The sequence below is a fragment of the Pseudooceanicola spongiae genome, from assembly GCF_014899185.1.
Taxonomy (GTDB): domain Bacteria; phylum Pseudomonadota; class Alphaproteobacteria; order Rhodobacterales; family Rhodobacteraceae; genus Pseudooceanicola; species Pseudooceanicola spongiae.
Window position 1 is genome coordinate 3,279,232 of record NZ_CP045201.1, and the last position, 57,671, is coordinate 3,336,902.

General features: G+C 65.5%; 50 protein-coding genes and 1 tRNA gene (2 of these 51 only partly in view). 29 read left to right on the plus strand and 22 right to left on the minus strand.

Annotated elements, in window-relative coordinates; genetic code table 11:
* The 6 genes from galE to F3W81_RS15460 all read left to right on the plus strand — a co-directional run.
* Nucleotides 1–761, plus strand: the 3' portion of a protein-coding gene (gene galE / locus F3W81_RS15435; protein ID WP_193080029.1) for a UDP-glucose 4-epimerase GalE. 223 nt of this gene lie to the left of the window's left edge; only the last 761 of its 984 coding nucleotides appear in the window; its start codon lies off the left edge, out of view; its stop codon occupies nt 759–761.
* Between the two features lie 67 nt (nt 762–828).
* Nucleotides 829–1,980 (plus strand): glycosyltransferase family 4 protein, encoded by a 1,152-nt coding sequence (locus tag F3W81_RS15440; RefSeq protein ID WP_193080030.1) that lies wholly within the window; start codon nt 829–831, stop codon nt 1,978–1,980.
* Nucleotides 1,981–2,078: 98 nt separating this feature from the next.
* Nucleotides 2,079–3,065, plus strand: a complete 987-nt coding sequence (locus F3W81_RS15445; RefSeq protein WP_193080032.1) for a glycosyltransferase family 2 protein — start codon at nt 2,079–2,081, stop codon at nt 3,063–3,065.
* Between the two features lie 15 nt (nt 3,066–3,080).
* Nucleotides 3,081–4,781: a DUF5927 domain-containing protein gene (locus F3W81_RS15450; RefSeq protein WP_193080034.1), complete on the plus strand. Its 1,701-nt coding sequence runs from the start codon at nt 3,081–3,083 to the stop codon at nt 4,779–4,781.
* Between the two features lie 6 nt (nt 4,782–4,787).
* Nucleotides 4,788–6,206 (plus strand): nodulation protein NodH, encoded by a 1,419-nt coding sequence (locus F3W81_RS15455; RefSeq protein WP_193080036.1) that lies wholly within the window; start codon nt 4,788–4,790, stop codon nt 6,204–6,206.
* 54 nt (nt 6,207–6,260) lie between these two features.
* Nucleotides 6,261–6,914 (plus strand): glutathione S-transferase family protein, encoded by a 654-nt coding sequence (locus tag F3W81_RS15460; RefSeq protein ID WP_226941708.1) that lies wholly within the window; start codon nt 6,261–6,263, stop codon nt 6,912–6,914.
* A 60-nt stretch (nt 6,915–6,974) separates the two neighbouring features.
* Here the strand turns inward: F3W81_RS15460 and F3W81_RS15465 are convergent, their stop codons facing one another.
* The 16 genes from F3W81_RS15465 to F3W81_RS15540 all read right to left on the minus strand — a co-directional run bounded on the left by F3W81_RS15465 (nt 6,975) and on the right by F3W81_RS15540 (nt 23,183).
* Nucleotides 6,975–7,439, minus strand: a complete 465-nt coding sequence (locus F3W81_RS15465; RefSeq protein WP_193080038.1) for a PTS sugar transporter subunit IIA — start codon at nt 7,437–7,439, stop codon at nt 6,975–6,977.
* A 50-nt stretch (nt 7,440–7,489) separates the two neighbouring features.
* Nucleotides 7,490–8,059 carry a ribosome hibernation-promoting factor, HPF/YfiA family gene (gene hpf / locus F3W81_RS15470; RefSeq protein WP_193080039.1) on the minus strand — a complete coding sequence of 190 codons (570 nt, stop codon included), beginning with the start codon at nt 8,057–8,059 and terminating at the stop codon, nt 7,490–7,492.
* A 380-nt stretch (nt 8,060–8,439) separates the two neighbouring features.
* Nucleotides 8,440–9,216: an LPS export ABC transporter ATP-binding protein gene (lptB, locus tag F3W81_RS15475; protein ID WP_193080041.1), complete on the minus strand. Its 777-nt coding sequence runs from the start codon at nt 9,214–9,216 to the stop codon at nt 8,440–8,442.
* 3 nt (nt 9,217–9,219) lie between these two features.
* On the minus strand, nt 9,220–9,762 hold the full coding sequence (locus tag F3W81_RS15480) for an LptA/OstA family protein (RefSeq protein WP_226941709.1): 543 nt from the start codon (nt 9,760–9,762) through the stop codon (nt 9,220–9,222).
* A 6-nt stretch (nt 9,763–9,768) separates the two neighbouring features.
* Nucleotides 9,769–10,377 carry a hypothetical protein gene (locus F3W81_RS15485; protein ID WP_193080043.1) on the minus strand — a complete coding sequence of 203 codons (609 nt, stop codon included), beginning with the start codon at nt 10,375–10,377 and terminating at the stop codon, nt 9,769–9,771.
* Nucleotides 10,378–10,389: 12 nt separating this feature from the next.
* A complete protein-coding gene (locus F3W81_RS15490; protein WP_193080045.1) occupies nt 10,390–11,004 on the minus strand; it encodes a ribonuclease D in 615 nt (204 codons plus the stop codon).
* Nucleotides 11,005–11,187: 183 nt separating this feature from the next.
* A complete protein-coding gene (locus F3W81_RS15495) occupies nt 11,188–12,177 on the minus strand; it encodes an ABC transporter ATP-binding protein (RefSeq protein WP_193080046.1) in 990 nt (329 codons plus the stop codon).
* Nucleotides 12,174–13,175 carry an ABC transporter ATP-binding protein gene (locus tag F3W81_RS15500; protein ID WP_193080048.1) on the minus strand — a complete coding sequence of 334 codons (1,002 nt, stop codon included), beginning with the start codon at nt 13,173–13,175 and terminating at the stop codon, nt 12,174–12,176. The genes F3W81_RS15495 and F3W81_RS15500 overlap by 4 nt, the downstream gene beginning before the upstream one ends.
* A 3-nt stretch (nt 13,176–13,178) precedes the next feature.
* Nucleotides 13,179–14,054: an ABC transporter permease gene (locus tag F3W81_RS15505; protein WP_193080050.1), complete on the minus strand. Its 876-nt coding sequence runs from the start codon at nt 14,052–14,054 to the stop codon at nt 13,179–13,181.
* Complete coding sequence (locus F3W81_RS15510; RefSeq protein WP_193080052.1) at nt 14,051–15,052, minus strand: ABC transporter permease; 1,002 nt, start codon at nt 15,050–15,052, stop codon at nt 14,051–14,053. Before F3W81_RS15510 ends, F3W81_RS15505 begins: the two co-directional genes overlap by 4 nt.
* 66 nt (nt 15,053–15,118) lie before the next feature.
* Nucleotides 15,119–16,684, minus strand: coding sequence for an ABC transporter substrate-binding protein (locus tag F3W81_RS15515; RefSeq protein ID WP_193080053.1), 1,566 nt, complete (start codon nt 16,682–16,684; stop codon nt 15,119–15,121).
* Nucleotides 16,685–16,734: 50 nt separating this feature from the next.
* Nucleotides 16,735–17,463, minus strand: a complete 729-nt coding sequence (locus F3W81_RS15520) for a sulfite exporter TauE/SafE family protein (protein ID WP_193080055.1) — start codon at nt 17,461–17,463, stop codon at nt 16,735–16,737.
* Nucleotides 17,463–18,953 (minus strand): aldehyde dehydrogenase family protein, encoded by a 1,491-nt coding sequence (locus F3W81_RS15525; RefSeq protein ID WP_193080057.1) that lies wholly within the window; start codon nt 18,951–18,953, stop codon nt 17,463–17,465. Before F3W81_RS15525 ends, F3W81_RS15520 begins: the two co-directional genes overlap by 1 nt.
* A 78-nt stretch (nt 18,954–19,031) precedes the next feature.
* Nucleotides 19,032–19,928, minus strand: a complete 897-nt coding sequence (locus F3W81_RS15530) for a CobW family GTP-binding protein (protein ID WP_193080059.1) — start codon at nt 19,926–19,928, stop codon at nt 19,032–19,034.
* Nucleotides 19,925–21,622: an amidohydrolase gene (locus tag F3W81_RS15535; protein WP_193080061.1), complete on the minus strand. Its 1,698-nt coding sequence runs from the start codon at nt 21,620–21,622 to the stop codon at nt 19,925–19,927. The genes F3W81_RS15530 and F3W81_RS15535 overlap by 4 nt, the downstream gene beginning before the upstream one ends.
* 121 nt (nt 21,623–21,743) lie before the next feature.
* Nucleotides 21,744–23,183 (minus strand): aminotransferase-like domain-containing protein, encoded by a 1,440-nt coding sequence (locus F3W81_RS15540; RefSeq protein ID WP_193080063.1) that lies wholly within the window; start codon nt 23,181–23,183, stop codon nt 21,744–21,746.
* A 218-nt stretch (nt 23,184–23,401) separates the two neighbouring features.
* Between F3W81_RS15540 and F3W81_RS15545 the strand changes: the two genes are divergently transcribed.
* Nucleotides 23,402–24,781, plus strand: coding sequence for an aminotransferase family protein (locus tag F3W81_RS15545; protein ID WP_193080064.1), 1,380 nt, complete (start codon nt 23,402–23,404; stop codon nt 24,779–24,781).
* 407 nt (nt 24,782–25,188) lie between these two features.
* Nucleotides 25,189–25,668, plus strand: coding sequence for an acyl-CoA thioesterase (locus F3W81_RS15550; RefSeq protein ID WP_193080066.1), 480 nt, complete (start codon nt 25,189–25,191; stop codon nt 25,666–25,668).
* A gap of 8 nt (nt 25,669–25,676) precedes the next feature.
* Here the strand turns inward: F3W81_RS15550 and F3W81_RS15555 are convergent, their stop codons facing one another.
* Nucleotides 25,677–26,378 (minus strand): GntR family transcriptional regulator, encoded by a 702-nt coding sequence (locus tag F3W81_RS15555; protein WP_193080068.1) that lies wholly within the window; start codon nt 26,376–26,378, stop codon nt 25,677–25,679.
* Complete coding sequence (locus tag F3W81_RS15560; protein WP_193080070.1) at nt 26,375–27,739, minus strand: formimidoylglutamate deiminase; 1,365 nt, start codon at nt 27,737–27,739, stop codon at nt 26,375–26,377. Before F3W81_RS15560 ends, F3W81_RS15555 begins: the two co-directional genes overlap by 4 nt.
* A gap of 88 nt (nt 27,740–27,827) precedes the next feature.
* On the opposite strand from F3W81_RS15560, the gene hutI reads away from it, so the two are divergent.
* Genes hutI through hutU form a run of 3 tightly spaced genes read left to right on the plus strand, consistent with a single transcriptional unit; the run spans nt 27,828 to nt 32,235 of the window.
* Nucleotides 27,828–29,009, plus strand: coding sequence for an imidazolonepropionase (gene hutI, locus F3W81_RS15565; RefSeq protein ID WP_407692484.1), 1,182 nt, complete (start codon nt 27,828–27,830; stop codon nt 29,007–29,009).
* Complete coding sequence (gene hutH, locus F3W81_RS15570) at nt 29,006–30,532, plus strand: histidine ammonia-lyase (RefSeq protein WP_193080073.1); 1,527 nt, start codon at nt 29,006–29,008, stop codon at nt 30,530–30,532. Before hutI ends, hutH begins: the two co-directional genes overlap by 4 nt.
* 32 nt (nt 30,533–30,564) lie before the next feature.
* Entirely contained in the window at nt 30,565–32,235 is a 1,671-nt protein-coding gene (hutU, locus tag F3W81_RS15575; RefSeq protein ID WP_193080074.1) for a urocanate hydratase, read from the plus strand.
* A 4-nt stretch (nt 32,236–32,239) separates the two neighbouring features.
* Here hutU and F3W81_RS15580 read toward each other — a convergent pair whose 3' ends face one another.
* Nucleotides 32,240–32,569: a chaperone modulator CbpM gene (locus F3W81_RS15580; protein ID WP_193080076.1), complete on the minus strand. Its 330-nt coding sequence runs from the start codon at nt 32,567–32,569 to the stop codon at nt 32,240–32,242.
* Complete coding sequence (locus F3W81_RS15585; RefSeq protein ID WP_193080078.1) at nt 32,566–33,510, minus strand: DnaJ C-terminal domain-containing protein; 945 nt, start codon at nt 33,508–33,510, stop codon at nt 32,566–32,568. Before F3W81_RS15585 ends, F3W81_RS15580 begins: the two co-directional genes overlap by 4 nt.
* Nucleotides 33,511–33,723: 213 nt before the next feature.
* Here F3W81_RS15585 and atpD point away from each other — a divergent pair, with 213 nt between their 5' ends.
* The 16 genes from atpD to F3W81_RS21040 all read left to right on the plus strand — a co-directional run bounded on the left by atpD (nt 33,724) and on the right by F3W81_RS21040 (nt 54,782).
* Nucleotides 33,724–35,169 carry a F0F1 ATP synthase subunit beta gene (atpD, locus tag F3W81_RS15590; RefSeq protein WP_193080080.1) on the plus strand — a complete coding sequence of 482 codons (1,446 nt, stop codon included), beginning with the start codon at nt 33,724–33,726 and terminating at the stop codon, nt 35,167–35,169.
* Nucleotides 35,166–35,570, plus strand: a complete 405-nt coding sequence (locus tag F3W81_RS15595) for a F0F1 ATP synthase subunit epsilon (protein WP_193080081.1) — start codon at nt 35,166–35,168, stop codon at nt 35,568–35,570. The genes atpD and F3W81_RS15595 overlap by 4 nt, the downstream gene beginning before the upstream one ends.
* Nucleotides 35,567–35,842, plus strand: a complete 276-nt coding sequence (locus tag F3W81_RS15600; RefSeq protein ID WP_193080082.1) for an AtpZ/AtpI family protein — start codon at nt 35,567–35,569, stop codon at nt 35,840–35,842. Before F3W81_RS15595 ends, F3W81_RS15600 begins: the two co-directional genes overlap by 4 nt.
* Entirely contained in the window at nt 35,839–36,129 is a 291-nt protein-coding gene (locus F3W81_RS15605) for an N-ATPase subunit AtpR (RefSeq protein ID WP_193080083.1), read from the plus strand. The genes F3W81_RS15600 and F3W81_RS15605 overlap by 4 nt, the downstream gene beginning before the upstream one ends.
* Nucleotides 36,126–36,809, plus strand: a complete 684-nt coding sequence (locus tag F3W81_RS15610; RefSeq protein WP_193080084.1) for a F0F1 ATP synthase subunit A — start codon at nt 36,126–36,128, stop codon at nt 36,807–36,809. The genes F3W81_RS15605 and F3W81_RS15610 overlap by 4 nt, the downstream gene beginning before the upstream one ends.
* Nucleotides 36,809–37,054 carry a F0F1 ATP synthase subunit C gene (locus F3W81_RS15615; protein WP_193080085.1) on the plus strand — a complete coding sequence of 82 codons (246 nt, stop codon included), beginning with the start codon at nt 36,809–36,811 and terminating at the stop codon, nt 37,052–37,054. Before F3W81_RS15610 ends, F3W81_RS15615 begins: the two co-directional genes overlap by 1 nt.
* A 4-nt stretch (nt 37,055–37,058) precedes the next feature.
* A complete protein-coding gene (locus tag F3W81_RS15620) occupies nt 37,059–37,775 on the plus strand; it encodes a F0F1 ATP synthase subunit delta (protein ID WP_193080086.1) in 717 nt (238 codons plus the stop codon).
* Complete coding sequence (locus F3W81_RS15625; protein WP_193080087.1) at nt 37,765–39,282, plus strand: F0F1 ATP synthase subunit alpha; 1,518 nt, start codon at nt 37,765–37,767, stop codon at nt 39,280–39,282. The genes F3W81_RS15620 and F3W81_RS15625 overlap by 11 nt, the downstream gene beginning before the upstream one ends.
* Nucleotides 39,279–40,109, plus strand: coding sequence for a F0F1 ATP synthase subunit gamma (locus tag F3W81_RS15630; protein WP_193080088.1), 831 nt, complete (start codon nt 39,279–39,281; stop codon nt 40,107–40,109). The genes F3W81_RS15625 and F3W81_RS15630 overlap by 4 nt, the downstream gene beginning before the upstream one ends.
* A gap of 75 nt (nt 40,110–40,184) precedes the next feature.
* Complete coding sequence (locus F3W81_RS15635) at nt 40,185–40,538, plus strand: phasin family protein (RefSeq protein ID WP_193080089.1); 354 nt, start codon at nt 40,185–40,187, stop codon at nt 40,536–40,538.
* A 123-nt stretch (nt 40,539–40,661) separates the two neighbouring features.
* Nucleotides 40,662–42,410 carry a PHA/PHB synthase family protein gene (locus F3W81_RS15640; RefSeq protein ID WP_226941710.1) on the plus strand — a complete coding sequence of 583 codons (1,749 nt, stop codon included), beginning with the start codon at nt 40,662–40,664 and terminating at the stop codon, nt 42,408–42,410.
* Entirely contained in the window at nt 42,407–43,171 is a 765-nt protein-coding gene (gene fabI, locus F3W81_RS15645) for an enoyl-ACP reductase FabI (protein ID WP_226941711.1), read from the plus strand. The genes F3W81_RS15640 and fabI overlap by 4 nt, the downstream gene beginning before the upstream one ends.
* Entirely contained in the window at nt 43,158–44,561 is a 1,404-nt protein-coding gene (locus tag F3W81_RS15650) for a bifunctional enoyl-CoA hydratase/phosphate acetyltransferase (RefSeq protein WP_193080091.1), read from the plus strand. The genes fabI and F3W81_RS15650 overlap by 14 nt, the downstream gene beginning before the upstream one ends.
* Nucleotides 44,558–45,742 (plus strand): acetate/propionate family kinase, encoded by a 1,185-nt coding sequence (locus F3W81_RS15655; RefSeq protein WP_193080093.1) that lies wholly within the window; start codon nt 44,558–44,560, stop codon nt 45,740–45,742. The genes F3W81_RS15650 and F3W81_RS15655 overlap by 4 nt, the downstream gene beginning before the upstream one ends.
* Before the next feature lie 79 nt (nt 45,743–45,821).
* Entirely contained in the window at nt 45,822–46,169 is a 348-nt protein-coding gene (locus tag F3W81_RS15660; protein WP_193080095.1) for a nuclear transport factor 2 family protein, read from the plus strand.
* Nucleotides 46,170–46,361: 192 nt separating this feature from the next.
* Nucleotides 46,362–54,782, plus strand: a complete 8,421-nt coding sequence (locus F3W81_RS21040; RefSeq protein ID WP_264298872.1) for a GH36-type glycosyl hydrolase domain-containing protein — start codon at nt 46,362–46,364, stop codon at nt 54,780–54,782.
* Between the two features lie 190 nt (nt 54,783–54,972).
* Here F3W81_RS21040 and F3W81_RS15670 read toward each other — a convergent pair.
* Nucleotides 54,973–55,058, minus strand: a tRNA-Leu gene (locus F3W81_RS15670).
* 160 nt (nt 55,059–55,218) lie between these two features.
* On the opposite strand from F3W81_RS15670, the gene F3W81_RS15675 reads away from it, so the two are divergent.
* On the plus strand, nt 55,219–56,202 hold the full coding sequence (locus F3W81_RS15675; RefSeq protein WP_193080099.1) for a complex I NDUFA9 subunit family protein: 984 nt from the start codon (nt 55,219–55,221) through the stop codon (nt 56,200–56,202).
* Nucleotides 56,203–56,292: 90 nt separating this feature from the next.
* Here F3W81_RS15675 and F3W81_RS15680 read toward each other — a convergent pair whose 3' ends face one another.
* Entirely contained in the window at nt 56,293–57,123 is an 831-nt protein-coding gene (locus F3W81_RS15680; protein WP_193080100.1) for an undecaprenyl-diphosphate phosphatase, read from the minus strand.
* A gap of 217 nt (nt 57,124–57,340) precedes the next feature.
* Between F3W81_RS15680 and F3W81_RS15685 the strand changes: the two genes are divergently transcribed.
* Nucleotides 57,341–57,671, plus strand: partial view of an NAD(P)-dependent oxidoreductase gene (locus tag F3W81_RS15685; RefSeq protein WP_193080101.1) — the 5' end (the start) only. 1,139 nt of this gene lie beyond the right edge of the window; only the first 331 of its 1,470 coding nucleotides appear in the window; the start codon lies at nt 57,341–57,343; the stop codon falls past the right edge of the window.

The window sequence follows — 57,671 nt, forward strand, 5'->3', positions numbered from 1 at the left end:
CGCTGAGCCAGGTTGGCGAAAGCATGTCGGAGCCGGGTCTGTACTGGCGCAATAACGTCGCGGGCTCGCTGAACCTGATCGAGGCGGCGGCGGCGGCCAGTTGCATGAACTTCGTCTTCTCCTCGACCTGCGCGACCTACGGCGAGCAGGACAATGTGGTGCTCGACGAAAACAGCGTGCAGCGTCCGATCAATGCCTATGGGGCGTCGAAGAAGGCGGTTGAGGATATCCTGGCCAACTTCGGGGCGGCCTTTGGCATGGACCATGTCATCTTTCGCTATTTCAACGTGGCGGGCGGCGATCCGGAGGGCGAGGTTGGGGAACATCACCGCCCCGAGACTCATCTGATCCCGATCATGCTGGAGGCGATCGACGGCAAGCGCCCTGCGCTGACCGTGTTCGGCACCGATTACGACACGCCGGACGGCACCTGCATCCGCGATTACGTCCATGTCTGCGATCTGGTGGATGCGCATGTCCTCGGCCTGCGCTGGTTGCTGGAGGGCAAGGGCAGTCGGGTGTTCAACCTCGGCACGGGCGACGGGTTTTCGGTGCGCGAGGTGATCGCGCAGTCCAACACCGTGACCAATCGCGAAGTGCCTTATGTCGAGGGGCCGCGTCGTCCCGGCGATTGCACCAAGCTGGTGTCCGGGTCGAGCCGCGCGGAAACCGAGTTGGGATGGACTCCGACACGTTCGACGATGAATACTATGATCGCGGACGCATGGCGGTGGCATCAGACTGGGCATTACGACAAATAACACTCCGCCTGCGCGGCTGCTGGACGTCACACGACTGACCAGTCGCGCAGGTCGTGGCCTGACCGGGGTGGACCGGGTCGAGGCCGCCTATCTCTCAGCATTGCTGGACGACGATGTGCCGCTGTTCGGGCTGGCGCGGGTGGCGCTGGGCTATGTCCTGCTGGACAGGGCCGGGCTGGTCGCTCTGCGCGCGCGGCTGACGGCGCGCGCGCCCTGGGGGCCTGCGCGCGGTGCGTTTCGGCTGGCGCGCCGGCTGAGCGCCGCGCAACAGGGCGCGCAGGCGGATCTGTGGCAACAGGCGCTGCAGAGGTGCGGGCGCTGGCGGTTGCGGGCGATGTTGCGGCGGCTGCCTGCGGGCACGGCCTATCTCAACACCGGGCATTCCAATCTGAGCGGGCGGGTGATCAACGCGGTGCGCGGCATCACAGGTGCGCGGGTCTGCGTGTTTCTGCATGATACGATCCCGCTGGCGTATCCAGAGTTCCAGCGCGCAGGCAGCGTGGCGCGGTTCCGTGCGATGCTGCAGGTGGCGCAGGGCGCTGACCTGATCCTGTGCAATTCCGAGGTGACGCGGCGCGATCTGCGGCAGCATATGGGCGCGGCTGTGGAGATCGTTTCGGTGCCGCTGGGGGTCGAGCGCATGGTCCCCGTCGCCGCCGAGATCCCCGAGTGGCTGGCGTTGACGCGCCCCTATTTCATCGTGACAGGCACGATAGAGCCGCGCAAGAATCACGCCCTGCTGTTGGATGTCTGGGCCGCGCTGGAGGCGGAATTGCCCGATGATCAGATGCCCGTCCTGCTGATCTGTGGCGCGCGCGGCTGGCGCAACGAGGCGCTGTTTGCCCGGCTTGATCAGCTCAAGGACCGCTCGGCCCATGTGGTCGAGCTGCCGGGGCTGAGCGACGGCGCGCTTGCAGCGCTGACCCGCGGCGCGCGGGCCAGTCTGTTTCCCAGTCTGGCTGAAGGCTATGGCCTGCCGCCGGCTGAAGCCGCACTTCTGGGCACGCGCCCGATCTGTTCCGACCTGCCGGTATTGCGCGAAGTGCTGGGGGAAATTGCAGTTTACCTGAACCCAGGCGATACCTATGCATGGAAACAATTGATTAATGATTTGCTGACAAATTGCGTGGTGTCGGACGAGCCCGAAGACAATGCGATACCCGGGCGTCGTTTGCCCGCGTGGGATGACCATTTCAAGATTGTGTTAACGATCACCTGATTGGCCATTTCTGCCGGACGTTCGACGCGAGGTATCGACATGCGGGTGCGGTCGGTGGGCGGAAGAGGGCGGGGTTGGGGTTTTCTCAGAGATACCAGTTGAGGGCAGAGCGCAGGCGCGGGCTGTTCCGGGCGTTTCGCAAACAGCGTGAATTGCGCTGTATTGTTGATCGGAGCGCAAAGATACGTCCGCGCGATATCCTGCTGTTCTCGACACTGCGCAATGAGCAACTGCGGTTGCCCTATTTTCTCGAATATTACCGGGACCTTGGCGTTAACCACTTTTTCTTCGTCGACAACGGCAGCGATGACGGTTCGGGCGAATATCTGACGGCGCAATCCGATTGCAGCGTCTGGCATACGACCGCCAGCTACAAAAAATCCCGCTTTGGCGTCGACTGGCTGAATGGATTGCAGGGGCGGTATGCCCATGGCCATTGGACGTTGGTTGTCGATCCGGATGAATTCTTTATCTATCCGTTCTGCGATACCCGCCCGCTGAACGCGCTGACCGATTGGCTGGACGCCTCCTCGATCCGATCCTTTTCGGCGATGCTGCTGGATATGTACCCCAAGGGGCCTCTGGTCGCGCAGCCGTATCGCCCGGGGCAGAACCCCCTCGATATCGCGTCCTGGTTCGATTCCGGCAACTATACGGTGCAAAGAAACTGGAAATATGGCAATCTGTGGATTCAGGGTGGCCCGCGCACGCGGGTGTTTTTCGCCGACCGGCCTCATATGGCACCGGCATTGAACAAGATCCCGCTGGTGCGTTGGGACCGCTCTTATGCCTACATCAGTTCAACCCACATGCTGTTGCCGCGGGGGCTGAATCTGGTGTTCGACGAATGGGGCGGGGAAAAAGCCAGTGGCATCCTGCTGCATACCAAGTTCCTCAACACCTTCGGCGAGAAGGCGGAGGAGGAGCTGGCGCGTGGTCAGCATTATGGCGGCAGCCGGGAATACAAAGCCTATCACGCACAGATGAAAGCCGACCCGGAGCTTTGGTGCAAATGGTCTGAGAAATATATCAACTGGCGGCAGCTGGAGATCCTTGGGCTGATGTCCAAGGGGAACTGGGCCTAGAGTGGGGACGCGGGTGTGAGCGTTGGCATCGTGATGCTGGTGCATACGGCCCTCGACAGGGCCGAACAGGTCGCGCGACACTGGTCCGCGGCGGGGTGTCCCATCGTCATCCATTGTGACCGGCGGGTGCCGCGCAAGGTCTTCGACGCCTTCAGGGCCTCTCTCGGGGATATCGCGACGATCCACTTTTCCAAGCGGCATCGCTGTGAATGGGGCACATGGGGCATCGTCGCGGCGACTCAGGACGCCTGCGAGGTTATGCTGAGCCGCTATGCGGATGCGCGCCACGTCTATCTTGCCTCCGGGTCCTGCCTGCCGCTGCGCCCGGTGCAGGAGCTGGTCGATTACCTCGCGGCGCGGCCGCAGACGGACTTCATCGAAAGCGCAACGACGGCGGATGTGCCCTGGACGGTGGGCGGGCTGGACGAGGAACGCTTTACCCTCAGGTTTCCGTTTTCGTGGAAAAAGCATCGCAAGGCGTTTGACTGGTATGTCGCCGTGCAACGCCGGACGCGGTTTCGCAGGGCCATCCCGAACGGGCTGGTGCCGCATATGGGCAGCCAGTGGTGGTGCCTGACGCGCGGGACGCTCTCGGCGATCCTGAATGACAGCATGCGGCCGACGTTTGATCGGTATTTCAGCAAGGTCTGGATCCCGGACGAGAGCTATTTTCAATCCCTCGCGCGGATCTATTCCGGCCATATCGAGAGCCGGTCCCTGACTCTTTCGAAGTTCGATTTTCAGGGCAAGCCGCATATTTTCTATGATGATCACCTGCAATTGCTGCGCCGGTCCGACTGTTTTGTCGCGCGCAAGATCTGGCCACAGGCGAGCCGTCTGTACCGCGCCTTTCTGACCGACGCCGAGGCGGCGATGAAGCGGACCGAGCCGAACCCCGGCAAGATCGACCGCATCTTTTCCAAGGCGGTGGAGCGGCGCACGCGCGGGCGACCGGGCCTCTATATGCAGAGCCGCTATCCCAACGAGGGCTGGGAAAACGGGCTGACGGGGGCCAAATATTCGGTGTTTCAGGGCTTTACCGAGCTGTTCGAGGATTTCGAGGGCTGGCTGGCGCGCACCACGGGGTGCCGCGTGCATGGCCATCTGTTCGGCCCCGAGGATGCTCAGTTCGCCGGTGGTCAGGAGGTGATCAATGGCGCGCTGATGGCCTCGGCGCGGCTGCGCGACCACAATGCCCGCGATTTCCTGACCAATGTGATCTGGAACACCCGCGGCGAGCGGCAGTGCTTTCAGTACGGACCGCGGGCCAATCAGTCGGTGGCCTGGGACATGGCGAAGGATTCCAATGCACAGATCGCGGTGATTTCGGGCGCTTGGGCGGTGCCGCTGTTCCAGTCGCAGCGCAATTTCATCGAGATCCGGCGCGAGGCGGCGCGGCTGCAGAAGATCGAGAGCGAATTCATCAATGCCCTGCGCTCGCCCTACTCCAAGGGGCATTTCAGGATCTGGTCGATGGCGGATTTCGTCGAAGCCCCGATGGAGCCGCTGCAGAGCGCGATCGAGGATATCAGCCTGCACGGGAGACGTCTGACCGAGGTGCCGAAAATGGTGGATCTGACCGGCTTCAGCCAGTTCCTGCAGGACCTGAAGAATCAGGGGATGCACCCCTACCTGATGGGCGATTTCCCGGCCTTGGCCGAAGAAGCGCCGGTCTCCGTTGAGCAGGTTCGCAAACCCTATCCCATTCATAAGTAAGGCCTGATGCCCCAGTTTACCTCTTTCGTCGTATTTGCGGAAATGCGCACCGGGTCCAATTTCCTGGAGGCCAACCTGAATGCTCTGGAGGGCGTGAGCTGTCTGGGCGAGGCGTTCAATCCGCATTTCATCGGCTATCCCAACAAGGACAGCTGCCTCGGGCTGGGGCAGGCCGAGCGTGACCGCGACCCGGGTCTCTTGCTGGAGAGGGTGCGAGAGGCGCCGGGGCTGAACGGCTTCCGGTTTTTTCATGACCACGATGCCCGCGCGCTGGAGCTGGTTCTGGCGGACCGGGCCTGCGCCAAGATCATCCTGACGCGCAACCCGGCGGAGAGCTATGTCAGCTGGAAGATCGCGCAGGCCACGGGGCAATGGAAGCTGACCGATGTGCGCCGTCGCCGCGAGGAAACGGTGGCATTCGACGCGGTGGAGTTCGAGGCGCATCTGAGCACGCTTCAGGCCTTTCAGATCCGGCTGCTGAACGCCCTGCAGGTCAGCGGGCAGACGGCCTTCTACCTCGATTACGAGGATCTGCAGGATGTCGCGGTGATGAATGGCCTCGCCGCCTATCTGGGGGTCGAGGGGCGTCTGGAGACGCTGGATCAGAACCTGAAGGTGCAAAACCCCGCTGCTCTGGCTGAAAAGGTTGGGAATTTCGCGCAGATGGAGGAGGGGCTGGCGCGGCTGGATCGCTTCAACCTGACGCGCACGCCGAACTTTGAGCCGCGACGCGGGCCGCAGGTGCCGTCCTTTGTCGCCGGGGGCGGGCTGCTCTTTATGCCGGTGAAGGGCGGGCCGGAGGCGGATGTGACGCAGTGGCTTGCCCAGCTGAACGGTGGCGCGCTGGAGGAGGGTTTTCACCAGAAAAGCCTGCGCCAGTGGAAGCGATCGCGCCCCGGTCATCGCAGCTTTGCCGTGCTGCGCCATCCGGTCGTGCGCGCCCATGCGGTGTTCTGCGACAAGATCCTGTCGACCGGGCCGGGGGCCTTTCTGGAGATCCGCAAGGTGCTGCGTCAGCGCTTCAAGCTGGCCATCCCTGAGGTGGTCGATCCGGGCTATGCGCCGCGCCATCACCGGGCGGGGTTTCTGGCGTTCCTCGATTTTCTGAAGGTCAATCTGGCGGGGCAGTCCGGGCTGCGGGTCGATCCGCACTGGGCCACGCAGGCGGCAGTGCTGGAGGGGATGGCGCAATTCGCCCTGCCGGATCAGCTGGTGCGCGAGGACGAGATGGAGGTGGCGCTGCCGGCCCTGGCGCGCAGCGCCGGAACATCGGGGCCGGTGCCGCCGCTGCTGTGCGACGGGGCGCCGGATCTGCCCTATGGGTTGGCGGTGATCTATGACGACGAGGTCGAGGCCCGCGTCGCCGATCTGTATCAGCGCGATTACATGCTGTTTGGCTTTGGCCCCTGGCAGGGGGAGCGTTGACGCGCCGGGGCCTGAGTGCGACGCTGCTGCAAAGGGCCCGGCAGCGGGCCTGTGGTGCCAGCAGGAGGCCGGATCATTTCCATCACCGTTCATCACCTGAATAACTCGCGGTCGCAGCGTATCCTGTGGCTGCTGGAGGAGCTGGGGCTGCCCTATACGATCACGCGATATCAGCGTGATTCCAAGACGATGCTGGCCCCGGCGTCGCTGAAAAAGGTGCATGCCCTGGGCAAGTCACCCGTGATCGTGGACGAGGAGACCGGCCTGACCGTGGCCGAAACCGCCGTGATCGTGAATTACCTGATAGCCAAGGCGGGCGGGCGGATGGGCGCGCCGGGCGAGGCCGCGGCGGATCTGCGCTATCAATACTGGATGCATTATGCCGAAGGATCGCTGATGCCGCCGCTGGTGCTGAAGCTGGTCATGGGGCGGGTGCCGGTGATGGGGCGGTTCGCCATGAAGAAGGTGCAGCCGATGATCGACAACCACCTCGATTTCGTCGAGGGCGAGCTGGCGGCGCGGCAGTGGTTCTCGGGGGACGACATCGGCGGTGCCGATGTGATGATGAGCTTTCCGCTGGAGGCCGCGCGCAGCAGGGCTGGTCTGAACAGCTCACGCCCCGCGACGATGGCCTGGCTGAAGCGCATCCACGCGCGGCCCGCCTATCAGGCGGCGTTGGCGCAGGGCGGGCCCTACGCCTATGCCTGAGGACTGAAAACGCGAAAGGGTCCCTGCGGGCCCTTTTTCGGTGCTCTGGCACACCTGCGGTCAGGCGGCCTGCATGTTCTGGTCCGAGGTCAGGATCGCATAAAGCGTCGCGGCGTCCTGATTGGCGCGCAGTTTCTTGCACAACGCCACATCGCGCAGACTGCGCGACACCAGGGCCAGAGCCTTGAGGTGTTCGACCCCTGCCTCTTCGGGCGCGAAAAGCGCGAAGATCAGGTCGACCGGAAGCCGGTCGATCGAGTTGAAATCAACAGGTCTTTCCAGCACGATAAACGCGCCCTGAACCTTGTCGATGCCGGACAGGCGCGCATGCGGCAGCGCAACCCCGTGACCGACTCCGGTGGGACCAAGGCTTTCACGCTCCTGCAATGCTTCGACAACGCGGTTCTGGTCCAGTCCGTGTGCGGACTGGGCCAGTTCCCCGATATCATGCAAGAGGCGTTTCTTGCTGGAAGCCGATGCGATCACCTTGATCGCCTCCGGCTTTAGAATCTGTGACAGTTTCATCCTGCCTCTTGTCTGCTTCGAGAGGGCCCGCTTTGGGCGAGCCCTGATGTCTAGCTGCGCGGATCGATCCAGCCGATATTTCCGTCGTCGCGCCGATATACGACGTTGATCCCGTCTTTGCCATCCTTGCGGAAAACCAAAAGCGGAGCACCGGCGAGTTCCATATGCATGACGGCTTCGCCGACTGAGAGCGAGGGAATCTGCGTCTCCATCTCTGCGACGATAACGGGTGTAAGCGTTTCCGGCTCCGAATCCCCGTGATCCTCGTCCGAGGCGAGGATATATGAGGAGGCGCCCAGAAGTTCAACCGGCTCGACACGCGATTTGTGGTGATCCTTCAACCTGCGCTTGTAACGGCGCAGCTGTTTTTCCATTTTCTCGGAACATGCCTCAAATGCAGCATAGATTTCCGGCGCGCGCGCCTTGGCCTGGGCCGTCAGCCCGGTGCTGAGGTGAACAGTGGCCTCACAGATGTATTCGTGGGCGCTTTTGGAAAAAGTGATCTGCGCATCGGTCGGCCGTTCGGCGTATTTGGCAACAGCGGTGCCCAGACCGTCCTTGACGTGGGTCTGCAGGGCGTCGCCGATATCAATCTGTTTGCCTGTGATTTGGTAGCGCATACCGTCTCCTCTTCATGACAATCCGGGCGTGATCCAGCGGCAAAGGCCGCCGGAATTCTCAGGTCCGGATGCTGCGGAAAAATGACAGACCCGGCGCCATGATCCGGGTAATACCGCCAAAGCGGGTGCCGGATGTGACTATGGCGTAACGTGTTACTGTCATGACATCATTTGAGGATAAGAGGCCCATACCTGTCAATGAAATGTGCTGTGATGGGTTGCCGGAACCTTAGCCGTTTCGCGCCGATTTGTCGTGGATTTCGCTGTGGTTCAGCCGCCGCAGCCTTGCAGCGCTGGCCTTTTGCGGGGCCTGCGCAAACCGCGTAAGGCGCGGCAGCATCAGCGGTTTTCAGCTATTCGCCCGACATCGGATGCAAGGTTCAGCCGATCCTGAAGCTGTCGCCCAGATAGACCCGGCGCACGTTGTCGTTCTGCACGACTTCTTCGGGGGTTCCGGACATCAGAACCTTGCCGTCGTGCAGAATGTAGGCGCGGTCCACGATCTCAAGCGTTTCGCGGACGTTGTGGTCGGTGATCAGCACCCCGATTCCCCGTTTCTTGAGGTCGGAGACGAGGTGACGGATATCCTGCACAGAAATCGGGTCGACCCCGGCGAAAGGCTCATCAAGCAGCAGATACTTCGGTTCCGCCGCCAGACAGCGGGCGATCTCGACACGGCGACGCTCGCCCCCCGAGAGGGCCATGGCGGGGGCGCGGCGCAGATGCTCGATGGAAAATTCCGACAGCAGCTCTTCGAGGCGCTCGCGCTTCTTGTGGTTGTCGCTGTAGGTGATGTCGAGAATGGCGGCGATGTTGTCTTCGACGTTCATGCCGCGAAAAATCGACATCTCCTGCGGCAGATAGCCGATGCCAAGCTTGGCGCGGCGATACATCGGCAGGCCGGTCACATCGACGCCGTCCAGCGTGACGCTGCCGCCCTCGGGCACCACAAGACCGGCGATGGCGTAGAAACTGGTGGTCTTGCCCGAGCCGTTCGGCCCCAGCAGCGCAACAACCTCGCCCCGGTCGAGGGACATGGTGACGTCACGGATGACGACGCGCTTCTTGTAGGATTTCTGCAGGCCTTCGATCCTGAGGCCCTGAGTGCCGGTCGCGACAGCAGGCGCGGTGGTCTCCGCGGTTGGGCGAGACGCCATGAATTATTCCTTGCCGCTTTGCAGGATCGTGCGGACGCGTCCTTCCATCCGGGCAGAGCCGGAGTCGAGATCGACGTGCATCACCTCGGACGCGATGGTGCTGTTGCCCTGGAGCAGCAGGACATTGCCACGCATCACGATATTGCCGTTGACGACGTCGTAGTCGGCACGATCCCCTTCGGCGGCGTCTTCGCCGCTGACAAGGGTGACGCCGCCCGTGGCTTCGAGGCGGTCAATCTCGTCGCCCGCCTGATTGTAGACCACCAGCACGCGCGGGGCCGAGAGCTTCATGTCGTTTTGCGCGACTTTGACGTTGCCCTCGAACACGGCGGTGCCATCGGTCTGGCTGACCGAAAGCGTGTCGGAATCGACGTTGATCGGGGCCTTGGTGTCGCCACTGCCGGTGCCGAAACTGACGCTGGTTTCCTGCGCAAGGGCGGGAGGGGCGATCAGCAGCGCTGCGGGAAGCGCCAGCGACAGGGCGGCAAGGCTGGCCATCGCAATGGCGCGGAACGGGCGGCTCACAGCCATGTCAACAGCGGGCAAAGGGGGTTACTCCTGAGGCTTGCCGGGGTCGTATACCAGTTTCACACCTTCGGTGAAAACCAAATACGCATCCCCGGTTGCGGGATCGGATGTCAGTGTCATCCGGCCAGCGGAAAAGTGGCCCGGTGGGCCATCGCCGCTGATCGGACCTTTGGATTCGGCATGGACCTGTCGCATCCCGGAGTCGAGGGCTTCGGTCAGGATCTTGTAGCCGGTGGACGAGGTTATGACGACGCCGCCCAGCAGCGTGGCCGTGTCGATGGGCTGGTCGATGATGCCGTGATCGCCGACGAAGGTGATCGTCTGACCCGAGGTGAGGTCGATCTTGGCGGCGACATTGTCGGCCTCTTGCTGATTTGCGGCATTGGGGCGGGCGGTGTCGGCGGTGAAGGCAATCAGATCGCCGGTTTCATTGGTGCCGGAAAAGCTGGGCATGGTCACACGCTCGTTGCGCGCGGCGTCCCGCAGATCAATCGTGGAATAGGGCAGGGAGGCGTTCGGGTCATGGCTGCGCGACAGCAGGAAAACCGTCGACAGGATGCCGATGGCGCTGAGAGGCAGGATGACCTTGAGCCATGCCACCGCGCGGGAATAGGATCTTGCGGACCGTGCCACCTGCCGGATCCCCTACATATGCGCGAAGATATCGACATCGGCCCAGCCGGCGAGGTCGAGACGCGCGCGGGTGGGCAGAAAGTCGAAACAGGATTGGGCGAGGTCGAGCCGCCCCTCACGCTCCAGCCGCAGATTGAGGGCGTCGCGCAGGCGGTGCAGGTAGAGCACATCCGAGGCCGCGTAATCGAGCTGGGCATTGGTCAGTTTCGCAGCGCCCCAGTCGCTCATCTGCTGTTGCTTGGAGATATCGGTTTGCAGCAGGTCCTGCGTCAGGTTCTTCAGGCCGTGCCGGTCAGTATAGGTGCGCACCAGCTTACTGGCGATCTTGGTGCAATAGACCGGCGCGGCGAGGGCACCGAAGGCGTTGAACATGGCCGCGATATCAAAGCGACCGTAGTGAAAGAGCTTGAGCACCTGCGGGTCGGTCAGCAGGGCGCAGAGATTGGGCGCCTCGGTCTGGCCGATGGCGATCTGCACCAGATGGGCATGGCCGTCGCCACCCGACATCTGCACGACGCAGAGGCGGTCGCGGTGCGGGTTCAGGCCCATGGTCTCGCAATCGATCGCGACGACGGGACCAAGGTCGAGGCCGTCGGGCAGATCATTCTGGTAGAGGTGATTGGTCACGGGCCATGTCCTTGCTGACTGGCACTTGATCTAGTCGCTCGGGCGTGTGGATGCAAACCGTGGATGCACTGCAATCGGGGGAAAGCGCCTGTTTCGAGGGGAGAGGGGGCGCTGCCCCCGCCGCCATGGGCGCCCCCCCCGGAGTATTTCAGCAAGAAGAAGTCCGGGGAGGGTGGTTTGGTGTCAGGCGGTGGCGGCGAGTTCGGGGAGCGGGGGCGTGAGTTCGCCTGCGTAGTGGCAGGCGACGCGGTGGCCTAGGCCGAAATCGCGCAGGGTCGGTTTTTCGGTGCGGCAGCGGTCGGTGGCGAAGGGGCAGCGCCCGGCGAAGCGGCAGGCTTTGGGTGGGTCGATGGGGGAGGGCGGCTCGCCCGTCACCGTGAAGCGGGCGCCGGCGCGGGAGCGGTCATGGGGGGAGAGGGCGGCGGCCATCAGGGACCAGGTGTAGGGGTGTTTGGCGGCGGCGAAGAGTTGGCCGGTCGGGGCCTGTTCAACGAATTCGCCGAGGTACATCACGGCGACATGGGTGCAGATGTGCTGCACCACGGCAAGGTCGTGAGAGATGAAGACATAGGTGAGGCGTTTGTCTTTTTGCAGCCGTTTCAGCAGGTTGAGGATCTGGGCCTGGATCGCCACGTCGAGGGCCGAGACGGGTTCGTCGCAGACGATCAGGCGCGGTTCGGTCACCATGGCACGGGCGATGCACAGGCGCTGGCGCTGGCCGCCGGAGAACTGATGCGGAAACAGGCGCTTGGCATCGGGGTGCAGGCCGACCTGGGTGAACATCTCGTCGACGCGGGTGTCGCGACCCCGGACCGGGCCGAGGCCCATGAGATCGAGCGGTTCGCGCACCGCCTGGCCTGCCCGCAGGCGCGGGTTGAGCGAGGAGTAGGGGTCCTGGAAGACCATCTGCATCTTGTGACGCATGGTGCGCAGGGGGTCGCCGCTGAGGGCCGTGAGGTCCTGAGTGTCGAGATGGATCACGCCCTCGATCGGGTCCACCAGACGCATCAGGGCCTGGGCGGTGGTGGATTTGCCCGAGCCGCTTTCGCCGACGATGCCGAAGCTGTCGCCCTCGTTCACCTGAAAGGTGACGCCGTCGACGGCGTAGACGGTCTGGCCGGAGGCGAGGGGGAAGTGGACCTTGAGGTCTTTCACATCGAGGAGAGGTTTCATGCGACAGCCTTTTCGGGCGAAGTTTTCCAGCAGAGGGCGCTGTGTCCGGGGGCCGTGTCGACCAACGGCGGCTGCTCGGCATGGCATCGCGCGTCAGCCAGTGCGCAGCGGGGGGCGAAGCGGCAGGCCTTGGGGAAGCGACCCAAAGGCGGGACCATACCGGGGATTTCGCCCAAGCCTTCGGCCTGCGGATCGTTGGCGGCGGCACCGAGGCGCAGGCGTGGGGTGCAGGACATCAGGCCGCGCGTGTAGGGGTGGGCGGGGGCGCCGAGGATCGCCTCGACAGTGCCGGATTCGACACATTTGCCAGCGTAGAGCACGGCGACGTCATCGGCCATTTCTGCCACCGCGCCAAGGTCGTGGGTGATCAGCATGATCGCCGTTTCGGTCTGCATCTGCAGGTCGCGCAGCAGGCGGAAGATCTGCGCCTGGACGGTGACGTCGAGGGCGGTTGTGGGCTCGTCCGCGATGATGACCTTGGGGCGGCAGGCGAGGGCGATGGCAATCATGACGCGCTGGCGCATACCGCCGGAGAGTTCGTGCGGGTAGGCGATCAGGCGCTCTTCGGGGCCGGGGATCTGCACGGCGCGCAGCATCTCGAGGGCGATTTCGCGGGCCTCGGCGCTGGATTTCTTCTGGTGCAGCTCGATGACCTCGGTGATCTGGCGTTCGACGGTCAGGACGGGGTTCAGGGCGGTCATCGGCTCCTGAAAGATCATCGACAGGGCGTTGCCGCGCAGCTGGCGCAGGCGGGAGGGTTTCGCCGCCAACAGGTCTTCGCCAGCCAAGATGATCGAACCGCCGGTGACGCTGAAACGGTCGGGCAGCAGGCCCATCGTCGCCAGCGCTGTCATGGATTTGCCGCAGCCGCTCTCGCCCACCACCCCCAGCGTCTTGCCGGGGAAGAGTTGCAGCGAGACGCCGTCCAGCACCGATTGCACGGATTTGCCGGTGTCGACGCCGACCTGCAGGTTCTTGATTTCGAGGATGGGCTGCATGGCTCAGCGCCTTCTCAGTTTGGGGTTGAGGGCGTCGTTGATGCCGTCGCCGACCAGCGAGATCGCGAGGACCGTGATGAAGATCGCAACGCCGGGCAGGGTCACCGTCCACCACGCATCCAGCAGGTAGTTGCGATTCTGGCCGATGATCAGGCCCCAGCTCATCGTGTTGGGATCGCCGAGGCCGAGGAACGACAGCCCCGCCTCGAACAGGATGGCGGCGCCGACGGCGAGGCCCGCAGCGACGATCAGCGGCGGCAGGGCAGCGGGCAGGATAACGCGGAAGATCAGGTAGCCGTTGCGCGCGCCGGAGGTACGGGCGGCGGCGACGTAATCGAGCTTGCGGATGCGCATGAACTCGGCTCGGGCAAGGCGCGCGACCTGGGGCCAGCTGACCGCGCCGATGGCGAGGGTGATGGTGACCAGCGAGGCGCCGAAGATCGTCACCAGCACCATGGCGAGCAGCAGGGTCGGCAGGATCTGGAAGAACTCGGTCACCTTCATCAGCAGGGCGTCGATGGCGCCGCCGAAAAAGCCCGCGAAAGAGCCGACAAGGATGCCGATGACGACCGAGATCACCGCCGCAGCGGCCCCGACGGCGAGGGTGGCGCGGCCGCCCTCGATGATGCCGGCCAGCATGTCACGGCCGAGATAATCAGTGCCGAGGGGGGCGTAGTCGCCGCCCGGTGGGGCGAAGGGCAGGTCGACCATGGAATAGGCGTCGACCGGATAGAGGAATGGCCCGAGGAAGGTGGTGCCCAGCACGATGGCCAGCAGCATAAGGCCGATGATGGCAGACTGGTTGCGGGCAAAGGCGCGCATGAACTCGGTCGCCGGGTGGGCGGGTTTCGGGCCGATGGGATCAGGCAGGGTGGTCATGGGCGGGCTCCTGCGGGGCGGGCTTTCTTGCGACGGCGGCCCCCGATGCGCGGGTCGATCTTGCCATAGGCGAGGTCGGTCAGGATATTGGCGACCATGACGAGGATGGCCGAGAAGAACAGGATGCCGAGCAGGGTCGGGTAGTCGCGGCGCAGGATCGATTCATAGGCGAGGCGGCCAAGGCCGGGCCAGTTGAACACCGTCTCGACAAGGACCGCCCCGGCGAAGAGCTGGCCGAACTGCAGGCCGATCATGGTGACGACGGGGATCAGCCCGTTGCGCAGGGCGTGGCCGAAGACGACGCGGCGTTCGCTCAGCCCCTTGGCGCGGGCGGTGCGGATGTAGTCGGAGCCCAAGACATCCAGCATCGAGGCGCGCGAGAGCCGCGAATAGGTGGCAACGTAGATCGAGGCCAGCGTGACGGCGGGCAGGACGAGATGGTGCAGCACATCGAAAACCGCTCCGTACCACGTCGCATTGCCACGTACGTTCATCATGCCCGAGACCGGAAAGATCGGGAAGATCGAGGCGAAGACGATCAGCAGCATCAGCCCGGTCCAGAACACTGGCGCAGCGTACCCCACCAGCGAGAAGATGGTGACGAAATGGCTGAGGACGCCCTTCGGTTTGCGGGCCGAGAAGATGCCCATCAGGGTGCCGAGGATCACGGCGGTGATCAGGGCCGTGATCACCAGCAGGATCGTGGCAGGCAGGCGTTGCAGGATCAGGTCCAGCACGGGTTGCTTGAAGTAGTAGGAAAAGCCGAAATCTCCGGTGCAGATCTTGCCGATGTAGATCAGCAGTTGCAGCCAGACGGGCTTGTCGAGGCCGTATTCGGCGCGCATCTGGGCAATCAGATCCTCGGAAGCGCCGCCCATTTCCCCCACGATGACCGAGACGGGATCGCCGGGGGCGAGCTGGATCAGCAGGAAGTTCAGAACGACGACGGCCAGAAGCAGGCCGATCGCTGAGGCGAGTTTCTTGACGAGGCGGGGCATGGGCTGGTCCTGTCGCAAAGGCTGGAGAGGCCCGGTCCCTTTCGCGGGACCGGGCGGCAGGTCAGATCACTTGGACCATTCGACCTCATCCCAGGGCGATACGGCACCCCAGATGGTGTCGGGCAGATGCGTCAGACCCTTTTTGTAGGCGGTGTAGAAGGGCACTTCGTTGATGTAGAGGATGGGCGCATCGGCGACGACGATCTGCTGGAACTCCTTGTAGAGTGCCGCACGTTTGGTCTGGTCGGTCTCGATCGCGGCGGCAGCCAGCAGCTCATCCACCTTCGCGTTGGAATATTGCTGGGTGTTGGACCAGATCACGCCCTTGCGGATGTTGGAGGAGATATAGGTGCGGTCGACGCCGATCACCGGATCGCCCCAGTTGTAGACGCTGTCCTCGGTCATGTCGAAATCGTAGTTGGAAATCCGCTGCGCCCAGGTGGGAAAGTCGGGGGCGGTGCGGACTTCAAGCTCGATCCCGACCTGTTTCAGCTGGGTGCGCATGTATTCAACGACATTGCGGCCGATCTCGGCCATGCCGGGGATATAGTCGATGGTGGCGCGCAGGCGGATGCCATCGGCGTCGGGGGTCAGGCCGGCTTCGTCCAGCAGGGCCTTGGCCTTGTCCAGATCGAAGGCATATTTTTCGACGTCCTCCGTGGCCAGCGGCGAGGTGCCGGTGATCGGGCCGGTCGAATCCTTGGCGACGCCGCCCAGCAGGCGCTGCAGGATGAAATCCTTGTTGGTGGCATAGCCGATGGCCTGACGCACCGCTGGATTGTCGAAGGGCGCTTTCTTGGTGTTGAAGGCGATCCAGTTCAGCGCGCCGACGGCGTCATACCCGGCATCGGAGACTTCGACATTCTCGGCCTTTTCAAGGCGCTGCACGTCGCGCACACCGGACAGGAACGGCACCATGTCGATATCGCCACGCTCGGTCGCGAGGACGAGGTTGGCGCTGTCTCCGATGATCTGCACAATCACCTCGTCCATCTTGGGCAGACCATCGAGGAAGAAGTGCTCGTTCTTGGCCAGCTTGTAGTATTCGCCCTGCTTGTATTCGACGAACTTGAACGGACCCGAGCCGACGGGAGCAAGGTTGGCCGGGTTCTGCTGGATGTCGCCCTCACCGTAGATATGTTCGGGGATGATCGGCATCAGGGCGGGCGACATCGCCAGCAACAGGGCGGGGTGGGGCTTGGAGAGCTTGATCACGGCGGTCAGCGGATCGGGGGTTTCCACATCCTCGACCGGGGCCAGCATGGTCTGGAACGGGTGGTTCGCCTTGATCGTCATGATCGAGAATTTCACATCCTCGGACGTGATCGGCACACCGTCATGAAAGGTCGCGCCCTCGACCAGATGCAGGGTGACCGACAGGCCGTCGTCCGCCACCTCCCAGCTTTTGGCGAGGTAGGGCTGCGGGGTCCAGTTGGCGTCATAGCGCAGCGGCGAGGCAAAGATCTGCGCCGAGGCCATGAAGGTGGCGATGCCGGACTGGATCGCACCGTTGAAATGGCGCGGCACCTGCGTCGTGCCGACAACCAGCGTATCAGCCTGCGCCGGGGCGAACAGCCCGCTGAGCGTCAGAGCGACGGCAGCGGCCAGAGTGGAGGAACGAAGGTGTTTCATGCGGTGGTCCTGTTGGTTTATATTTTTACTTATAGGTAGATTTTGGCTTTCTAAAGTAGTCCAGCAACGCCGCGCAGCGCAGTCAGGGCGGCGGTGACGGCCAGCAGCGCGATGGCGGCGGTGCGATAGCCGCCTTCATCCAGCCGATTGAACGCCTGCCCCCCGGCCCAGGTGCCAATCAGCAGCGCAGGCAGGGCAAAGGCGGCCTGTATCAGGCTTTGTCGGTCGATCTGACCCGCCCAGGCAAGGCCGGGCAGCGCCACCAGTGAGGTCAGGAAGAAAAACACCATCAGCGAGGCGCGGGTGTTCTTCGCAGGTGTCGCAGTGCCAAGGAAATACGCGATGGCAGGGGGGCCGGGCATCGCGGCAAGGCCCGAAAACAACCCCGCGAAGAACCCGGCACCAATCGCCGTGCGCCGCCCCGCCCCCAGCCGCACCTTGAGCATCAGCGCGGCCAGACCGATGCCGACCAGCACCGCCAGAACGATGCGCATCGCATCGGGCGACAGCCGTGTCAGGGCGAGGATGCCGAGCGGCGTGCCGATCACGGCCCCGATCGTCATCAGCACCAGTGCGCGACGGTTGACCAGCGCGCGCATCCGCACCGTATCACGCAGCCCGACCATGCATTGCAGCAGGATCGCCACGGTCACGGCGCGGGACGGCGCGATCAACAGGCTCATCGCCGGAACCGCGGCCAGGGCAAAGCCGAAACCCGTCAGCCCGCGCAGCACCGCCGCGATGAAGACCGCCAGGGAAATCAGGGCGATCAGCTCCATCAGTCGAAGTTCAGCACGATGGTCTTCTTGCGGGTGAAATGCTCAAGCATCGCCTCAAGCGAGGCTTCCTTGCCGAGGCCCGAGCGGCCAAACCCGCCGTAGGAGACATTGGGCTGGATCGTCAGGTTTTGGTTCACCTGCACATAGCCCGAGTTCAGCCGCGAGGTCGCGTCCAGCGCGGTCGACAGCGAGGTGGTCCAGATCGTCGCGGCGAGGCCGTAGTGGGTGGCGTTGGCTTTCTCGATGACGTCGTCGTAATCGCTCCACCGTTGGATCACGGCGACGGGGCCGAAGATCTCGTTCTGCACACAAGGGTGATCTTCGGGCAGGTTCAGCAGAAGCGTCGGTTGCATGAAGAGGTCGGGCGAAAGGCTGGCGTCGCTGGGCAGGGCGCTGCAACGGAGGACTTCGGCGCCTTCGGTCTGCTCGGCCAGCGTGACATAATCGCGGATCACCTTGGCCTGTTTGGCCGAGATGATGGTGCCGATATCGGTGCCCTCGTCCATCGGGTCGCCGATGACCAGCTTGTTGAGGGTGTCCTGAAGCGCGCTCATGAAGTCGTCGAAGACGGTGTCGTGGACGTAGATGCGGCTGGCGGCGGTGCAGCTTTGGCCCTGACGGGTGAAGCGCATGCCGTTGACCGCGCCGGTGACGGTTTTCTTCAGATCGGCGTCGGCGCAGATGATCATCGGGCTTTTGCCACCCAGTTCCAGACTGACCGGGATGATGTTCTTGGCCCCCGCCTCATAGACCATTTGGCCGACAGCCTCAGAGCCGGTGAAGGTGACCTTGGCGACATCCTTGTGCGCGGTCAGGACCGAGCCGCAGGCAGCTCCGGTGCCGTTGATGACGTTGAGCACGCCATCGGGCAGGTGCTTCATCAGGATCTCGGCGGCGGCGAAGGTGGCGAAGGGGGCCTCTTCGGAGGCTTTCACGACGACGGTGTTGCCGGCGACCAGGGCCGGGGCGATTTTCAGCATCATCAGCACCAGCGGCACGTTCCACGGCAGGATCGCGGCGACGACGCCCAGCGGTTCGCGGGTCGTCATGGTCAGGATGCGCGGGTTGAAGGGCACCGTCTCGCCCTTCAGCTCGGACGCGAGGCCGCCGTAGAACTCCAGCAGGTCGGCGGCGACAGTCAGCTCGCCCCGGCATTCAGTGCGGATCGCCTTGCCGGTTTCCAGCGCGAGGACGCGGGCGATGGTCTCGGCTTCAGCCGCGATGGCGCGACCTGCGGCGGCGACCATCTTGCCGCGGGCGCGGGCCGGGGTGGCGGCCCATCCGGCACCGGCGGCCTTGGCGGCGCCGATGGCAGCGTTGGTTTCGTCCGCGCCACTGGCGGCGGCCTGGCCCAGCTCGGCGCCGGTCGCAGGGTTCAGCACGGCGATGCCGGTTTGGGTCGCGACATGTGCGCCGCCGACAAGGTTCACGCGCGTATAGGAGGCGATCACGCCAGCGGGGTCGGAGGGGAGGAAGGTTTGTGCGGTCATTGGATCATCATCTTTGCGGCTTGGCGGCATTGCTTGGGCCAGCGGGCGGCAACCAAGTGGGCCAGAGGGAGGGATGGTTTACAGCGCAGCGGTGTCGGCCCCCAGAAGGCGGGACAGCGACAGGTCGGGCGCGGTGCCGATCGCGACCAGCCGGGTGCCGTGGGGCTGATCTTCGGCGGCGGTCATCTGCCAGCGGCCAGAGACATATTGCACAAGCATTACAGAGGTTTCGCCTTCTATCGCTACCCAGCCCTTGAGGCGCAGAAGTGTCGGCGGCAGGGCGTTCAGAGCGGCCTCGAAAGCAGTGCGCTCAAAGGCTATGGCCGCGTCCAGGCGGTCGCGAAAGAACACCTCGTCATGGGCGACGGGTTCGCTTTGAGGTGCCGAAAGAATAGACAGGGTGCTGGCCGAGAGCAGCTCCATCGGCAATTCGGCGCGGCTGGTTTCGGCGATGGCACGCCCCGGCGCGATACGGCGCAGGGCGGCGCGGGCGGTGCTCAGTTGCCCGGGGCTGGCAGCATCGACATGGTTCAGAACGACCAGATCAGCGCCGTCGAACTGGCGCGCCACGGTATCGCCGATCAGCGGGTCATCGAGCTGGCTGGCCAGTGCGACGGCATTGGCCAGCGTGATCACCATGTCCAGCTTCAGGCGCCGGTCGAGCAGGGCAAATTCGGCGACGCGGCGGGGTTCGCCGACGCCGCTGGCCTCGATCAGGATCTCGTCGGGGGCGCTCTCGATGGCGCGAAAGATCGCGGGGCCGATCCCTTCGGCCATGGAGCAGCAGATACAGCCGCCAGACAGCTCCATCGTCAGCCCGTCGTCGGATTTGATCAGGGCGGCGTCGACGTTGATCTCGCCGAAGTCGTTGACCAGCACGGCGGTGCGGCTGCGCGAGGCGGCGAGGATGCGGTTCACCAGCGTCGTCTTGCCCGCGCCGAGGAAGCCGCCGATGACGGTGACGGGGATGGTCATGCCAGCGCCAGCACGTCGGGCAGGGTGATGTCGGGGGCGTAGCCTTGATCGGCGGGCACATTGGAGGGGTGCCAGTCGCCGCCCAGCACGGTGCCGAGCACGCGCACCTTGCGCAGGTCGATCGGCGCAACCTGCATCGGGTCGCTGTCGAGCACGGCGAAGTCGGCGTATTTGCCAACCTCGATGGTGCCGACGAGGTGGTCGAGCTTCAGCTGGTAGGCGGCGCCCGAGGTCACGGCCTTCAGGGCTGCTTCGACCGGGATACACTCCTGTGGGCCGAGGATGCGCCCGGCAGAGGTGATGCGGTTGACGGCGCACCATGCGGTGAACAGCGGGTTCAGCGGCGTCACCGGTACGTCGGAGTGGATCGCCATCTGAACGCCGTGCGCCAGCGCGGTGCCACAGGCGTCCATGCGGCGGGCGCGGTCGGGGCCCATGGTGAGGGCAAAGTGCTGCTCTCCCCAATAAAAGATGTGGTTGGCAAAGAGGTTGGCCGAGACGCCGAGCGCCTTCATCCGGGCGAATTGAGACGCGTCGGCCATCTGGCAATGCTGCAGCGTATGGCGGTGATCGGGGAAGGGGCTTTCCGTCAGGGCTTCGGTCAGCACGTCTAGGATGAACTCCGACGCCTGATCGCCGTTGACGTGCAGGTGCATCTGGATGCCGGCTTTGCTGTAGGCTTTGACCATCTCCTTCAGCGAGGACGGCGGCAGGTTCCAGAGGCCGTTCGGCGCGCCATTGTGATAGCCGGGCCATTTCAGCCGACCCGTAAAGCCCTGGATCGAGCCGTCGGTCATGATCTTGACCAGCCCGAGGTGCAGCTTGTCATTGCCTTGCGATTTCAGCGCCTTGGCGCGCGCGACACCCTCGGCCACGCTCCATTGGATCGCGCCGAGCGCGGGGACCATGCGGACCGGGAAATCGGCCTCGGCTGTGGCGGTGTGATAGGCGGCAAGCACCTCGTCGGTCATCGATTGGTGCAGGTCGGCAGAGGTGGTGACGCCCGCGTTGACCGCCGCCTTGCCGAAGGTGCGCAAGCTGGCGGCATCGACGCCGCGCAGGGCGCCGGTGGCACCAACGGCGCGGGCGGCCATCGACATCGCCGCCATCTCCTGCAGCTCGCCGGTGATCTCGCCTTTTTCGTCGCGCAGGATGCCCTCGACACTGGTCTGACCCAGCATATCGGCACGTTCCAGCACCAGCGTGTTGACGTTGATCAGGTGAAAGCTGGCGTGGGTGATCAGGATCGGCCGGGTGGTCGAGACGCGATCGAGATGCGCACGGCTCATCCGCGCGCCTTTGAAATAGATCGGATCGAAGCCCCAGGCGACCAGCGGCGCGTCGGGGTCGGTCATCTGAGCTTCATAGGCCTGCAGGCGGGCGACGACGGCCTCGATATCCTTCAACCCGCCCTCGATGCTGCCGTCCGGGGCGGTGCGTTTGAAGTAGCCGAGGAACAGGTCGTTCCAGACGTTGCCCTCCATCGCGTGACCATGGGCCTCGACAAAACCGGGCATCAGAACCTTGTCTTCAAAGCGCGTGTCGATGGTGATCTCGCCCCAGGTGGCACAGTCGGCCTCGGTCCCGACTGCGAGGATCTTGCCGTCGCGCACCGCGACATGGGTCGCCTCTGGCGTGTTGTGGGCCATGGTGCGGATCATCTTGGCTTTGAACACTTTGATCGGGTCGGGCATGTCATCTTCCTGCGTCTGCTCTGGTGCTGCGAGGCTAGGGGGCGCGCCGCAGGCACGACAGGGCCAGCCGGCCCCCTCGGGTTGGGCCAGCACAAAACTGCATGATTTCAGAGAGGTGAGGTTAGCCGAGCTCTGCTGCTGCCTGTCCAAGCAGGGCGAGACCGGCATCAATCTTGCGCTCGTCAATGTAGGAGACGCCAAGGCGCAGGAAGCGTCCGGCCTGCGCTTCGGGCACGAAGGGATCGCCGGATTCGGTCAGCACGCCCTTGGCTGCGGCCACCTGAAACAGCTGGCGCGCGTCGATCCCCTCAGGGCATTCCAGCCAGACGCTGGAGCCGCCGTGGGCATCGGAAAACCGAAATCCGGGCAGGTGGCGCGCGCACCCTTCTGAGACCTTGGCAAGGCGGCGCGTCAGTGCCTCGCGCAGGTTGCGCTGCAGCGTCAGATAGTGCCCCTCGGCCAGAAAGATCGCGGCGGTGCGCTGGTTGTTCAGGGGGGCGGAGCGGTGCATCAGGCGACGCAGCCAGCGGGCCTCCTTCACCAGCTCGGGCGCTGCGACCATGAAGCCGAGGCGCACACCCGGCGCCAGCACCTTGGACAGCGTCCCAAGATAGGCGACATGGCCGCTGTTATCGAGGCTTTTCAATGAGGTGGCATCGCTCGCAGCGGCGGTCTCGCCCTCATAGTCATCCTCGATCAGGATGGTGCCATCGCGCTGCGCCTGCTTGAGGATGGCCAGACGACGTTCGGGCGACATGGTGACCATCGTCGGGCAGTGATGCGCGGGCGTCAGCACCGCCACGTCGAGCTTGCCCGCAAGGTCGAGGCGCGCGCCCTCGGCATCGATCGGCAGGTCGATGATATCGGCGCCCTCGGTCTGCAGAATGTTGCGGGCATCGGCATAGCCGGGCATCTCGACCCCGACGCGGGTGCCGGGACGGGCCAGCAGGCGGGCGAGGATATAGAGCCCCTCCTGCGTGCCGAGCGTCACCAGAATATCGTCTGTTTTCGCGTAGATACCGCGCTGTGGCAGGATCTGACTGCGGATCTGCTCGACCAGCATCGGGTCATCCTCGACCGAGCGATCGGCCGTCCACCAGTCAATCGCCGACCGCCCGAGCGCATCGCGCGAACAGGTGCGCCAAGTGTTGATCGGAAACAGGCCCGGATCAACCTGGCCGTAGACGAAGGGATAGGGAAAATCCTGCCAGTTCGAGGGCTTGATGATATGGCGCAGGCGCGAGGGGCGCTGTTTCAGCCGTGCGTCCCAGTCCGGCGCGGCAACCGGGGCGACCTCTGACAGAGTGGTCCCCTCGGGTTGCAGATCCCGCGCCACGAAAAAGCCGCGACGCGGTACGGAGTCAAGATATCCACGCGCCACCAGCTCGTCATAGACGGCGGCGACGGTATTGCGCGCGATCCCCAGTTGACCCGCAAGTTGCCGGCTGGGCGGCATTTTCTGGCCCAGAGTCATCTGGCCGCCGTGGATCGATTCAACGATCCTGCGGCGCAGCTGCGACTGGATCGGTTCGTCGCTCTCTCGGGTGATGGCAGTCAGCATGGGGTTCGTCTTCCTTCGCCCTTTTCCTTTCGGCTCTGCGCCTGCGGGTTTCAATAGCACTGCAGAGATCTGCCGATCGCGAGGGGAATGTTGCTGTTTTTCCGGGCGCATCTGGCCCCGCGTCTGGCCCCATCGGTTGCGCGGGTCTGGCCCTGTCGCGCAATGGCGTCAGATGGCTTTCTGGTGCAAAGTCACCCGCCCGGATTCGGAGAGAACCCATGTATGACAACGACATAAGCAATGTGGTCGAGGCCGACCGCGCCCACGTCTGGCACCACCTGACCCAGCACAAACCCTACGAGACATCCGATCCCAGAATCATGGTTGAGGGCAAGGGCATTCGCATCTGGGATCAGGCCGGGCGCGAATACCTCGACGGCGTGTCGGGCGGCGTGTGGACGGTGAACGTGGGCTATGGCCGCGAAAGCATCGCCGATGCGGTGCGCGATCAGCTGGTCAAGCTGAACTACTTCGCAGGCTCCGCAGGCTCCATCCCCGGGGCGCTGTTCGCCAAGCGCCTGATCGAGAAAATGCCAGGTCTTTCAAGAGTTTACTACAACAACTCCGGCTCCGAGGCGAACGAGAAAGCCTTCAAGATGGTGCGCCAGATCGCGCACAAACGCTACGGCGGCAAGAAGCACAAGATCCTGTTCCGTGAGCGCGACTACCACGGCACCACCATCGCCTGCCTCTCTGCTGGCGGCCAGCCCGAGCGCAACGCCCAGTACGGCCCCTTCACCCCCGGATTCGTCGAGGTGCCGCACTGCCTGCAATACCGCGCCCACGAGCAAGGCCTTGAAAACGCTGCGAACTATGGCGAGCTCGCGGCCAATGCCATCGAAGAGGTGATCCTGCGCGAAGGCCCCGACACCATCGGCGCGCTCTGCCTTGAGCCGGTGACGGCCGGCGGCGGCGTCATCGCCCCGCCCGAGGGCTACTGGCCCCGCGTGCAGGAGATCTGCCGCAAGTACGACATCCTGCTGCATATCGACGAGGTGGTCTGCGGTCTCGGGCGCACCGGCACCTGGTTCGGCTATCAGAACTACGGAATCGAGCCCGACATGGTGACGATGGCCAAGGGCGTCGCCTCGGGTTACGCGGCCATCGCCTGCCTCGTGACGACCGAAAAAGTCTTCGACATGTTCAAGGACGACAGCACCGACCCGCTGAATTACTTCCGCGATATCAGCACCTTCGGCGGCTGCACCGCAGGCCCGGCGGCGGCGCTTGAGAACATCCGCATCATCGAAGACGAAGGCCTTCTGGACAATACGCTGGCCATGGGCGCCCGCCTGATGATGCGGCTGGAGGAGCTGAAGGAGAAGCACAAGGTCGTCGGCGATGTGCGCGGCAAGGGCCTGTTCTGCGGCGCCGAGCTGGTCGCCGACCGGCTCACAAAAGAGCCGGTGGCCGAAAAACTCGCCCAGCAGGTGGTGGCCGAATGCAGCGCGCAAGGGGTGCTGATCGGGGTCACGAACCGCTCACTGCCGGGGCGCAACAACACGCTTTGCCTCTCGCCAGCGCTGATCGCCACCGAAGACAATATCGACGAGATCGCAGCGGCGATGGATGTCGCCCTGACCCGCGTCTTCGGCTGACCTTTGCCCTAAGCCACCGCCCCGCCCTGGTTAACAAGGTGGGGCGGCCCTTTTTGCACGTCGGTATTGCGTCGGTATCAAAGCGGTATCCCGGCGGTGCGCTACCGCCCCCAGGAAAGATGTAAACGTCGCGCGAACCGGATCGCTCCGCGCTGCGCCCAGAGGCTGCTCCGCCTCCGGCGGAAGTATTTAGAGCAAGATGACAGAGGAGCCGTCCCTGCATCGTTTCCCTGGTCCAAATATCCCGGGGGAGGCAGCGCAGCTGACGGGGGCAGAGCCCCCCCTTCTGCAAAACAGGCATTGGCAGCTTGTGATGCTCCTTGCAGGACGTGGCGGGCGATTGCGGCTTGCGGTGGCGGGGCCGACGTTTAGGGTTGGGCGGAATATCGCAGGTATGGAGAGCGCGGATGGATCACAGGGAATTGGAGATGACCGTGCTCATGACACCGGACATGGCCAATTTCAGCGGCAAGGTGCACGGCGGGGCCTTGCTCAATCTGCTGGACCGTGTGGCCTTTTCCTGTGCGTCGCGGTTCTCGAAGCGGTATGCCGTCACGCTTTCCGTGGATCAGGTGACCTTCAAGGAGCCGATCAACGTGGGGGAGCTGGTGACGTTCCGCTCCAGCGTGAACCATGCCGGACGGACCTCGATGGAGATCGGGATCCGCGTTGAGGCGCAGGATATCCGCAGCGGGGTCTCTCGGCATACGAACTCGTGCTATTTCACCATGGTGGCGGTGGATGATGACGGGCGTCCGGCTGAGGTGCCGCGCCTGCTGATCGATACCGATCTGCAGCGGGCGCGCAATCGTGCGGCGGAGGTGCGGCGCAAGCTGCGGCGACAGTTTTCGCAGGAGATGCAGAGGGCCTCGGAAGGGACGCCCTGAGGCGCGGCTCAGGTGCTGGCAGAGAGCTGGTAGCCGGGTGCGCCGATCGTGCGCACCGTGGTGATCGGCTGGGTGTCGATCCATGTCGTCCGCTCGATCGCGAAGAGCGCGGTGTTCGGGCTGGTGTGCAGCGCTTTGGCCAGGTCCGCATCGGCGGCGAGAGCGAAGAAGCGCAGCTCGCATCTCGTATAGGGCATATTCAGCACCAGCCATTCATTGGCGCTGATGGTGCAGAGGTCGACCGAGTCGATCTCGGCTGCGGTCTGGAGGTTGATCCAGCGATCCTCGTAGAGGTAGGGGCGGTCCTGTGCCAGATGCAGGGCGCGGACGTGCAGGCAGGGGACGTGGGCTGACAGCTCCATCCGGGTCGCGATTTCTGCCGGAGGCGGCAGGGCGGCGCGGGACAGCAGCTGGTAGCCATGGCGCTGGCCGAGGTCTTCGACCTCCTTGCGGATGATCGGAATTTCAATCGTGACGCGGGCGACCGGTTCGGGGCGGACATGGGTGCCGCCCTTGCGCCGACGCTCGACAAGGCCGCTTTCGGAGAGATCCTGCATGGCGCGTTGCACGGTGCTGCGCGAACAGCCCAAGGTTTGCGCCATATCCTCGTCATGGGGCAGCTTGTCGCCGGGGCGATAGGTGCGGTCGAGGATGCGGGCATGGATCCGGTCGCGGATGTCTTTCCAGGAATGGCGTTGGGGCGTGGTCATAGGCTCTGGTTCAGCTCGGACAGGGTGGCGCGGAAGGCTGTGGTTATCGCATCGCGGGCGATATGGCGATGGTCTTGCACGACGTGGCGGCCTGCGCTCCAGACATCGGAGATGCACTGCGCGCCCTGGCCGGTGAAGATCAGGGTGTCGAGCAGGGTGTCGCCCTGGCGTTTGCAGAGGCGGTGGTTGTCGGTCTCGATCGCGATCAGATCGGCCCAAGCGCCGGGGCGCAGGGCACCGCTGTCACGCCCTGCGGCTTGAGCGCCGCCTTGCAGGGCGGCCTCGATCAGGGTGCGACCGGTGGAGCGGTCGGGGCTGGCCAGTGCGGCGCGGGTGCGGTCGCGCAGGCGTTGTGAATATTCCAGCGTCCGCAGCTCATCAAACAGCGAGATCTGGATGTTGGAGTCCGAGCCGATGCCGATGCGCCCCTTGGCGGAGAGGTAGTCGGTGGCGTTGAAGATGCCGTCGCCGAGACTGGATTCGGTGATCGGGCAGAGGCCTGCGACAGCGCCGGTCGCGGCGAGCGCCTGTGTCTCGGCGCTGGTCATCTGGGTGCAGTGGATCAGGCACCAGTTCGGGGCAACGTCGTAGTGGGCGAGCAGCCAGTCCGTGGGCCGCGCGCCGAGGTGGGCCTGCACCTCCTCAACCTCGGCCACCTGTTCGGCGAGGTGCATGTGCAGCGGCGCGGGGCCGGCCAGAGCGATGGCGCGGGACAGGCCCTCGCGCGTGACAGCGCGCAGGGAGTGTGGCGCGGCACCGATGTGGTGGTCGGCGGGGCCCTTGGCGATCAGGCGGGCGGCGGCGGCGTGCAGGTCGGCGTAGCTGTCGGGGGTGTTGCCGAAGCGACGCTGGCCGCCTTGCAGGGCGCGCCCGTCGCAACCGCCGGTTTCATAGAGCACGGGCAGCAGGGTCAGCCCGATGCCGGTCCGGGCGGCGGCGGCGGTGATGCGGGACGAAAGCTCTGCCGGGTCGGCGTAGGGCGTGCCGCCGACACCGTGGTGCAGGTAGTGGAATTCGGCGACGCTGGCGAACCCGGCCTCCAGCATCTCCATGAAGACGAGGGCGGTGATGGCTTCGATCTGGTCGGGCGTCAGCTGGTCGAGGAAGCGGTACATCAGCCGCCGCCATGTCCAGAAGCTGTCGGAGGGATCGGGGCCACGGGCTTCGGTCAGGCCCGCCATGGCGCGCTGGAAGGCGTGGCTGTGCAGGTTGGTCGGCGCGGGCAGGAGCAGATCATGCGCGGCGGGGTGGGGGTGGCCGGTTTCAACCTGCGCGATGCGCCCCTCGGGGGTGAGGGTCAGGCGCAGGTCGCGGACCCAGCCTTGCGGGGTGAGGGCCTGTTTGGCGTGGATCCGGGTCAAGGCAGGGACTCCGTTGACAGAGATAATATGTAGCTACATAATAATTTGAAATTCTCCCCTATGGCAAGTGAGTCCGATGGCAGAGGCGATCATTCTGGAAGGTGGCAGGCTGGCGACGATGCGCGCGGGCTATGGGCTGATCGAGGAGGGCGCTGTCGTGCTGCAGGACGGCGTGATCGTCTGGGTCGGGGAAACGTCTGAGGTGCCAGAGGCGTGGCGCGGGGCAGAGCGGCGCGCGCTGGGCGGGCGGCTGGTGACGCCGGGGCTGATCGATTGCCATACCCATATCGTCTATGGCGGCAGCCGGGTGCGCGAGTTCGAGCTGCGCCTGAACGGGGCGAGCTATGCAGAGCTGGCGCGGGCCGGGGGCGGCATCGCCGCGACCGTGGCCGCGACGCGCGAGGCCTCTGAGGGCGCGCTGCTGACGGCCGCCTTGCGCCGCGCCGATGCGCTGATCGCGGGCGGGGTCTGCACGATTGAGATCAAGTCGGGCTATGGGCTGGAGCGCGAGGCCGAGCTGAAGATGCTGCGGGTGGCGCGGGCCATCGGGCAGATGCGGCCCGTGCGCGTCGTGACCAGCTTTCTGGGCGCCCATGCGGTGCCGCAGGGCATGTCGGCGGATGCCTATATCGACGAGGTTTGCCTGCCGACTCTGCATGCCGCCCATGCCGAAGGGCTGGTGGATGCGGTCGATGGATTTTGCGAGGGGATCGCCTTTGATACCGCGCAGATTGGACGGGTCTTCGAGGCGGCACAGGCGCTGGGCCTGCCGGTGAAGCTGCATGCCGAGCAGTTGTCGCAGAGCGGCGGTACGGCTTTGGCGGCGGCGCATGGGGCCTTGTCGGCGGATCATGTGGAATACGCGAGCGACGCGGATGCAGCGGCTCTGGCGGGGGCGGGCAGCGTGGCGGTGCTGCTGCCGGGGGCGTTTTATACGCTGCATGAGGTGCAGAAGCCCCCGGTTGAGGCGTTTCGCGCCCATGGCGTGGCGATGGCGGTGGCGACGGACTGGAACCCCGGCTCCTCGCCGCTGGGGTCGCTGCTGCTGGCGATGAACATGGCCTGCACGCTGTTTCAGCTGACCCCGGAGGAGGCGCTGGCGGGCACGACGCGCCATGCCGCGCGGGCGCTGGGGCTGACGGACTGCGGGATCATTGCGCCGGGGCTGCGCGCCGATCTGGCGGTCTGGGATGTCAGCGACCCGGCAGAGCTGTCCTATGGCATCGGGCAGACCCCGCTGCACAGCCGTTATTTTGGAGGCAAAACATGACCCTGATCCTGACCCCCGGCACGACCTTGCTGGCGCAGCTGGAACAGCTTTGGCGCAGCGATGGCGTGGCGGAACTGAGCCGCGACGCGCGGAGCGGGATTGAGGCTTCGGCGGCGCTGGTGGCGCAGGCGGCAGCGGGGGAGGTCGCGGTTTATGGGGTCAATACCGGCTTCGGCAAGCTCGCCTCGGTCAAGATCCGGGCGCAGGACACGGCGCAGCTGCAGCGCAACCTGATCCTGTCGCATTGCTGCGGCGTGGGCGAGGCGCTGGAGCCTGAGACGGTGCGGCTGATGATGGCGCTGAAGCTGCTGTCGCTGGGGCGCGGCGCGTCGGGTGTGCGCTGGCAGATCTGCACGCTGATCGAGGGGATGCTGGCGGGCGGCGTCGTGCCGGTGGTGCCGGTGCAGGGCTCGGTCGGGGCGTCGGGTGATCTGGCACCGCTGGCGCATATGGCGGCGGTGATGATCGGTGAAGGGGCGGCGCTGTTTCACGGGAAACAGATGCCGGGGGCAGAGGCCTTGCGCGCGGCGGGCCTTGAGCCGGTGGTGCTGGGCGCGAAAGAGGGGTTGGCGCTGATCAACGGCACGCAGTTTTCCACCGCCTGCGCGCTGGCGTCGCTGTTTGAGGCCTGGCGGCTGATGCAGGGCGGGCTGGTGATTTCGTGCCTGTCGACAGATGCGATCATGGGCTCGACCGCGCCGCTGGCACCGCAGATCCACGCCTTGCGCGGGCATCGCGGCCAGATCGAGGTGGCGGCAGAGATGTCGGCGCTGATGGCGGGCAGTGGCATCCGCGACAGTCACCGCGATGGCGATAGCCGCGTGCAGGACCCCTATTGCATCCGCTGCCAACCGCAGGTCAGCGGCGCGGCGCTGGATCTTCTGCGCTTTGCCGCCGGCACGCTGGAGGTCGAGGCCAATGCGGTGACCGACAACCCGCTGGTGCTGGTGGAGACGGGCGAGATCGTCTCGGGCGGGAATTTCCATGCCGAGCCGGTGGCCTTTGCCGCCGATCAGATCGCGCTGGCCCTGTCCGAGCTGGGCGCGATTGCGCAGCGGCGGGTGGCGCTGATGGTCGACCCGACGCTGTCCTTCGATCTGCCGCCGTTTCTGACGCCGGAGCCGGGCCTGAACTCGGGTCTGATGATCGCGGAGGTGACGACGGCGGCGCTGATGAGCGAGAACAAGCATCTGGCGAACCCCTGTTCGACCGACAGCACCCCGACCTCGGCCAATCAGGAGGACCACGTCAGCATGGCGGCGCATGGCGCGCGGCGGCTGCGGCGGATGGTGGCAAACCTGTCGGTGATCCTCGGGGTTGAGGCGATGTGCGCGGCCCAAGGCATCGAGGCGCGGGCACCGCTGGTGACCTCGGACCGGCTGGCGGCGGTGCTGGCGGCGCTGCGGGCCGAGGTGGCGACGCTGGAACAGGACCGCTACCTCGCCGGTGATATCGAGGCCGCATCGGCACTGGTGCAGGGTGGCGCGCTGATCCGCGCCGCCGGGCTTGAGATGGCCATATGACGCACACTCCCCTGACCCCTCCGGAGGCGAAAATGAGCGATCCCCGCAAGAACAGCCGTGACGTCTTTCCCCCCACCGGCCCCGAGATCAGCGCCAAGAGCTGGCAGACCGAGGCGCCGTTGCGGATGCTGATGAACAACCTGCACCCCGACGTCGCCGAAAACCCGCATGAGCTGGTGGTCTATGGCGGTATCGGGCGGGCGGCGCGGACCTGGCGCGATTTCGACCTGATCTGCGAGACGCTGCGGCGGCTGGAGGCGGATGAGACGCTGATCGTGCAGTCGGGCAAGCCGGTGGCGGTGATCCGTACCCACAGGGATGCGCCGCGCGTGCTGATCGCGAACTCAAACCTCGTGCCGCACTGGGCGACGTGGGACCATTTCAACGAGCTCGATAAGAAGGGTCTGGCGATGTACGGCCAGATGACGGCGGGCTCGTGGATCTACATCGGCTCTCAGGGCATTGTGCAGGGGACTTATGAGACCTTCGCCGAGGCGGGGCGTCAGCATTATGGCGGCGATCTGACGGGGCGCTGGATCCTGACCGGCGGCCTTGGTGGCATGGGCGGCGCGCAGCCGCTGGCGGCGGTGATGGCCGGGGCCTGCTGTCTGGCGGTGGAGTGTAATTCCGATAGCATCGATTTCCGCCTGCGCACCCGTTACGTCGATGCGCGCACCGACAGTCTGGACGAGGCGCTGGAGATGATCGCGCGCTGGACCGCGGCGGGCGAGGCGAAATCGGTGGGCCTGCTGGGCAATGCGGCGGATGTGTTCCCCGAGCTTTACCGGCGCGGGGTGCGCCCGGACATGGTGACGGATCAGACCAGCGCGCATGATCCGCTGAACGGCTATCTGCCGCAGGGCTGGAGCATGGCCGAGTGGCGCGCAAAACGCGAAACCGACCCCAAGGCGGTGGAGCGCGCGGCGCGGGCCAGCATGCGGGTGCATGTGCAGGCGATGGTCGATTTCTGGAAAGCGGGCGTGCCGACGCTGGATTACGGCAACAACATCCGTCAGGTCGCGCTGGACGAAGGGCTGGAGGAGGCCTTTGCCTTTCCCGGTTTCGTGCCCGCCTATATCCGGCCGCTGTTCTGCCGGGGCATCGGGCCGTTCCGCTGGGTGGCGCTGTCGGGCGATCCCGAAGATATCTACAAGACCGACCGCAAGATGAAGGAGCTGTTTCCCGACAACACCCATCTGCACACGTGGCTCGACATGGCGCGGGACCGCATCGCCTTTCAGGGGCTGCCGGCGCGGATCTGCTGGATCGGGCTGGGGGATCGGCACCGCGCCGGGCTGGCCTTCAACGAGATGGTGGCGAGCGGCGAGCTGAGCGCGCCGGTGGTGATCGGGCGCGACCATCTGGACAGCGGCTCGGTCGCCAGTCCGAACCGCGAGACGGAGGCGATGCTGGATGGCTCGGATGCGGTCAGCGACTGGCCGCTGCTGAACGCGCTGATCAACACGGCGAGCGGGGCGACCTGGGTCAGCCTGCACCACGGCGGCGGCGTCGGCATGGGCTTTTCGCAACATGCGGGCGTGGTGATCTGCGCCGATGGCACCCCGGAGGCGGCAGCGCGGCTGGAGCGGGTGCTGTGGAACGATCCGGCCTCGGGCGTCTGGCGCCATGCCGATGCGGGCTACGAGAGCGCGCTGGAGTGTGCCCGGCAGAACGATCTGGATCTGCCGGGGATTCTGGGCTGAGCCCTCAGGAGGTGGTCAGGGCGGTGGCGATGCTGGCGCGCAGATCCGGGGGCAGGGCGTCCAGCGCCTCGGACATGCGGGCCAGTTCCTGACGGGTGGCATGCAGCTGGTCGATCAGTGGGATCACGACGTGCAGGGCGTTCTCGTCCAGCTCAAGATCCTGCGACAGGTCGCAGAGCAGCTCTAGCCGGGCGATGTCGACGGTGCGGAAAAGATAGCCACTCTCGGCTCGCTCGGGGCGCACGAAGGCGACCTCGATATAGCGGGTCAACTGGGTCGGGGTCAGCCGGGTGACGGTGGTGATGACCTCGGCCTCGGTGAAACGTGGGCTCATGCTCCTGCTCCTTTCAGCAGATCGGCGCGGGGATCATGGCCGTGGGTCTTGCGCCATTCGGTCATGAAATCGCTCAGGCTGTCGTCGACCTCGGGCGGGGCGACGATGCGCAGCTCGACCCGCTGGTCGCCCTTGGTCGCGGCCCGCGCCACGCCGCGCCCGCGCAGCCGCAGAACGTGGCCCGAGCTGACGCCGCGCGGGATGGTCAGACCGACGGGGCCGTCGATGGTGGGGGTGGTGACCTTGCCGCCCAGGATCGCCTCGTCAATCGTGATCGGCAGGGTGATCAGGATGTCGTCGCCTTCGCGCCGGAACACCGCGTGGGGCTGCACATGCACGGTGATCAGCGCATCGCCCGCCGCGCCGCCGCCAAAGCCGGGCTGGCCCTTGCCGCGCAGGCGCAGGGTCTGACCGTCCTCGGTGCCCTTGGGGATCTTCACCGCAAGGTTCGACCCATCCGGCAGGGTGATGCGGGTTTCGCCGCCCAGCACCGCCTCCAGGAAGGGGATGTTCAGGGAATAGCGCGCATCGGGACCGGGGGCTGAGGAAAAGCCACCGCCGCCACCGCCGCGCGCCCGGTTGCGCAGGATATCGGCAAAGATATCGGCGGGGTCGGCCTGTTGGTCAAAGCCGCCCCGGTTCTGATAGGCGCGGTTCTGATAGGCATTGTCTGAGGCCCCGGCGAAATCGCGGTAATACTGCCGCTTGGGGCGTTCCGCGCCGGTGCTGTCGATTTCGCCCGCGTCGAATCGGGCGCGGGTCTCGGGGTCTTTCAGCAGCTCATGGGCGGCCCCGATGGCCTTGAATCGGGCCTCGGCCTGCGGGTCATCGGGGTGCAGGTCGGGGTGGCTGGTGCGCACCAGCTTGCGATAGGCTTTCTTGATCTCGTCCGCCGTTGCCGACTTGGTCAGGCCCAGTGCTTTGTAGGGATCATCGGGCATCCGTTGTCCTTTCGGTCATCCGCCGTCGTTTGAAGCATCGGCAAACCGGGCCGGAGTCCGGGCCGCCTTGCGCCAGATATACCACCGCGCGCGCAAATGTCGCTGATCCACATCAACGCAGCTGCGGTTCTGCCAGACTGACCCAGATCAATGCTGCGAGACGCGGCATCGCCTATCCTGCCGGGGTGAGTTTTCCCGAAAGGTGCCACGACCATGCCACAGGATGACGCCAGAACGAATACGCCCCAGCCGTCGGAGGGCGTGGTGCATGCGGTGCGCGGCGCGGTCGTGGACGTGGTCTTTGACGGGGGCGATCTGCCGGCGATCAACTCGGCTCTGGTGGTGAACTGGGACCGGCCCGGCCCGCTGATCCTTGAGGTGCACAGCCATCTTGATCTGAGCACCGTGCGTGCGGTGGCGTTTCAGTCGACTGCCGGGCTGTCGCGGGGCGTCGGCGTGAGCGCGACCGGCGGGCCGGTGACGGTGCCGGTGGGCCAGGCGGTGCTGGGGCGTCTGCTGGATGTCGTCGGCACCCCGCAGGACAACGGGCCCGCGCTGCCAGACGACGTGCCGCGCCGGGGCATTCACGCCAAACCGCCGCGCCTGAACGCACAGACCCGCACCACGGAGGTCTTTGAGACCGGGATCAAGGTGATCGACCTGCTGACCCCGATGGCGCAGGGCGGCAAGGCGGCGATGTTCGGCGGCGCCGGTGTCGGCAAGACCGTTCTGGTGATGGAGCTGATCCGCGCCATGGTCGAGAAATACGAGGGGATCTCGGTCTTTGCCGGGGTCGGAGAACGTTCCCGCGAGGGCCATGAGCTGCTGACCGAGATGCAGGACTCCGGTGTCTTGGCGCGCACGGTGCTGGTCTATGGCCAGATGAACGAACCGCCGGGGGCGCGCTGGCGGGCACCGCTGACCGCGCTGACGATTTCCGAGTATTTTCGCGATCAAAAGCACCAGAACGTGCTGCTGCTGATGGATAACATCTTTCGGTTTGTGCAGGCGGGGGCCGAGGTCTCCAGCCTTTTGGGTCGATTGCCGTCGCGCGTGGGCTATCAGCCGACGCTGGCGACCGAGGTGGCGGGCTTGCAGGAACGCATCGCGTCGGTTGCCGGCTCTGCGGTGACGGCCATTCAGGCGGTCTATGTGCCGGCCGATGATTTCACCGACCCGGCGGTGACGACGATTTCCAGCCATATGGACTGTGTTGTCGTGCTCAGCCGGGCGCAGGCGGCGGAGGGGTTCTATCCCGCGATTGATCCGCTCGCCTCATCGTCGATGCTGCTCGATCCGCTGGTGGTGGGCGAGGTGCATTACCGTGTGGCCGAGGATGTGCGCCAGGCGCTGGCGCGGTTCCGGGAGCTGACGGACATCATTTCGCTTCTGGGGGTCGAGGAGCTGGGCGCGGCGGACCGTTTGACGGTCAAGCGGGCGCGCCGTCTGCAGCGTTTCCTGACCCAGCCGTTCATGGTGACGGAGGCCTTTACCGGTACGCCGGGCGCCAGTGTGCCGCTGGCCGAGACACTGGCGGGCTGTCGCGCCATTCTGGATGGTGCGGCGGATGACTGGTCCGAAGGCTCGCTCTATATGGTTGGCACGCTAGAGGATGCGCGCGCCAAAGAGGCCGCCGCGCAGGCGGAGGTCGCGGCATGAAGCTGAGAATCGTGACGCCGCTGGAGGTCGTGGTCGAGGCGGATATCGACAGTCTGCGTGCCGAGGATGCCAGCGGCAGTTTCGGCGTTCTGCCCGGGCATGCGCCGTTTCTGACGGCCCTCGCGATCTCGATCGTCAGCTGGCGCAAGGGTGGGGCCGAGGGGTTCTGCGCCCTGCGCGGTGGCGCGATGACGGTGGCGCAGGGCGGCGCGGTCTCCATCGCCACCCGAGAGGCGGTGGCGGGCGATGACCTTGCCACGCTGGAGGACGAGGTGCTGGGACGGTTTCGCGCGGAGGCGGACGAGGAGCGCGTCGCCCATGTCGACACGGTGCAGCTGCAGCTGAACGCGATCCGCCGCATGGTCACCCGCCTGCGCCCCGATGCGGGAGAGTTCCGGTGAGCCAGGATGAAGACCCGTTGGTCACGCAGGCCCGCCTGCGCCGCGAACGCCGGGCACGCTGGCTGCGCGAGGGCGACATGTCGGTCGGGCGGCGTCTGGCGCAGATCGGCGTGCTGGGCTGGATCTTTGTCGTGCCGACACTGGCGGGGCTGTTTCTGGGGCGCTGGCTGGATGCACGGCTTGAGTCCGGCATCTTCTGGAGCGCGCCCTTCATGTTTGCCGGGGTCTGCCTTGGCGGCTGGACCGCATGGAAATGGATGAACACCAAATGATCGATGTTGCCGCTTTGCCTTTGCCGATTTCACTGACGGCCTGCTTTATCGGCGGGCTGGTGCTGGGCTATGTTTATTTTCGCGCGCTGCGTCAGACGGCGGATCTGATCGTCAGTCGCGGCCATCCTCTGCTGGCTCTGGCGCTGACCTTCGGGCGGCTGGGGCTGCTGCTGCTTGGCTTTTACGTCGCCTTGCTGGCGGGCGGGCTTGCGTTACTCGCGGCGCTTGGTGGCGTGCTGGTGGCCAAGGCGGTGATGGTGCGTCAGGCGCGGGGGGCGGTGCTATGAATTCGCCGCTCGACGCTGTTGCGCTGTTCCAGATCGGGCCGGTGCCGATCACGCAGGCGATCCTGACGACCTGGGGGATCATGGCGGTGCTGCTGCTCGGGGCCTTTGCGCTGACCCGGCGGCTGACGCTGACCCCGGGGCGCCGTCAGGCCGCGCTGGAGCTGATCGTCACCACGATGGACACCCAGATCCGCGAGACGACGGGGGCCGAGCCGGCGCCCTATCGCGGTTTTATCGGCACGCTGTTCCTGTTCATTCTGGTTGCCAACTGGTCGTCGCTGATCCCCGGCCTCGATCCGCCGACAGCGCAGCTTGAGACCGACGCCGCGCTGGCGGTTCTGGTGTTCCTGTCGGTGATCTGGTTCGGCGTGCAGGGCGGCGGGGTGGCGGGATACCTGCGATCCTTCGCGTCGCCCAACGTGGTGATGATCCCGCTGAACATGCTGGAGAGCGTCACCCGCGTCTTCTCGATGTTCGTGCGCCTGTTCGGCAATGTCATGAGCGGGGTTTTTGTGATCGGCATTGTCGCCTCGCTGGCCGGGTTGCTGGTGCCGATCCCGCTGATGGCGCTGGATCTGCTGACCGGACTTGTTCAGGCCTACATCTTTGCCGTCCTCGCCATGGTCTTCATCTCGGCCACGGTCGAGGACGGCACCCCAAAATCGCAAAAGGAAACCTGATGGATTATCTGCCGCTTGCCAGCATCGTCTGTGCCGCTTTCGCTGTCGCCTTTGGCGCCATTGGCCCCGCTCTGGCGGAGGGGCGCGCCGTGGCCGCCGCGATGGACGCGATTGCGCGCCAGCCCGAGGCCGCCAACACCATCTCGCGCACGCTGTTCGTCGGCCTCGCCATGATCGAGACGACGGCGATTTACTGTCTGGTGATCGCGCTGTTGCTGCTGTTCGCCAACCCGTTGCTGGGCTGAGGCCATGACACTCGATTTCTGGGGGCTGGGCCTGCAGGCGGTCAACGTCCTGATCCTTGTCTGGCTGCTGACACGGGTGTTCTGGCGCCCTGTCGCGGCGGCGATTGTGGCGCGGCAGACCGCGGCGCAGGCCCTGCTGAGCGATGCGGAGGGGACGCAGGCCAAGGCCGACGCCGCGCTGGCAGAGGTCACCAAGGCGCGCGAGGAGATCGCGGCGGAGCGCGCGGCGATGTTGGCTTCGGCGGCGCAGGAGGCTGAGGTTGCCGTGCAGGCGAAGATGGCCGAGGCGCGCGCCAAGGCCGAAGCTCTGGTCGAGGCGGCCAAGGTTGCGCAGGGACATGCGGCAGAGGCGGCGCGCAAAGAGCAGACCCGGCAGGCGGCAACTCTGGCAGTCGAAATTGCGGGCAAACTGCTGGCGCGGCTTGATCCGAATGCGGTGCAGGGCGCGTTTCTGGCGCAGCTGGTGGCGGCGGTGGAGGGCTTGCCGGAGCAGGACCGCGCGGCGCTGACGCGCGGCGGGACGCTGGTCAGTGCCGCTGCGCTGGATGACGCGGGCCAAGCGCGGATTGCTGAGGCGCTTGGGAAAATGCCGGGTCTGACGTTCGTGGTCGATCCTGCGCTGATCGCTGGGTTCGTCCTGCGCACACAGCATGTGGTGTTACATGACAGCTGGCAGTCGGATCTGGACCACATCTTGAAGGACCTGCGCCATGCCGCGTGATACGCCAGACTGGCTGAAGGCGGCCCGCGACACGGTGCAGGCCAGCACCCCCGGCCCCCGGGTTGAGCGGCGCGGCAGGGTCGAGGAGATCGGTGACGGGGTTGCGATGATCTCGGGCCTTAGCGATGTGCGGCTGGACGAGGTACTGCGGTTTCAGGGCGGGCAGGTGGGCTTTGCCCGCGTGCTCGACCCCGACAGGATCGGCTGCGTGATGCTGGACGGCGCCACGGCGGTTGAGGCGGGGGATGCGGTGTATGGCACGGGCGAGGTCGTCAACGTGCCCGTGGGCGAGGCCCTGCTGGGGCGCATTGTCGATCCGCTGGGCCGCCCGATGGACGGCAAGGGCGCGATCGAGGCTGAGGATCATCTGCCGATCGAACGCCCGGCCCCTTCGATCATCGAACGCGATCTGGTGACCGAGCCGGTGCAGACCGGGGTGGTGGTGGTCGACACGCTGTTCGCCCTTGGTCGGGGCCAGCGAGAGCTGATCGTCGGCGATCACTCCACCGGCAAGACGACGCTGGCGATTGATGCGCTGATCGCGCAGCGCGACAGTGACATGATCTGCATCTATGTCGCCGTGGGGCAGAAGACCTCCAGCGTGCGGCGGGCGATTGATGCGCTGCAGGCAGAGGGCAACTTTGCCCGCTGTATCGTGCTGGTGGCCGAGGCCGCCTCGGCCCCCGGGTTGCAATGGATCGCGCCCTATGCGGGCATGACCATGGCGGAATATTTCCGCGACAAGGGGCAACATGCGCTGGTGGTGATCGACGATCTGTCCAAACACGCCGCCACCCACCGCGAGATTGCGCTGCTGACCCGACAGTCGCCGGGGCGCGAGGCCTATCCGGGCGATGTCTTCTATATCCATGCCCGCTTGCTGGAGCGCGCGGCGAAACTGTCGCCAGCGCGCGGCGGCGGGTCACTGACCGCCTTGCCGATTGCCGAGACGGACGCGGGCAACCTGTCGGCCTATATCCCGACGAACCTGATCTCGATCACCGACGGGCAGATCGTGCTGGATGCGGCGCTGTTCCACCAGGGGCAGAAACCGGCGGTGGACGTCGGGCTGAGCGTCAGTCGCGTGGGTGGCAAGACGCAGGCCAAGGTGTTGCGCAGTGCCGCGGGTACCCTGCGTCTGGACTATGCACAGTTTCTGGAGCTGGAGGTCTTCACCCGCTTTGGCGGCATGCCCGATGGCCGGGTGCGCCAGCAACTGACGCGGGGCGCGCGGATCCGCGAGGTCCTGCGCCAGCAACAGCACGCGCCCCTGCATCTGGCTGAGGAGGTGGCGCTGCTGCTGGCGGTGCAGTCGGGGCTGCTGGACGCGCTGCCGCTGAAGGCTGTGGCGACGTTTCGCACCGGGCTGGCGACGGTTCTGAACGCTGAGGCGGGCGAGGCGATGCGCGCCCTTGGTGACGGGGCGGAGATGAGCGAGGCGACGCGCGACGCTCTGCTGGATGTGATGCGCCGGTTCGCCGACAGCCTGCCGGAGGCCGCAGCGTGACCGAGCGGCTGGCCGATATCAGTGCCCGGATCGAGGGGGTGCGGCAGCTCGGTGCGGTGGTGAATGCGATGAAGGGGATCGCGGCGGCGCGCGCGCGCACGGCACGCTCTCAGGTGCTGGCGGTCGACAGCTATGCGGCGACGATTGCAGAGGCGGTCTCAACCGCCATCGGGCCTGAGGCGGCGCGGGAAATGGCGCCTGCCGGGGGGGCGACGGGCCTGCTGGTGTTCTGCGCCGAACAGGGCTTTGCCGGCGCCTTTAGTGAGCGGGTTCTGGACGGGATCGGCGCGGATCTGGTGCCCGAGCGGCTGTTCCTGATCGGCACGCGCGGGCTGTCGGTTGCGGCCGCGCGGGGGATCACGCCGATGTGGAGCGGGGCCATGCCTTCGCACAGTCCGGGCATTCCGAAACTGGCGGACCGGATCACCAATGCGCTTTATACCGAGGTCTCGGCCGGGCGGATCGCGCGGCTGGAGGTGGTCTATACCACTTGGGATGCAGGGCGGCCGTCGCTGCTGCGCCATGGGCTGTTTCCGATTGATCTGGCCGATCTGCCGCCCGCGCTTGGCACCCGCCCGCTGATGCAGCTGTCGCCTGCCGATCTGCTCGACCGGCTGGGCATGGACCATGTGCATGCGCTGATCTGCAAGGCCGCGCTGCACGCCTACGCTGCCGAAAACGAGGCCCGGATGGAAGCGATGAGCGCCGCCGCCACCCAGATTGAGCGCGAGCTTGAGGTGTTTCAGGCCACTCTGCGCCGGGTCCGGCAAGAGGCGATCACCGCCGAAATCATTGAGCTTGGCACCGGGGCTGCAGCCGCAGGTTGATCCGGATCAACGTGGGCCCGGGCGAATCGCCATAGGCTTGACTCTGACACGTCACCCCAACCTCCGGAGACTGATATGACCCGCAAGGCAGACACTGCACCGCAGACATCGGACGCCCTCACGCAATTCGCCCTTCCCGCGTTTGGGTCGATGTTCCAGATGGGCACCGCCTGGATGGAAAACATTACTGCGATCAGCGCCGAGATGGCAGAGTTCATGAGCACGCGCCTGCAGCAGGAAATGGCGGCGCAGCAGGCCCTGCTCGGCTGCAAAAACCTGGGCGAGCTGGAAGCACTGCGGGCCGATTTCCTGAAAACCACGATGAGCGACTACATGGCGCAGGCGTCGAAAATCGCCGAGATGACCGGCAAGGTAAGCAGCGAGATGGCCGTGGATCAGCTGCACCACCAGCACGCGACGCCGCTTTAAGCGCACAAGGTCACATGGCGGCGGCGGGGCTGACACAGATCAATGCCGCGCCGCAGCGAGGTCCCTAGGATCAGGCCAAGACTCGACTGAGACTTTGACGCCATCCATCAAGGGAGACGCCGTTTGGATCCGCTCAAGACAGTTAAGACCGCCGCTTTGCCGGTGCCGGAACAGCCCTCGGTCTATGCCGAGATCGACCGGGTGGTGCATGCGGGCGTGGCCAGGGCGACCTCGGGGCTGGCGCCGTCGATGTTCGGCGAAGCCTGGATGGACTGGGCCGTGCATATGGCCGTGTCACCGGGCAAGCAATTGCAACTGATGGAGAAATCTCTGCGCGATACGCAGGCGCTCGCGGCGCAGGCCTTTAGGGGCGCGGCGGGCGACGCCGCCCCGGATGCCCGATTTGCAGGCGAGGGGTGGCAGGCCTATCCCTTCAACATCTGGGCGCAGTCGCATCAGCAGGCTTGGCGCTGGTGGCAGGAGGTCGTGACCGGCGTGCATGGCGTCACCCCGGCCCATGAAAAGCTGATGGCCTTTACCACGGGGCTTGTGGTCGATGCTGCCGCGCCGTCGAATTTTCCGGCGACCAACCCCGAGGTGATCGCAGCGACGCTTGCTGAAAAGGGCCAGAACCTGGTGCGCGGTGTGCAAAACCTGGGCGAGGATATCGGCCGCAAGTCGGGCGCGCAGGCATCGCAGACGCCGCCGCATTTCGCCGTTGGCCAGACTCTCGCCATGACCCCCGGCAAGGTGGTGTTCCGCAACGAGCTGATCGAGCTGATCCAGTACACCCCGCAGAGCGATACGGTGCGACCCGAGCCGATCCTGATCGTGCCGGCCTGGATCATGAAGTATTATATCCTCGACCTGTCGCAGACCAATTCGCTGGTCAAGTATCTGGTAGAGCAGGGATATAGCGTCTTTATCCTGTCGTGGAAAAACCCCGGCGCCGAAGATCGCGGTCTTGGGATGGAGGACTATCGCCAGCTGGGCGTGGTCGAGGCGGTGGACGCGGTTCAGGCGATCACCAAGGCGGAAAAGATCCACGCGGTTGGCTATTGTCTGGGCGGCACCCTGCTGTCGATTGCCGCGGCGGCGATGGCGCGGGATGGCGATGACCGGCTGGCCAGTGTCAGCTTGCTGGCGGCGCAGATCGACTTTACCGACGCGGGAGAGCTGCGGCTGTTCATCAGCGAGTCAGAGGTGACGCTGATCGAGGACATGATGGCGCAGACCGGCTTTCTGACCTCGGATCAGATGTCGGGGGCTTTTGCGCTGCTGCGCGCACGGGATCTGATCTGGGCGCCGATGATCCGCGATTACATGCTGGGGCAGCGAGGTGACGACTTTGACCTGATGGCCTGGAACGGCGATGCGACGCGGATGCCGGCGCGGATGCATTCGGAATATCTGCGCTGGCTCTACCTCAACAACGATCTGACGGAGGGGCGCTATCACGTCGGGAACAAGGCGGTCGCGGTGAGTGACATTCGCGCGCCGATGTTCGTCGTCGGCACCGAACATGATCACGTTGCGCCATGGCGCTCGGTCTACAAGATCCACCTGTTTGTCGACACGGAGGTGACTTTCGTGCTGACCAGCGGCGGGCATAACGCAGGGATTGTGTCGGAGCCGGGGCACGCGGGGCGGCATTTCCGCATCGCGAAGACGCCGCTGGATGCACCGTTCCGCGATCCCGATGAATGGCTGGCGGCGACGGAGCCGCAGGAGGGGTCTTGGTGGCTGGCCTTTGTCGACTGGCTGAACGCGCGCTCGAGCACGCCCGGGGACTTGCCGCCGATGGGGGGCACCAAGTCCGGCAAATATGCGGCGCTCTGTGATGCGCCCGGAACCTATGTGAGGCAGGCATGATGGATCTGGAGAACAAGATCGCGCTGGTGGTCGGGGTGGCGAACCGGCACTCGATCGCGGCGGGCTGTGCGCAGGCCTTTGCCGATGCCGGGGCCGAGGTGGCGCTGACCTACGTCAACGACAAGGCCCACCCCTTTGTGCAGCCGGTGGCCGATGCGATCAACGCGCCGCTGTTGCTGCCGCTGGACGTCGAAGCGCCTGGGGAGATGGAGGCCGTCTTCGAAGCGGTGCGGCAACGCTGGGGGCGGCTGGATATCCTTGTGCATTCGATTGCCTATTGTCCGGCGGAGGATCTGCATGGCCGGGTCACCGACTGCTCTCAGGCCGGGTTTGCGCGGGCGATGGATATCTCGGTGCACTCGCTGATCCGCATGGCGAAGCTGGCCGAGCCGCTGATGCGCGGTGGCGGCTCGATCCTGACGATGACCTATTATGGCGGCGAAAAGGTGGTTGATCACTACAACATCATGGGGCCGGTCAAGGCGGCGCTGGAGGGTACGATGCGCTCGCTCGCCGTGGAACTGGGGCCTCGGCAGATCCGGGTGAATGCGATCTCGCCCGGGCCTTTGCAGACCCGCGCGGGGTCGGGCATCGCGCATTTTGATGAGCTGATCGATGCGGCGCGGGCGCGTGCGCCCGAGCAATCTCTGGTGACGATTGAAGATGTCGGCGCCATGGCGGTGATGCTGGCGAGCGACGGCGCACGGCAGGTTTCGGGCGAGATCGTCCATATTGACGGAGGGCTGCATGTCCGTGCCTGAGCCCCTGCAATACATTGAGAACAAGACCTATGACGAGATCTCGGTGGGCGACAGTGCCAGCCTGACCCGGACGCTGAGGCCGCAGGATATCGAGCTGTTCGCGGTGATGTCGGGGGATGTGAACCCGGCCCATGTCGATGCCGCCTATGCCGAGACGGACATGTTTCATGGGGTGATTGCCCATGGCATGTGGGGCGGGGCGCTGATCTCGGCCGTACTGGGGACCGAGCTGCCGGGGCCGGGGACCATCTTCCTCAACCAGAGCTTACGGTTCGAGGCGCCGGTGGGCTTGGGTGATACAGTGGTCGTGCGCGTCGAGGTGACGGAGAAGCAGGCGAAGGGGCGGCTGACGCTGGCCTGCACCTGTCTCAACCAGAACGGCAAGATGGTGATTGAGGGCGAGGCGCGTGTGATTGCGCCGCGTGACAAGGTGCGCCGCCCGCGCGTGGTGTTGCCGGAAGTGCATCTGCATACGCAGGGCGCGCAATACGCCCGGCTGATCGCGGCGACGGCGGCGCTGCCGCCGTTGCCGACGGCGGTGGTGCATCCCTGCGATGCGCTGTCGCTGAGTGGCGCGCTGGAGGCGGCGCGGCAGGGGATGATCCTGCCGGTGCTGGTCGGCCCGCGTGCCAGGATCGAGGCGGCGGCCAGCGCGGCGGGGCTGGATCTGGGCGGTATCGAGGTAATCGACGCACCCCATAGCCACGCGGCGGCGGCGGCCTCGGTCGCGCTGGTGCGCGCGGGCCGGGTGGGGGCGCTGATGAAGGGGGCGCTGCATACGGATGAGCTGATGGATGCAGTGGTCGACACCGCGCTTGGCCTGCGGACCGAGCGGCGGATGAGCCATATCTATGTCCTCGACGTGCCGACATACCCCAAGCCGCTGCTGGTGACGGATGCGGCGATCAACATCGCGCCCGACCTCGGGGCCAAGCGCGACATTGTGCAGAATGCGATCGATCTGGCGCATTCGCTTGGGATCGCGGTGCCCAAGGTGGCGATCCTGTCGGCGGTCGAGATGGTCAACCCGAGGATGGCCTCGACCCTGGATGCGGCGGCGCTGTGCAAGATGGCGGACCGGGGTCAGATCACCGGCGGGGTGATCGACGGGCCGCTGGCGTTCGACAATGCGATCTCGCCCGCGGCCGCTGCGGCCAAGGGGATCGTGTCGGGCGTGGCGGGGCAGGCCGATATTCTGGTCGCGCCGGATCTGGAGGCGGCCAACATGATGGCGAAACAGCTGATCTACCTCGCCGGGGCGGATGCGGCGGGGATCGTGCTGGGCGCGCGGGTGCCGGTGATCCTGACCAGCCGCGCCGACAGCGCGATGTCGCGACTGGCCTCCTGTGCACTGGCGCAGCTGTTCGCCAGCGCTGGGCGTTCCGCATGAGCGAGGCGATTCTGGTGCTGAACGCCGGGTCGTCGAGCCTGAAGTTCGCCGTTTATGGCGGTGCCTCGGGGGCTCTGGTGCCGGTGCTGCGCGGCAAGGTCGCCGGGATCGGCACGGCGGCGGTGTTTTCGGCGCGCGATGGCGTGGGGGCTGCGGTGCCAGAGGCGGATCTGTTGCAGATTGCGCCAGAGATTGGCCATGACGCGCTGATCCCGCTGCTGCTGGCGTGGATCGCGGGGAATGGGGTGCGCATTACCTCGGCCGGGCACCGGGTGGTGCATGGCGGGCGGGCGCATGCCGGGCCCGCGAAGGTCAGCGCGGATTTGCTCGAGGAGTTGGAGGCGCTGGTGCCGCTGGCGCCGCTGCATCAACCGCATAACCTCGACGCGATCCGCTCGGTTGCCGCGTTTGCGCCGGAACTGCCGCAGGTCGCGTGTTTCGACACCAGCTTTCATCGCACACAGGACAGGCTCGCCCAGCTCTTTGCCCTGCCGCGCGAGATGAGCGAGGCGGGCATCCTGCGCTATGGCTTTCATGGGCTGTCCTATGACTATATCGCCGGGCGTCTGCCCGAGGCGCTGGGCGCGCGGGCCGAGGGGCGCGTGATCGTGGCACACTTGGGCAATGGCGCCAGCATGTGCGCGATGCGGGGGCGGCAGAGCGTCGCCACCAGCATGGGGTTCACGGCGCTCGACGGGCTGATGATGGGGCAGCGGTGCGGAGCGCTCGATCCCGGAGTGGTGCTGTACCTGATGCAGCAAAAGGGGATGAGCGCCGAAGCGGTGGGCCATGTCCTGTATGAGAAATCGGGTCTGGCCGGGGTCTCGGGGATGACCAACGATATGACCGTCCTGCAGGCCAGTGACTCTGCAGAGGCGCGTGAGGCGATTGCGCTGTTTTGCTACCGTGCCGCCGGAGAGCTGGCGCAGCTGGTGGCGGCGATCGACGGCCTCGATGCGATTGTCTTTACCGCCGGGATTGGTGAGAACTCGGCTGAGGTGCGGGCGATGATCTGTGACCGGCTCGGCTGGCTGGGTGTCACGCTCGATATGCAGGCCAATGCAGCAAATGCGACGCGGATCAGCGCGGCGGGGTCGGCTGTTGCGGTGCTGGTGATCCCGACGGATGAGGAGGCGGTGATCGCCGCCGCCACCCATCGCCTCGGCACTGATCTGGGTTAGTACGCAGGCGGGCGCTGAAAGGTAAGTTAGCGGAACCCGCCGTCTCTCCAAGGCGCTGAAGTTGGAAAAGGTGCCTCACATGACGACCGACGCCACCCTCTGGGGGCTGGAAGAACGCTTTTGGACCGACGGAGCCGAAAGCGCCCGCAGCATGACCGCCAAGAACGCCGTTTTCGTCTTTCCCTATCCGGCCGGCATCCTCAGCGGTGATACGATCTGGCGCGAAAAGGACGTCGCGCAGCGCTGGCAGTCCATCGTGATCAGTGAGCGCTTCGTCTCGCGCAAGGGTGATATCGCCGTGCTGGCCTATCGCGTCTCCGCCGAGCGCGGCGGCGAACCGATCTACGAGGCGCTCTGCACCTCGACCTACCTCAGGGATGACGAAACCTGGCTGCGTCTGTCGCACCAGCAGACCCCGTTGGTCTGAACGCGCCCGAGCCCGACTTTTACATTCTGCGCCTGACACCGCCCCGCCCTTTGGCGGCGCGGGGCTTGCGTGTGGCCACCGGCATCGCTTGCCAGAACAGGAAGCTGAAATGCCGAAACGCCCTATGTCTGAATGCCACTTTGAATGCCGCGCCCGCGCGGGCGAGCCGTTTGCGTCGCGCCGGTGGCTATCGTGAACGCAGGATTGCATCGGTTTTTCACCGGCTCCGAGGGCACGACACCCTGGTCCGATATTGCCCCTGTCCGCGCCGAGCTGTTCGGCTTTGAGCGTCTTGAGCAGCACGCCATCAGCCTGGCCGCAGCACAAAGCATCACGGCCCGGCCCCTGCGCGTCCCCTCGCTGCACCGCAGGCTGGATCACAACGCCGCCGCACTGCTGGCGGCCTGGCGCGCCAGTGGCCGCGAGGTGGCCGAGGGCCGTCCCGTGGTGCCCGCCGCTGAGTGGTTGCTGGACAATTACCACCTTGTCGAGGCGCAGATCCGCGAGATCCGCACTGACCTGCCGCCGGGCTATTACCGGCTGCTGCCAAAGCTCGCCGCCGGGCCGTTTGCCGGGTATCCGCGTGTTTTCGGGCTGGTCTGGGCCTTTGTCGCCCATACCGACAGCCACTTTACCGCCGTCGCGCTGCGCCGCTTTCTGCAGGCCTATCAGAGCGTGCAACCCCTGACGATTGGCGAGCTTTGGGCCGTGGCGATCACCTTGCGGATTGTCATGGTGGAAAACCTCTGCCGGTTGTCGAACCAGATCATCGTCGGGCGCACCATGCGTCAGGAGGCCGACGCCTTGGCAGATCTGGTGTTGATGCCGGGGCGCAGCCACAATGGGTTGTCTGCGGCGCTGGCCTGCTATCCCGATGTGGCGCTGCCCGAGGGCTTTGCCTCGCAGCTGGCGAAACGGTTGCGCGACAGTGATCCGGTGACAACGCCGACGCTCGGCTGGCTGGAGGAGCGGCTGGAGGGGCAGGGCAGTTCGATCGATCTGGTGGTGCAGCACGCGCAGGAACGGCAGGGCGCGTCGAACGTCAGTGTGCGCAATGTCATCACCTCGATGCGCACGATCTCTGAGCTGGACTGGGCCGATCTGTTTGAAAGCGTCAGCCCGGTGGATGCGGTGCTGCGTCTGCATCCGGGCTACGGCGCGATGGATTTCGCCAGCCGCAATCAGTACCGCACGGCCGTCGAGGGGTTTGCCCGTCGCGGCACCCTGTCGGAGACCGAAGTTGCCGCCGATGCGATTGAGGCGGCCCGCGCCGTGCAGGCGGGGATATCTGACGCGGAGCCGGACCGGCGTGCCTGCGATCCCGGCTGGCATCTGCTGGCCGAGGGACGCCCGGCGCTGGCCGCGCGCGTTGGTCTGCGCCCCGGGCGCTGGCGGCGGTTTGGCTATCGTCCGGGGCTGCGGCTTTATGCGGGCGCGATCTTTGCGCTGACGCTGGCGCTCGTGGCCGTTTCGGGGCTGGCGCTGTCGGCCAGTGGCGCGCCTGTTGGTCTGCTGGTGCTCTGGGCGCTGGCGGCGCTGATCCCGGCGAGCACGGTGGCGCAGGCCTTTGTCGACCGCGCTGTCGGCTGGATGGTGCATGCCGTGCCGCTGCCCGGTCTGGCGCTGGAGGGCGGCGTGCCGAGCGCGCTGCGCACCATGGTCGTCGTGCCGACTCTGCTGAGCGATGCGGCCGACCTCACCGCCCAGATCGAGGCGCTGGAGGTGCATCACCTGTCCGGCGCGGGTGGCGACATGAGCTTTGCGCTGCTGACCGATGGCAAGGACGCGCCCGAGCAGGAGATGCCGCAGGACGCGGCGCTGCTGGCGCTGGCGCGCGATGGCATTGCCGCGCTGAACCGGACCTATGCGCCGGGGCCGGGGGGCCCGCTGTTCCTGCATCTGCACCGCCGCCGTCTGTTCAACCCCGCCGAGGGCGTCTGGATGGGCTGGGAGCGCAAGCGCGGCAAGCTGCATGAGCTGAACCGCCTGCTGCGCGGTGCGGTGGATACCGGGTATATCGACGAAGATGGCCTCAGCCCCTCAGTGCCGGAGGATGTCCGCTATGTGATCACGCTGGATTCCGACACGCGGATGCCGCGCGACGCGGCGATCCGGCTGATCGGCAAGATCGCCCATCCGCTGAACCGGGCAGTGTTTGATCCCCTCTGCCAGCGCGTCATTGCCGGTCATGCGATCCTGCAACCGCGCGTCACACCCGAGATCGCGGTGGGGCGCAGGGCCTCGGCCTACCTCGCGGCGACCTCCGGCCCCGGCGGGATGGACCCTTACGCGGCGGCCTCCTCCGACATCTATCAGGATCTGTTCGGCGAGGGGTCTTTCACCGGCAAGGGCATCTACGAGATCGACACTTTCGAGGCGGCGATGGCGGGCCGTGTGCCCGAGAACGCCCTGCTGAGCCATGACCTGCTGGAGGGGATCTTTGCCCGCGCCGGTCTTGCCTCGGATATCGAGGTGGTCGAGGCGTTTCCCGATCGTTACGACATCGCCGCGCGCCGCACCCATCGCTGGAGCCGGGGTGACTGGCAGTTGTTGCCGTGGCTTGGCGCGCTGCCCGCGCTTGGGCGGATCAAGGTGCTGGACACGTTGCGACGCTCGGCTCTGGCGCCGATGGCGCTGGCGACGCTGGTGCTGGGGTGGATGCTGCCCTGGCCTGCAGCGGTGGTGGCGACGCTGATGGTGATGGTGGCGCTGGCGCTGCCCGCGTCGGTTCAGGCGGTCATGGGCGTCATGCCGCGCCTGTCGGCGGGGCTGCATCTGCGCAATCACATGCGCCGCTCGGCCCGCGATATCGCGCTGGCGGCCTTGCAGGTCGCGCTGACCTTTGCCTTTCTTGCCGATACGGCGGACCGCATGGCGGATGCGATTGTGCGCACCCTCTGGCGGATGGGTGTGTCGCGGCGGCACCTGCTGGAGTGGACGACGGCGGCGCAGGCCTCGGCCTCGGCCCGGCTGGGCTTCGCGGGCTTTGTGCGCTGGATGATGCCGGGGATGCTGCTGGGTCTGGTCGCGGCTGCGCTGGCCTTTGCGGTTTCACCGACCTCCTGGGCCTTGATCCTGCCGTTTGCAGTGCTCTGGCTGGCCGCGCCTGTGATTGCGCTCAGGGTCAGCCGGGCGCCGAAGCCTGCCGCTGACGCCGCGCTGAGGGGCGAGGACGCCGATGTCCTGCGCCTGATCGCGCGCCGCACATGGCGCTATTTCGAGACCTACGTGACCGCAGAACAACACCACCTGCCGCCCGACAACGTGCAGGAGGTGCCGCGTCAGGCCGTGGCGCACCGGACCTCGCCCACCAATATCGGGCTGTATCTGTTGTCGGCCATTGTTGCGCGGGATTTCGGCTGGGCCGGGACGCGCCAGACCGCCGAGAGGCTGCAGGCGACGCTGGACACAATGCGCACCTTGCCGCGCTTCCGGGGGCATTTCTACAACTGGTACGACACCGATGATCTGCGCGTACTGGACCCGCCCTATGTCTCTTCTGTCGACAGTGGCAACCTCGCCGGGCACCTGATCGCCTTGGCCAATGCGGTGGAGGAGTGGGCCGAGGATACCACGCCGGGGCCGATGGTTGCGGGGCTCACCGATGCCATCACTCTGGCGCGCGGCGATCTGACGGCGGCCTCTGATCCGGCGATTGCCGAGCTGCTGGATTCGCTGGCGGCGGGCCTTGCCACGCCGGTGCTGTCCTGGGCGCAGATGCAGCGACTGGCCGCCAAGGCCGAGGCGCTGGACACAGCGTCGCCATCCTGGCTGACGGCCCTGCGGCAGGGGATCGAGGCGCATGCCGCCGATGACGCGATGGACAGCGGTGTGCGCGCAGGGCAGAGCGATCAGCTGCGTGCGATAGGCCATACCGCGCGCGCGATGGCGATGGAGATGGACTTTGCCTTCCTGCTGGATCCTGAGCGCAAGCTGCTGTCGATCGGCTATTCCGGCCATGAAAACGCGCTTGATCCGGGGTGTTTCGATTTGCTGGCGTCCGAGGCGCGGCTGGCCAGCCTGTTTGCCGTCGCCAAGGGCGATGCGCCGCTGCGCCACTGGTTCCGGCTGGGACGGGCGGCGACGCCATTGCCGGGGGGCGCGGGGCTGATGTCGTGGTCCGGCTCGATGTTCGAATATCTGATGCCGGCGCTGGTGATGCACGAGGCCGAGGGCAGCCTGCTGGGGCGCACCAACCGCCTTGTCGTGGCGCGCCAGCAGGCCTACGGAGCGGCGCATAACGTGCCTTGGGGGATTTCGGAATCCGGCTTCAATGCCCGCGATATCGAGCTGACGTATCAGTATTCCAACTTCGGCGTGCCGGGGCTGGGGCTGAAGCGGGGGCTGGCCAGCAATCTGGTGATCGCGCCCTATGCGACCGGCCTTGCCGCGATGATCGACCCCGGCGCGGCGCGGCGCAATTACGATCTGCTGGAGAGTTTCGGCGCTCTGGGGCGTTACGGCTTTCACGAGGCGCTGGATTTCACACCCTCGCGCGTGTTGCCGGGCGATAACGTCGCCGTGGTGAAAAGCTATATGGCGCACCATCAGGGCATGACCATCGTCGCCATCGCCAATGCGCTGCAGGACGGGCGGATGCGTGACCGCTTCCACGCCGAGCCGATCATCGCCGCCAGCGAGTTGCTGCTGCAGGAGCGGATCCCGCGCGATGTCACCCGCCTCGTGCCACGCGCTGATGAGGCCGTGACGCGCGCAGCGCCGATGGCCGATGACGTGCCGAGGGTGCGCCGGATCGAGGGGATGCCGGAAGGCCCGCCGGTCACGCATCTGATGTCGAACGGGCGCTATGCGGTGATGCTGACGGCCTCCGGGGCCGGGTACAGCCGTTGGGGCGAGATTGCGGTGACCCGCTGGCAATCCGATGCGACGCGCGACGACCAGGGCGCGATCCTGCAGATGCGCGACCTTGGCGACGACCGGCACTGGGCCTTTGGCGCTGTGGCCGCCGATCACGCGCCCGACGCCTGCGACGTGCAGTTTCACGAGGATCATACGACTTTTGCGCGCCGTGACGGTGGCATCGCCTCGATGCTCGACGTCGTTGTCTCGGGCGAGGATGACGCCGAGGTGCGCCGCCTGTCGCTGACCAACATGACCCGCCGGGATCGCGAGATCGAGGTGACCTCCTATTGCGAGCTGGCGTTGACCACCCCAGCCAGCGACGCCGCGCACCCGGCCTTCGCGCGTATGTTCGTGCAGACGGATTACCTGCCCGAGTTCGGTGCGCTGATCGCCTGGCGCAGACCCCGCACACCGGACGAGCCCACTGTCTGGGCCGCGCATTTCGTCGTCGTCGATGGCGAGGCGACCGAGCTGCTGCAATACGACACGGACCGCGCCGCCTGCCTTGGGCGCGATCAGCGGGCCAGTCACGCGTGCCCGTGTAGCAGTGCGCCGCTGAGCGGTCGCCTCGGCACCGTGCTGGACCCGGTGTTTGCGCTGCGCCAGAGGGTGCGGATCGCGCCGGGCAAGACCGCGCAGCTGATGTTCTGGACGCTGGTTGCGGCGACCCGGGACGAGCTGATCGACCTGATCGACCGCCACCACGATCGCAACAGCCATGACCGTGCCCGCACCCTGGCCTGGACACAGGCGCAGGTGCAGCAGCGCCACCTTGGCATCACCTCGGGCGAGGCCGCGGATTTTCAGCGCCTTGCCGCGCCGCTGCTCTACCCCGATGCTCGGTTCCGCGCGCCTGCCAACGTGCTGGTGCAGGGGGCGGGGCCGCAGTCCGGCCTCTGGCCGATGGCGATTTCGGGCGACCTGCCGATCGTGCTGCTAAGGATCGACGATATTGCGGATGTCGCGCAGGTGCGCGCCCTGCTGCAGGCCCATGAATACTGGCGGATGAAGCAGCTGGCTGTCGATCTGGTGATCCTCAACGAACACCCGGCCTCTTATGCGCAGGAGCTGCAGTCGGCCATCGAGACGCAGTTGCGCAGCAGCCATTCCCGCCCGCGCCCCGATCAGGAGCTGGCGAAGGGCACCGTCACCATGCTGCGCGCCGATCTGATCCCGTCGGAGGCTCGGGCCCTGTTGCTCTCGGTTGCGCGTGTCGTGCTGATGGCGCGGCGTGGCGCGATTGGCGATCAGCTGGCGGTGCTGCTGGCCGCGCCTCAGGCTTTGGCCCCGCGTCTCAACCCTCCGAGCCATCCCAAGCGGCCCGCAGTCGCCCTCGCCGATCCTGGCGAGGGGCTGGAGTTCTTCAACGGACTGGGCGGCTTTGCCCGCGACGGGCGCGAATATGTCGTGACGCTGGACGAGGGCGACAGCACACCTGCGCCCTGGATCAATGTCATTGCCAATGCGGGCTTCGGCTTTCAGGTCTCGGCCACGGGCAGCGGATTTGTCTGGGCCGAAAACAGCCGCGACAACCAGCTGACACCCTGGTCCAACGATGCCGTCGCCGATCCGGCGGGCGAGGCTTTCTACATCCGCGACGAGGACACGGGCGAGGTTTTCTCGCCCACTGCCAGTCCGTTGCGCGATGCCGGGCGCTATACGGCGCGGCACGGGTTCGGCTACAGCCGGTTTCAGCACACGGTCGCAGGACTCGCCTGTGATCTGGTGCAGTTCGTACCGCTGGAAGATCCGGTAAAGATCTCTCGTCTGCGCCTGACCAACCTTGGCGGGCGGGCGCGCACGCTGAGCGTTGCGACCTATGCTGAGCCCGTGATGGGCACGTCGCGCGCAGCATCTGCGCCGTTCATCGTCACGGCGCGGCTGGGTGCGGCGCTGCTGGCGCGCAATCCGTGGAACACGTCGTTTCCGGGGCGGGTGCTGTTTTCCGATCTGAACGGCGCGGCCACCGGCTGGACCGGCGACCGGACCGAGTTTCTGGGGCAGGGCTGTTGCCGGGGTGCGCCGCTTGCCATGACCTCTGGCGCGACCCTGTCGGGGCGCACGGGGGCTGGCCTCGATCCCTGTCTCGCGCTGACGCGACTCGTGACGCTGGCACCGGGCGAAAGCGTCGAAGTCACGCATTTCCTTGGCCAATCCGCGACGGAAGAGGCGGCAGCGGCGCTGCTGTTGCGATTGCATGCCGCCGACCTCGATCAGCTTTTTGCTGAAGTCGAGACGCATTGGGCAGAGGCGCTCGGCGCGGTGCAAGTGCAGACACCGGACCGGGCCATGGATATCATGGTGAACGGCTGGCTGCTCTATCAGACCATCGCCTGCCGCATTCTGGCCCGCAGCGCGTTTTATCAGGCCAGCGGGGCCTATGGCTTTCGTGATCAGCTGCAGGACGGCATGGCGCTGACCTTCAGCCAGCCCGAGCGGACCCGCGCCCACCTGCTGCGCGCCGCTGGACGACAGTTCCGTGAAGGCGATGTGCAGCACTGGTGGTTGCCGCATTCAGGGCAGGGCGTGCGCACCCGGATTTCGGATGACGTGGTCTGGCTGGGCCATGCCGTTGCGGCCTATGTCGCCACGACCGGCGACGCGGCTGTACTGGACGAACCGGTCGCCTTCCTCGACGGTCCGGCGCTGGCTGCGGGAGAGCACGACGCCTTCTTCCTGCCCGATCGCAGTGCCGAAGAGGCGACGCTGTTTGACCACTGCGTTCTGGCCCTCGACCGCTGTCTGGATATGGCGGGCCCGCTGGGGCTGCCGCTGATCGGCGCCGGCGACTGGAACGACGGGATGAACCGCGTCGGTGCCGAAGGGCGCGGCGAAAGCGTCTGGCTCGGCTGGTTCCTGCTGCGCACGCTGGCGGATTTCGCGCCTCTGGTCGAAGCGCGTGCGCCCGAGGTGGCCGCGCGCTGGAAGATCGACGCCGAAGCCCTGCGCATGGCAATCGAGACCGAGGCCTGGGACGGCGCGTGGTATCGCCGCGCCACTTTCGACGATGGCACATGGCTGGGCACGGCAACCGGCACGGCCTGCCATATCGATTCGATTGCGCAAAGCTGGGCGGTTCTGTCAGGGGCGGCGGACCCTGAGCGTGCGGCCCGCGCGATGGAGTCCTTTGACAGCTATCTGATGCGGCGCGACGAGGGCCTCGCCCTGCTGTTCACGCCGCCCTTTGATGGCGGCACGCCCGACCCCGGTTATATCGCGGCCTATCCACCGGGCCTGCGCGAGAACGGCGGGCAATACACCCACGCCGCCCTCTGGGCGATTCTGGCCTGGACGGAGCTGGGGCAGGGCGACAAGGCGGCTGAGCTGTTTGCCACGCTCAACCCGATCAACCACGCGCTGACCCCGGCGCAGACCGGGCGCTATAAGGTCGAACCCTATGTGATCGCGGCGGACGTCTATTCTGTCGCGCCGAACGTCGGGCGCGGTGGCTGGACCTGGTACACCGGCTCGGGCGCCTGGATGCAGCGCGCGGGTGTGGAGGGGATTCTCGGGCTCAACCGGCGCGGCGATCATCTGAGCGTGCGTCCCTGCCTGCCAACAGATTGGCCGGGGTACAGCGCGCGGATCACCGTCGCGGGCACGCAGATAGAGATTCGCGTGACCCAGGGCGACTCGGCGCCCCATACGGTGCTGGATGGCAAGGATCTGCCCTTTGGAGCCGCAGCGCAGGTCCCGCTTGATGGGCAGCCGCACAGCCTGGTGCTGCATTTGCAGCTGGCCAGCCGGTAGCGCCACGTCGGGATTGGGAAACGGGGTAGCGCGCTCAGACAAAGGGCGCGCGATCGCAAAGGCGAAAGCTTGCAAACAAGGCCTTCGGCCGTTGCAAAGCTTCGATTACATTTCAAATTTATAAGTGTTTTCGGTACTTTGAGTGTGACGTGGTATCGTCACACTTTGGCCAAAACCCTTGAGAGGGTAGTGGTGCCCAGGAGAGGACTCGAACCTCCACGTCCTTGCGAACACTAGCACCTGAAGCTAGCGCGTCTACCATTCCGCCACCTGGGCAGGTGTCGTGAGGGGCCGTATAGGGGTCACGCAAAACACTGTCAACGACGTTTTTTAGCATTTTCGTAAACAGCTTCACACAATGCGCCATATCACCTTGCCCGGAGGGGTTCAGAGGTCTAGGAAAAGGAAAACCATGGCTAGCCGGAGGTTCTTCCCTATGTCCAAGCTCGTCACAATTTTCGGCGGTTCGGGATTTGTTGGTCGTTATGTTGCCCTGCGCATGGCGCAGCAGGGCTGGCGTGTGCGTGTCGTCGGGCGCAGGCCGGATGAGGCCGGATTCGTCAGGACATACGGTGTTGTCGGTCAGGTCGAGCCGGTCTTCGGCAATATCCGCAATGATGACTCTGTGCGCGCCGTGACGCGCGGTGCCGATGTCGTGGTGAATTGCGTCGGCACGTTCGACGCCAAGGGCCGCAACAACTTCGATGCCGTTCAGGTCGAAGGCGCGGGCCGAATCGCCCGTATCGCCGCCGAAGAAGGTGTGGCGCGCATGGTCCATATCTCGGCCATCGGCGCAGATACCGAATCTGAGAGCGCCTATTCCCGCTCCAAGGCCGAAGGCGAAGCGGCTGTGCTGGCGCATATGCCCGGCGCGATGATCCTGCGGCCTTCGGTGATCTTCGGGTCCGAGGACAAGTTCTACAATCGCTTTGCCGACATGACAAAGTTCACGCCGATCCTCGGGATCTTCGGCGGGGCGACGCAGTTCCAGCCGGTCTGGGTCGATGACGTTGCCGCCGCCGCTGAAAAAGGCGTGCTCGGCACCGTTCCCGGCGGGATCTATGAGCTTGGCGGGCCGGACAAAGGCAGCTTTGCAGAGCTGCTGCGCGAAATGCTGGTGGTTATCCAGCGTCGCCGCGCGGTTGTGAACATGCCCTTCTTTGTCGGGCAGCTGATGGCCTTTGTGCTTGACGGTGTGCAGGCGGTCTCGCTCGGTCTGCTGCACAACAGCATGCTGACGCGTGATCAGGTGCGTTCGCTGCGCGTCGACAATGTTGTCAGCGGCACTGAAAAGACCTTTGCCGATCTGGGGATCGAGCCTGTCGCGGTGGAAGCCGTGCTGCCCGACTACCTCTGGCCGTTCCGCCCTTCCGGGCAGTACGCGGCGATCAAGGCTTCGGCCAAGAACCTCAAGGCCTGAGGGCCGGCGGGCCACAGGCTCCGCTGACGGATACAGAAAACCCGGCGCTGTGAGGCGCCGGGTTTTCTCGTTTCAGATCATGTGCTTGTGTCAGGCTGTTTCGGGGATCGAGGCGCCATAGATGTAGGCGTACCACAGCAGGAACAGCCCCAGAATGACGCGGTAGATCACGTAGGGCGTGAAGCTGACCGATTTCAGCAGCCGCATCATCAGCGTCAGGGCGATCAGGGCCGACAGGAAGGCAAAGACTGCGGCAATCGCCCCATCACGCGCGGCGGCAGCATCGGCCGTGGCGATCACTTCGCCCGCCAGAAAAATCGCCGAGGCGATGATCGTCGGTATCGACATCAACATAGAGATCTTGGCGGCAGACTGGCGTTCATAGCCGGCAAACAGGGCCCCGGTGATGGTGATGCCGGACCGCGACGTGCCGGGGATAAGCGCAACCGCCTGCCAAAGACCCAGGATCCAGGCGTGCTTCATGCTCCATTCCGCGGTGGTCTTGCCGGTGTCGCCGCGACGGTCCGCGATATAGAGGACGACGCCGAAAATCAGCATGGTCCAGCCGATCACCGCGACCGAGCGCAGCATGTCGTCAAGCCCGGTCAGCGCCAGGAACAGGCCGAAGATGATCACCGGAATGGTCGACACGATCAGCAGCAGCGCCAGTCGCGATCCCGGCGTGTCAGCCTTGCCCCGGGCCAGACGCGGCAGGCCGAGCAGGGCTTCTTTCACGTCGCTCCAGAAATAGACGATGACCGCGCAGAGAGTGCCGACGTGCACCGCGATGTCGATCATCTGCCCCTGGTCCTGCATCCCGGTCAGTCCCGGCAAGAGAATCAGGTGTCCCGACGACGAGATCGGTAAAAATTCGGTAATGCCCTGGATAATTGCCAGAAGCAGAAGTTGGAACAAAGGCATGTGGGGCAGTGTCTCCTCTAGGGGCGTCTGTGTAACGTGTTGTTATAATTGTATAGATACAATATAGGTCCGCTTTGCGACATAAAAATCAACACATCATCAGGGGTGCGTTCGATTTCTTGCATAAAAGTGGCATTATAGGTCAGTCTTTATGACTTTTATTCTTTTTCGCGATCGCTTAAAACTCCTCGGGACAGACGCGTAAAGGAGCTAGGCCGTGGCGAAGCAACCGATGCTGAAATTCGTGACCGTTGACCGGGATATGCCGGAAAAACGTGACGCGGGTATTCGCGCACACGATTTCAATGAGATCTATTCTGAGTTTGCCGCCGCGAAAGCCGAAGAGCAAGCCAGCCGGTGCAGTCAGTGCGGTGTTCCGTATTGCCAAAGTCACTGTCCGTTGCACAACAATATCCCCGACTGGCTGCAACTGACCGCGACCAACCGTCTGGAGGAAGCATACGCGATCTCTCAGGCGACCAACACCTTTCCCGAGATCTGCGGCCGCATCTGCCCGCAAGATCGCCTGTGTGAGGGCAATTGCGTCA

Coding starts and splice junctions, on each gene's coding strand:
- F3W81_RS15455 (WP_193080036.1), top strand. CDS start 4,788: ATGCCCCAGTTTACCTCTTTCGTCGTATTTGCGGAAATGCGCACCGGG.
- F3W81_RS15465 (WP_193080038.1), bottom strand. CDS start 7,439: ATGAAACTGTCACAGATTCTAAAGCCGGAGGCGATCAAGGTGATCGCA.
- hpf (WP_193080039.1), bottom strand. CDS start 8,059: ATGCGCTACCAAATCACAGGCAAACAGATTGATATCGGCGACGCCCTG.
- lptB (WP_193080041.1), bottom strand. CDS start 9,216: ATGGCGTCTCGCCCAACCGCGGAGACCACCGCGCCTGCTGTCGCGACC.
- F3W81_RS15495 (WP_193080046.1), bottom strand. CDS start 12,177: ATGAAACCTCTCCTCGATGTGAAAGACCTCAAGGTCCACTTCCCCCTC.
- F3W81_RS15500 (WP_193080048.1), bottom strand. CDS start 13,175: ATGCAGCCCATCCTCGAAATCAAGAACCTGCAGGTCGGCGTCGACACC.
- F3W81_RS15505 (WP_193080050.1), bottom strand. CDS start 14,054: ATGACCACCCTGCCTGATCCCATCGGCCCGAAACCCGCCCACCCGGCG.
- F3W81_RS15510 (WP_193080052.1), bottom strand. CDS start 15,052: ATGCCCCGCCTCGTCAAGAAACTCGCCTCAGCGATCGGCCTGCTTCTG.
- F3W81_RS15515 (WP_193080053.1), bottom strand. CDS start 16,684: ATGAAACACCTTCGTTCCTCCACTCTGGCCGCTGCCGTCGCTCTGACG.
- F3W81_RS15520 (WP_193080055.1), bottom strand. CDS start 17,463: ATGGAGCTGATCGCCCTGATTTCCCTGGCGGTCTTCATCGCGGCGGTG.
- F3W81_RS15525 (WP_193080057.1), bottom strand. CDS start 18,953: ATGACCGCACAAACCTTCCTCCCCTCCGACCCCGCTGGCGTGATCGCC.
- F3W81_RS15530 (WP_193080059.1), bottom strand. CDS start 19,928: ATGACCATCCCCGTCACCGTCATCGGCGGCTTCCTCGGCGCGGGCAAG.
- F3W81_RS15535 (WP_193080061.1), bottom strand. CDS start 21,622: ATGCCCGACCCGATCAAAGTGTTCAAAGCCAAGATGATCCGCACCATG.
- F3W81_RS15540 (WP_193080063.1), bottom strand. CDS start 23,183: ATGCTGACTGCCATCACCCGAGAGAGCGACGAACCGATCCAGTCGCAG.
- F3W81_RS15545 (WP_193080064.1), top strand. CDS start 23,402: ATGTATGACAACGACATAAGCAATGTGGTCGAGGCCGACCGCGCCCAC.
- F3W81_RS15550 (WP_193080066.1), top strand. CDS start 25,189: ATGGATCACAGGGAATTGGAGATGACCGTGCTCATGACACCGGACATG.
- F3W81_RS15555 (WP_193080068.1), bottom strand. CDS start 26,378: ATGACCACGCCCCAACGCCATTCCTGGAAAGACATCCGCGACCGGATC.
- hutH (WP_193080073.1), top strand. CDS start 29,006: ATGACCCTGATCCTGACCCCCGGCACGACCTTGCTGGCGCAGCTGGAA.
- hutU (WP_193080074.1), top strand. CDS start 30,565: ATGAGCGATCCCCGCAAGAACAGCCGTGACGTCTTTCCCCCCACCGGC.
- F3W81_RS15580 (WP_193080076.1), bottom strand. CDS start 32,569: ATGAGCCCACGTTTCACCGAGGCCGAGGTCATCACCACCGTCACCCGG.
- F3W81_RS15585 (WP_193080078.1), bottom strand. CDS start 33,510: ATGCCCGATGATCCCTACAAAGCACTGGGCCTGACCAAGTCGGCAACG.
- atpD (WP_193080080.1), top strand. CDS start 33,724: ATGCCACAGGATGACGCCAGAACGAATACGCCCCAGCCGTCGGAGGGC.
- F3W81_RS15595 (WP_193080081.1), top strand. CDS start 35,166: ATGAAGCTGAGAATCGTGACGCCGCTGGAGGTCGTGGTCGAGGCGGAT.
- F3W81_RS15605 (WP_193080083.1), top strand. CDS start 35,839: ATGATCGATGTTGCCGCTTTGCCTTTGCCGATTTCACTGACGGCCTGC.
- F3W81_RS15610 (WP_193080084.1), top strand. CDS start 36,126: ATGAATTCGCCGCTCGACGCTGTTGCGCTGTTCCAGATCGGGCCGGTG.
- F3W81_RS15615 (WP_193080085.1), top strand. CDS start 36,809: ATGGATTATCTGCCGCTTGCCAGCATCGTCTGTGCCGCTTTCGCTGTC.
- F3W81_RS15620 (WP_193080086.1), top strand. CDS start 37,059: ATGACACTCGATTTCTGGGGGCTGGGCCTGCAGGCGGTCAACGTCCTG.
- F3W81_RS15625 (WP_193080087.1), top strand. CDS start 37,765: ATGCCGCGTGATACGCCAGACTGGCTGAAGGCGGCCCGCGACACGGTG.
- F3W81_RS15635 (WP_193080089.1), top strand. CDS start 40,185: ATGACCCGCAAGGCAGACACTGCACCGCAGACATCGGACGCCCTCACG.
- fabI (WP_226941711.1), top strand. CDS start 42,407: ATGATGGATCTGGAGAACAAGATCGCGCTGGTGGTCGGGGTGGCGAAC.
- F3W81_RS15650 (WP_193080091.1), top strand. CDS start 43,158: ATGTCCGTGCCTGAGCCCCTGCAATACATTGAGAACAAGACCTATGAC.
- F3W81_RS15655 (WP_193080093.1), top strand. CDS start 44,558: ATGAGCGAGGCGATTCTGGTGCTGAACGCCGGGTCGTCGAGCCTGAAG.
- F3W81_RS15660 (WP_193080095.1), top strand. CDS start 45,822: ATGACGACCGACGCCACCCTCTGGGGGCTGGAAGAACGCTTTTGGACC.
- F3W81_RS15675 (WP_193080099.1), top strand. CDS start 55,219: ATGTCCAAGCTCGTCACAATTTTCGGCGGTTCGGGATTTGTTGGTCGT.
- F3W81_RS15680 (WP_193080100.1), bottom strand. CDS start 57,123: ATGCCTTTGTTCCAACTTCTGCTTCTGGCAATTATCCAGGGCATTACC.